Raw genomic sequence first — 55,248 nt, 5'->3', positions numbered from 1 at the left:
CACCAGCGCCATGAAGCCGGCATCGATGGATACTATCTCGGTACCTGTTTCAGCGGCCCCGGCGGCAACCTCGGCCATGACGCCTTCCCACGCGAAGGCCAAGGTGGCACCGGAATCCTGTAGATGGTAGGCCACTTCACGGGCCTTTAGGAGCGGATTTAGCGGAACAACAATTGCCCCGTAGCGCAAAATGCCGTAGTAGATAGGTGGCATCTGCGGCAGGTTTGGGGATATAAGCGCCACCCTGTCCCCCGCCTTGACGCCACGCTGCTCGAGCAACGCGGCCACCTTGGCACTGAGCACCTCGAGGGCGCCATAAGAAATTTCAATATCATCGAGTTTGATGACTACCCCACCCGGATTCCTTGCAGCTGAGGCGGGGACCATCGAGGCCAGATTCGTCATGGGTGCTCCTTTGTACGTGAACTGCCGTTGCTCGCATCGAGACCACAACCGTGTATGCCAAGAGGATCGGGCAGCAGGAGCCTCATCGCTCCTAGCTCCACCCTAATACCCCGCTATGTGATCTACGCCATAAGTTACCCGCGAGTAGACAAGTATTTCTCCCAGGCCCTAACCCTTGAGGTTATATAGAATATATGTTCTAATTTTGTTATGCGGTGGACACAGCAGGAACTTAACCAACCCCTCTTTCCCGAGCAAGGGATGGCCCAGTCTGGGATGATCAGCTCAGGCTTAACTGGGTCGAGTCAAGACGTGCGGGGCATGGCAGGTCCGGCAGCGAACGGATTACAAGCACCTCTGTTGCCCCTAGCCGGTTTGGTCAAAAGTGTTCAGACCCCCGATTTCGCTGGCATCACCTTTCACGAGGTGTTGTCTAAATCGGCGCTGAACAAGGTGCCGTCCAGCTCCACCATGCCCTTTGAATGGACAGTGAACCCCTACAGGGGCTGTTCACATGCCTGCGTCTATTGCTTTGCACGCAAGAGCCATACCTATCTGGATTTTGACCCGGGCGTCGATTTTGATTCTCAGGTTGTGGTGAAAGTTAATGTTGCGCAGGTACTGCGCAAGGAATTGTTCAAGCCCTCATGGCAGCACCACCACGTTGCGCTGGGCACGAATACCGATCCGTATCAACGCGCAGAGGGCCGCTACCAACTTATGCCGGGCATCATTAGTGCTCTCGCTGATTCTGGAACCCCGTTTTCCATTCTCACCAAGGGAACACTGTTGGCTCGGGATATCCCTACACTTCGTGCCGCGGGCCGGGACGTCAGCGTGGGGATGGGAATCTCTCTGGCCTTGTTGGATGAGGACCTAGCCCAGATCTTAGAGCCGGGCACACCATCTCCGAAAGCCAGATTGTCTCTGATTAGCAAGTTACGGGACGCGGGCCTGCCGTGCGGGGTCATGGCCATGCCAATCCTGCCGTGGCTCACCGATTCAGAGGAAGCCTTGGATTCACTTTTTGCGGCTCTAGCCCACGCCGGTGCAACAGGTGTCAGTGCCGGAGCGCTGTATCTACGTCCGGGTACCCGGGAATGGTTCATGCAGTGGCTGGCGCGCGAATACCCGTCCTTGGTTGGACGTTACCAACGGCTCTATGGTTCTGGCTCCTACGCTTCTAAGGAATACCGGCAATGGTTGGCGGCACAGGTCAACGCAGCCAAAGCCCGCCATGGATTCGGCAAGCAAGGCTTCATCCATGATCCCCGTCAGGAGGAGGCCCAGTATCCAGCCGGGAGCATGCCCACCGTACACAGCCAAGACAGAAACAACACAGGAAATTCAGGAAGCTCAGACACCTCAGACACCTCAGACAGGCTCAGGCCTTTGGCTGGCGGCGGATTCCGCGGCATCCCTTCGACAACAGCTGCCGAGACCGAAAAAACTCGGGTCCAGGCACATGCAGGTAAAACAAAAGCGGGGACCCCTCATGGGATCCCCGCCTCTACTGAGTTCGCACCCACCTTGTTCTAGGGCTTCTAGCCCAGTCCGCTGGAGGTACCGCTACGGCTAAGTGCAGCCGCAGGTCTAACTCATGAGCCGTCTTACTTGATGAACTGAACGTTAAACGGGAACTTGTAGTGCTGCCCGGCGCGGAACTGAGCCGGCGCCTTGACGGCGGCGATGATGTGGATAATGAACATTGCAAAGGCAGCAATACCGAAGATGAAACCAATTGCCGGGATTGCAGACAGTACCAGTGCTATCATCCGCAGAATCGAGAAGTTCAAGTTCTGACGGTGGAACTCATCGGCAAAGCTGTTCTTGCCCTTTTCCGTCAGGAAAAAGATTAGGGCTGGAATCCAGCTGAAGAATACCGATAGCCAATAGTTCAGAACCACGGTACCTGCGGGGTCAACAGCACCCTGCTGGTACTGCTGCTGAGGAGCCTGGGGGTACTGCTGCTGAGCAGGCGGCTGCTGGTAGGGCTGCTGCTGAGCCGGGCTCTGCTGACCATAGTTCGGCTGCTGACCGTAGTTTGGCTGCTGGTACTGCGACGACTGGGGCTGCTGGCCGCCATAGCCAGGCTGCTGGTATGGAGCCGATGCAGGTGTCTCGGGTGCGTTGTAGCCCGGAGGCGTCGGCTCGACCGGCGGTGTCGGGGAATTGTTCTCGTTCACGTGATCTCTCCTTGGTTTAGATTCTTAATTACCAACCTAGTCGCTTTCCGCCCGGCCCGCCTGCAATTGACACAAAGGCTTAAAAGCAACAAAAGCGGCAGGAACCCGAAGGTTTCTGCCGCTCTTGTGCACTGCCGCATCCAAATCTAGGGACTATCCGGACTTGCGGCGGAATTCACGCTTGTGCGATGCAGCACCGTGGGAAGAGTTAATCTTGGGCCCACCTGCGGCAGAAACGCTGCCGTGTTGCTGGTTCTTCTTGTTCTCCAGGGCCTGCCGGAACTTTTCTTTCGTTTCCTCGCTGGCACCTGCGGCGGCTTGTTCGTCGTGATTATCAGTCGTCATGGCACAACCTCCTTGGGGTCTTCAGCACCCAGTCTCGCACAGGCTATTGCATTTCCGCACCCAATGGAGGCATTAATGTTGGGTGAATGCGATCAGCGCATGCACAATCGGCAAGTCGGCAGGAATCCACGGCAATGCCAAGATTTCCGGACCTGCCAGATCAACCCACAGTAGCGAATCGTGGTCCTCCAGCGGTTCCGGGGTTCCTTCCGTCGCTTCAGCCAACCACACGCGCATGGCAGCGCCACTGTTCAAGGGCCAGCCATCCGGCGTCGTGCCTTCAAGTTCGGCACCTAGCCGTGCAGTGATCCCTAACTCTTCCCGGACCTCTCGAAGGAGTGCTTCTTGCGGCCCCTCTCCGGGTTCGACTTTGCCTCCGGGGAACTCCCACATGCCCGCAAATTCAGGCGGTGCAGTGCGTCGGGCGGCCAAAAGCATTTGCGGTTTTTCAAGCGAGTCAACTAATGCTGCGCCTACGATTTGTTTCATTGTCGTCACTAGGCAAGTCTAGGTCGAACTAGACTGGGAGGGACTTCTTCATGTCGAGCCGTTGCGCACTGTGGCGCCGGCACCTACCGCTTTAGCGGAACCGGAACCCCACCTTGTGAAAGTTCGTTTCAATGACCCAGCTTAAAAACCGGCCGAACACCACCCCGCCCTCGCCCAACTCCGTTGCTTGGGCAATCTTCGCGCTAGCCATTGGCGGCTTTGGCATCGGCACCACGGAATTCGCCATGATGGGCTTGTTGCCCAACGTGGCCGAAGGCGTAGGAGTCAGCGTCCCCACCGCCGGCCATGTCATCTCCGCCTATGCTCTCGGAGTGGTGGTGGGCGCACCGCTACTGGTCGCCATTGGCGCAAAAATGCCGCGCAAGACGTTGGCGCTGGGCTTGATGGCCCTGTTTACCGTAGGCAACTTGCTCTCCATCTTCGCCGTGGACTACAACACCTTGCTGATCACACGCTTCATCGCGGGCCTTCCCCACGGCGCATTCTTTGGCGTGGCGGCAGTATTAGCAGCGTCTTTGGTCGCCCCTAGCAAGCGCGGACGGGCCATTTCGATGGTCATGATGGGCTTGTCCATTGCCAACGTGCTCGGTGTTCCGCTCGCTACGCTTGTGGGCCAGCAGTTCGGGTGGCGCTGGATGTTCGTCCTGGTCGGCATCATCGGTGTCATCACCATGGTGTTCATCGGGATATTCATTCCATCTCAAAAAGCTCAGCCCGGTGCGAGCCTGCGCAAGGAACTGGGCGCGTTGCGGCGCGGCCAAGTCTGGCTGACGTTGTTGGTAGGCGTGGTTGGTTTTGGTGGCTTCTTTGCCGTCTACACCTACGTTGCCAACACCATGACCGATGTTGCCGGCTTCGATGCAGGGTTCCTGCCCATCATCGTTGGCCTCTACGGCGTGGGCATGGTGGTAGGAAACTACATTGGCGGAAGGCTCGCCGATTGGTCCGTCATGGGCAGCATCTACGCCGTGATGACCTTCATTGCTGCCATGTTGGTGTTGTACGCAGTCTCAGTCCATATTCAGTGGATGGCGCTGCTGATGATCTTCGTGATTGGCGCCTCAGGCGCCATGCTCATTCCTTCATTGCAGACGCGTCTCTTGGACGTCTCGCCCGGGGCTCCAACGCTGGCGTCCTCCCTGAACCACTCGGCACTGAATATGGCCAACGCGCTCGGGGCTTTCGTGGGCGGGCTGGTCATCACGTGGGGATGGGGATTCACTGCACCTGCGCTTGTAGGCGCCGTCTTGGCCGTGTTGGGCTTGGGCATTGCCCTGATCAGTGGCCTGCTTGATAAGAAGGATCTGAGCGGCCAGAAAGGCTTGAAGGCCCCCTCTCAGTAGGAGCAGAAGTCCCTGCAAAAGATCCTCCCCGCACAATCCCTCAAGGGGTTGAGCGGGGAGGATCTTTTTTTGACGCTCCAGCGGTGCCTGCCATCCGTAGCCCGGTGCCCGGAACCCGGGACGGTGCCCGAGGTCCGGGACAGTACGCCGAGGTCCGATAGGGCCTAGTCACACGCTCCTGAGCTACACCTTGTTAGTGGCTCCGGCGTTGTGCCCTTGCGCTGGCGTACAGGCACACCGTTGCTGCTGTTCCAAGGTTGAGTGATTCAGCCGCCCCATAGACAGGAACGGCTACACGGTAATCAGCCAGAGATTTCTCTTCCCCCGCAAGGCCTTGGGCCTCGTTGCCAAAGAGCCACATGGTGGGAGCTGCCAAGTCATAGCTGGAATCTGGGATTTCCTGGTCAAAGGCGCGTGCGGCGCTCTCGTCTTGCAACAGGTCTAGATTCAGCTGGCCGTAGCCATCTGCGGCGAGGATTCCCACACCAGCTTCCTTGGCTGCTGCGACAACCTGGGCTACATCGGCGCCTAGCACAACAGGCAGGTGGAACAGTGAGCCCGCCGTGGAGCGGACAGCCTTGGGGTTGTAAATATCCACGCTTGACTGGGAGAAGATCACGGCGTCTGCGCCCGCTGCATCAGCTGCGCGGAGAACCGTTCCAGCATTGCCCGGGTCCTGCACACGGCACAACATGGCAATCAGTTTAGGTTTGGTAGCCAAGACTGCTTCAAGAGGAACGTCCACGAAATTGCACACAGCTACCACTCCCTGAGGGGAGACTGTATCTGTCATGGCAGCGAGAACCATGTCACTGGCGATTCGAATTGAGAGGCGGGAGCCGGGGTCCGAGGCCGCTTCAAACAGCTCGGGAAACTTCTTCAGGCACTCAACCGTGGCGTACAGGGCCTCCACCACCGGCGTCCCGCCGGCATCCAAGCAGTCGCGGTGTGCACGCAGTGCTTCACGGACAGCCTGAGGTCCCTCAGCGAAAAACTGACGACGCTTTAAACGGCCCGAGCGCCCAACCAGTTTGGCAACATCCCTCACTCGATCTGCTCGAGGATTAGTCATTGCATCTGCTGGCGGGCGCCCGGATTCATTCATGCTTAGGACTTTAGCAGTCACTGCACAGGAACTTAGAACTCAACGGCTCCAAGGTAAAACAGTCATACGGTAAAACGAAAATTACTTAGCAACCGGAGCTGAAGTATCAGCAGGCAGTGCAGCCTTAGCCAAGCCAACCAGTGCGGTGAAAGCACCAGCGTCGTTGACAGCCAGGTCGGCCAGCATACGGCGGTCAACCTCGATCTGTGCAGCCTTCAGGCCCTGGATCAAGCGGTTGTAGGTCAGGCCGTTGGCGCGTGATGCAGCGTTGATACGCTGGATCCACAGGCGACGGAAGTCACCCTTGCGCTTGCGGCGGTCACCGTAGCTGTACACGAACGAGTGCAGCAGCTGCTCTTTGGCCTTACGGTACAGGCGTGAACGCTGTCCACGGTAACCCTTTGCGCGCTCAAGAATAACCCGACGCTTCTTGTGGGCGTTTACAGCCCTCTTCACACGTGCCACGTGCGTACTCCTTCAATTTTAAAGATCCCAAGCCAATCATGCCAGGGAAGGCTTTGATGAATGGTGTTAGACCCTGAACTGGGAATGACACCGATTGACTTGCGAAATTAGATGCCGAGCATCTTCTTGATGTTGCGCACATCTGCCTTGGCAACCAGGAGGTCACCCTTCAGGCGGCGCTTCAAGCTGGAGGGCTTGTGCTCCAAGTAGTGGCGGCGGTTAGCCTGCTGGCGAACGAGCTTACCGGAACCGGTCAGCTTGAATCGCTTCTTAGCACCACTGTGTGTCTTCATTTTAGGCATGAGGACCTATCTCCTTACGTATCCACCGGCGCTGCCTGTGGTTCTCTTGCAGCGACCGATTGGGTCACTGTGTGGGTGTATTCACCGCTGAAAGGTATGAACCTTATTCAGCTGAGCTGGGGGTCTCCGTCGCGGCGGCAGGCTTTGCAGCTGCAGCCTTCGCGGCGGGTTTTGCTGCTGCCTTGGCGGCGGGCTTCGCAACAGGCTTTACTGCTGCGGGCTTGGCCATCGGCTTCGGCATGGGGATGGGCTTTGCAGCCACGGGCTTGGGAGCAACTGCCGGTTTTGGAGCAACTGCCGGTTTCGCTGCGGGAGCCTTAGCTGGGGCTTTCACCGGAGCGGACTTAGCAACGGGTGCCTTGGCTGCGGGAGCCTTGGTAGCAGGTGCCTTGGCAGGTACGACGGCGGGAGCCGGCTTTTCTACCGGGGCTTCCTTGGCCGGAGCTACTTCGGGCGCCGCAGTTTCGTTCCCGGCGGCAGTCTCAACGACTTCCTCCGTTACCGTAGCGGCAACTTCCTCAGTAACGTCGGCGGCGGGAGCCGGCACGTCTTCGTTAAGGTGCAAACCGTCAGGCAAGAGATCCGCCAGAGACTGAGTCATGGGCGCCTTGTTGTCGCGGTCCACATCAACACGGGCGGTGCCATTAGCCACTGCCTCGTTGTGTGCCTTCGCATCGGCGCGCTGCTGGTGGCGGCGTGCCTCAGCCTTGGCTTCGGCCTTGTTCTTCAACGGGCCGATGACCATGACCATGTTGCGGCCGTCGATGCGGGGGCTGGACTCGATGATGCCAACCTCGGCAACATCTGCGGCGAACTTGTTCAGCAGGCGCATACCCATTTCGGGGCGCTGCTGCTCACGACCGCGGAACTGGATCATGGCCTTGACCTTGTCACCGGAACCGAGGAAGCGAAGTGCGTGACCGCGCTTCGTCTCGTAGTCGTGCGTGTCAATTTTGAGGCGGAAGCGAACTTCCTTCAAAACGGTGTTGGTCTGGTTCTTGCGGGCTTCACGAGCCTTGACGGCGGCTTCGTACTTGTACTTGCCGAAGTCCATCAGTTTGCACACCGGCGGCTTAGCCGTCGGTGCGACCTCAACCAGATCCAAGTCAGACTCGGCTGCCAAACGGAGGGCGTCTTCAATGCGAACGACACCTACCTGTTCGCCTGCTGGTCCAACCAACCGCACCTCGGGGACGCGAATTCGATCATTGATGCGTGGCTCGCTAATGTGTGACTCCTGTTGCTTGAAAGTGTGAATACCATCAGCAACGAAGAAGGCCCCCAATTTGCTGATGCAATGGAGGCCTCGAAGAATTGGCGTGCAGACCCGTTACGGGTACTGTCTGGCTCTCCATGAACGGAAAGCGCCAACCTAAACCAGACAACTCCATTACTGGGTCGAAAGGTGGGAGAGGACTCCACTTGCAAACACGATTGTAGTACATTTCTCAGCTCACAAAGAATCCTTAGTTGGGATTCCTCGGGACTGCCGAAATAACAGCATCGCGTTGGTCTGTGACAAGCTTAGCAGTATGAGTAGCTCAGATAATAATTCGGACACCCGCAACACCTTCCAGCCCGCCCCGGAAGAGGCCCTGAGCGATAGCCAGGCAGCTTCCGTAGTGCGCGACATCGCCGAAGTTCCCGCCATCGAGGTCATCACCACCGCGGCCGTTCACCTCATGAGCGCAGCAGCGGTCAAGTGTGGCTTGGCGGCAGGCCCGGACGCCGAAGAGCTCAAGGACCTAGATGAGGCCCGGAAGTTGATCACCGCTCTGGCCGGCTTCGTCACAGCCGCGGCCCCGGAAATTGGCAGCCAGCACGCCGGACCGTTGCGCGATGGCCTGCGTTCACTGCAGCTCGCATTCCGCGAAGCTTCAACCATCCCGGACGCGCCGGGCAAGGGACCGGGCGAGAAGTTCACGGGCGCCGTCAACTAGTCCCACTCGAACTAATCCCACCCGCTCCAAGCATGAACGTGGGCCCACCCACCCACTTCCCCTGGTGACCTCCCTCCTCACTCAGGGTTTTCGCGAAAAATGCCACCGTTTGGGTAATATGCCACAGTTTAAACTGTGGCATATTACCCAAACAGTGGCATTTTTCATGCGGGGTCGGAAAACTCAGCTGCATCACGAGCTACTCAGACGGGATCCGGCTCCCCCAGCAGGTCATCAAGCTCGCCGGAAACGTCACCCAAGGTGTCGTTCTTGTCGCCGTCCGTGAGGTCGTGACTGCCCACCGCGCCGTGACTACCTGCCGCGCTGCGTCGGCGACGACGCCAGATAGCCATAGCGAACAATCCGATGATCGACAAGAGGCCGCAGACCAAACCTATGATGGCAAAGCCGGCCCACGGGCCGATGCCATCAATCATGGCCCCTGCAAAAGGGGAACCCATGGCGCTACCGATAGTCATGGAGGAGCCGTACCAGCCCATGGCCTCACCGCGGCGCCGTTCGGACACCAGGTCAGCAATGTGTTCAGCGCTTGAGGTCAGGACCGGAGCGCAGAGTAGGCCCGGAAGAATCGATAGCAGCCCCAACATCCACGCATTAGTGGCAAATCCCATGGGGATGATCAGGATCGCCATAGCCATCAGTAGCCACAGCGGATTGATGGAGCGCTTGAGGGCACCGTAGAGAATGCCGCCAACGATCGAGGCTCCACACCAGAAGATGAACACGATGCCCAGATCACCAACGACGTCGTTTTCGCGCATGACCGCGACCATACCCACGTTGGTTCCAGCCAAAACCAGGCCGGCGCCCAAGGAGGTGCCCAAAATAGCCAGCACCGCGATATTGACCCAGCGCAGATTGTGTCGAGCCCCTCCCCACAAACGGCCCAGCGCGTTCTTCCCCGAGAAGTCCGGTGCTTCACGATCCTCGACTGCATCCAACGGATGGGACTCAACCACGCCGACGGAGACGAATGATCCTTTTTGGCCAGTTCTTGTGGGCGGGTTGAAAACCATCAAAAAAACACCGGCAAGGGACGCGGTGACACCGATGATGATCAGACCCACCACCGTGTGAATGGTGGTTGCTATCAACACACCGGCAGCGGGCCCAATCATAAAGGTGATTTCAGCGCCCATGGAATCCAATGCGTAAGCGGTGCGCCGCTGGTCTTGGGGCACCATCACGCTGAGTGCTTGGCGTACCAAGGAGAAGATGGGGACAGCAAAGATACCGCCAATGAAGGCAGCCAGCATAAGGAGCTGGAAATTCAGGAACGGAGCTAAACTCCACACCACTACCTCGGCGAACACAGAGGGCAGCAGCGCCTTGCGTAGCCCATAGAGGTCCACGAGCCTTCCTCGCCACGGAGCGCCGAACGCCATGCCGATGGTGATGGCCGCAGCAATAAACCCTGCTGAGGCGTAGCTCAGCTGCATCGTTTCAACCACATGCAAAGTCAGCAGCACACCTGCGGCTGCATGCGGAATACGCGCAAACATGGCCACAATCAACAGCCTGCGCACAGGTGCGACCGCGAGGATTTCACGGTAGGCAGCAAAATTCACTTCGGTGAGCTCTCTTTCGTGTTCCATCACATGAGAGCGCCGAGGCTACGTTGCGATGGTGTTGTCCTGAATATGGGGGTGCCGAAGGCGAACATGGATTGAATCCACTGCCTGGGCAAAATACTCATTTGCTGCCCAAGAAGCTTGCAGAGCAGAGAGCACACCGTTGACCGACACCTGGTCCAGCCCGGGCAATAAGGTGATGGTGACACAGAGTTCTGGGCCGATTCCACCGCCGGACACTATCAGTGCCGACGGTTCAGCTTTTGAGTACCACTGGGATTGTATGCCCTGACCGGCGCTGGCAGAAATGTCCACCACTGCTGTGTTACCTAACGAAGACACGGACTCGCGCAAAACACGCTGAACCGCTGCATCGCCGTAGCTGGGCTCCCACTGTTGCTGTTGCGCGAGCGACCACATGGCCGGACGGCGCACCACAAAAGGACGCTCGGAGCCGGGATCTAGGACCAGCAGCTGCGCTTCTTCGGCCACCGCAGACAACGCTGCCCGCGCTGCATAAACGGCAACCGGGCGTGCCTCAGGATGCCAGCGGGCCAAAGCCCCAGCATTGGAAAATACAGGCAGCGCTCGGCGACCATCAGGCCCTTGTACCGTCACCAGTGCCATGTCCGATTCCTTGTCCGAGACCAGACCAGTCTCACCCACGGTCTGTTCGGCCAGCTGCGCCACGATCGGAATGAAGACCCGGGCAGTGGCGAGAGAGGCAACAACCTGCGCTTCGCTGCCGTCACCTGCCGCAAGCGCCTCAAGAGCGGCGGCAAACCCGGTGTCCATGGCGCCGTCGTCGGTGTCAAAGTTGTGGTACTTTTCCTGCGCGGGAAGATCCCGGCCCGCCCAGGGCTGCCCGGCAGAATCGGTGCTGCCGCCAGCACCGGCCAGAGCCGCTGCGATATGTCCGGGCAGATGTTTCTTGGGCAGCTCAGTCATGATTTAGCGACGGCCTGCAACATCAAGGGCCTGCGGGAGCGTGAACGCGCCAGAGTATAGAGCCTTGCCAACAATGGCCCCTTCCACGCCTTCACCAACCAATTCGCGCAACACCCGCAGGTCTTCAAGGCTGGAAATTCCACCCGAAGCCACCACAGGTTTCGAAGTGCGGGTGCACATTTCGCGCAGCAGCTCCACGTTGGGTCCGCGCAACGTGCCATCCTTCGTGACATCCGTGACCACGTAACGGGCGCAGCCGGCATCTTCCAGGCGGGCCAGGACTTCCCAGATATCCCCGCCTTCCTTGGTCCAGCCCCGCCCTGCCAAGGTGGTGCCTCGAACATCAAGGCCCACGGCGATCTTGTCACCAAAACGGTCAATGACCTTTGCGGTCCACTCGGGGTTCTCCAGAGCGGCTGTGCCCAAGTTGACGCGGCCTACCCCAAGTTCGAGTGCTGCTTCCAGCGTTGCGTCATCGCGCAGACCACCGGAGAGCTCAACCTTGATGTCTAGGGCCTGCACCATTTCGCGCAACAACTCCGTGTTTGAGCCACGGCCAAAGGCAGCGTCAAGATCCACAAGGTGAACCCATTCTGCACCGTCGTTCTGCCACTTCATGGCCGCTTCGAGTGGGGAGCCGTAACTCGTTTCCGAGCCCGCCTCGCCCTGCACCAAGCGCACGGCCTGGCCGTCCACAACGTCTACAGCGGGCAGCAATTCCAAAATGGGGGTGGTCATGGGGTCCTCAACGTTGTTTTATCTACGGGTGGAAACGACAGGATGAAAATTGCGGCACGGCCGCGGGTAGTGCGTGAAATGAGAAGAGCCTGAAGCAAGAAAAGCAGAAGACTAGAGCGTGAGCAAGTAGGCGGCAATGAGTGACATGGCGGCCAGTGCGGCAAAGCTGATGGGGATCCAGCGCGCGGTTTTCTGCTGGTAGAACGTGTACGCTCCACCGATGAGCAGGCCAGCCAAAGCCATCAACAACAACGAATACATCAGCGAGCCGCCTTTGTCAGGGAATTGACCCAGTTACGCAGCATGCGCGCTCCCGCGTCACCGGATTTCTCCGGGTGGAACTGTGTTGCACAGAGCGGGCCGTTTTCCATGGCCGCGATGAACGGGGCACCATGCTCGGACCAGGTCACCATGGGCGGACGCATTTTGGGCTGCAGGACTTCAAAGTCCCACTTTTGCACACCATAAGAATGTACAAAGTAGAAGCGTTCGGATTCCACACCTTCAAAGAGCATGGATCCTTCCGCCGCAGTCACAGTGTTCCAGCCCATGTGCGGGACCACGGGTGCAGGTAACAGTTCGACCACTCCAGGCCACTCCCCCATGCCTTCGCGATGGGTGCCGTGCTCTACACCGGCGTCGAAGAGGACCTGCATCCCTACGCAGATGCCTAGAACTGCCCGGCCACCGGCAACGCGGCGTCCGATCATACGCAGAGCATCAACGGCTTTGAGCTCGTCCATGACCGAACCGAAGGCGCCGACACCGGGAACGACCAGACCGTCGGCGTTCAGAACATCCTCGGGCTTGGCGCTGAGCGTAACCACTGCACCGGCACGTTCCAGCGCGCGGACGGCGGAGCGGACGTTACCCGATCCATAGTCCAGCACCGTGACCGTGGGCTTATCACTACCGGCGTTGTTGCTTACTGCCGCTTCGCTAACTCCAGAACTCACAAAAGACCCTTCGTGGATGGGATTCCGGTGACGCGGGGATCGGCTTCAACGGCCGAGCGCAGTGCCCGGGCGAAAGCCTTGAACTGTGCTTCAACGATGTGGTGCGGATCGCGGCCAGCAATAACCGTCATGTGGAGGCAGATCTGCGCATGCAAAGTGATGGCTTCAAAGACGTGGCGGGTGAGCGATCCCGTGAAGTGACCGCCGATCAGGTGGTACTCCTGACCGGCAGGCTCGCCGCCATGTACCAAGTAGGGGCGGCCAGAAAGATCCACCACAGCGTTGGCCAGTGCTTCATCCAACGGGACTGTGGCTTCGCCAAAGCGGCGGATCCCAGCCTTGTTACCCAGCGCTTCCTTGAGTACTTCTCCCAAGGAAATGGCCACGTCTTCTACCGTGTGGTGGGCATCGATGTGCGTATCACCGGTGGCTTTGATGTTCATGTCAATCAGGGAGTGCTTAGACAAGGCTGTGAGCATGTGGTCATAGAAAGGCACGGAGGTATCAATGTTTGACACGCCGGTACCGTCGAGGTTGATCTCCACCATGACGCTTGACTCGCTCGTGGCACGTTCCAGGCGGGCAGTACGTCCCTGGCCGGGATTCGGGCTGTTCTCAGTCATTGCGGCAGTCCTTTGTTGTGGTGCGCCTTCACACCCGGCAGTTACCGGGCAGGGACGGGCGCGCAAACGTAATTGGTGTAGTGCTACCAGTTTAGGAGAGAAGGCATGATTATGCCCAAACCTGTCCCCTAGTGGGAATACCGCGAGAAGGAAGCCCCCATGTTCGACGGCGGCGCCTCCGCAGTTCGCTAGGCGGTGAGGCAGGCGCGCAATCCCTTGAGGAACGCCGTGGTCTCGGCTTCCGTTCCCGCTGTGACGCGCAAGTGGCCGGGAATCCCGACGTCGCGGATCAGGACGCCGTCGGCTAGCAACGCCTCCCAGACGGCATGCGGGTCCTCAAGTCCACCGAAGAAGACAAAGTTGGAATCAGACGGCGCGGGGCTCAGCCCTAACTCAATGAGCTCGGCGACAATCCGGTCCCGCTGCACTTTGATCTGCTCCACATTGGCCAGTAATGACGTGGAGTTCCGCAGAGCCGCCACTGCAGTTGCTTGGGTGATGGCGGAGAGGTGGTACGGCAGGCGAACCAGGCGCAGAGCGTCGGTGACCTCCGGCGCAGCGGCCAGATAGCCTAGCCGCGCACCGGCCAATGCGAAGGCCTTACTCATGGTGCGTGAGACCACCAATCGGGGCCTGCCTTCGAGCAAGTTCAGGGCACTCTTAGTTCCGGTGTGGGAAAACTCTGCGTAGGCTTCGTCAACAATGACCACGGTTTGAGACGCCTCGCCGGCCGCGTAGACGGCTTCCACAACATCTAGGCCCAAGGCCGTTCCGGTGGGGTTGTTGGGCGAGCAGAGGAAAACGAGGTTTGGCGCGTGCTGACGAACCTGTTCGGCGGCGGATTCTGCAGAAAGGCTGTAGTCCTGAGCACGGGATCCTGCAATGTACCCTGTTCCGGTTCCGCTGGCCAGCAGCGGGTACATGGAATATGTGGGAGGGAATCCCATTACGGTGCGTCCCGGGCCTCCGAAGGCCTGCAGCAACTGCTGGAGCACCTCATTGGAACCGTTGGCCGCCCAAAGATTATCTTCACTTAGGCTGTGGCCAAGATACGCCGCCAACTCTTGGCGCAGGACGGTGAATTCCCTGTCCGGGTAGCGGTTTAGTCCATCTAGCTCTTGAGCCACGGCTGCCAGGATTGCTTCCTTGGCGTCTGCCGGAACACCAAAGGTATTTTCATTGACATTCAACAGCACCGGAACATCAAGCTGTGGTGCTCCGTAGGGGTGCTGGCCACGCAAGTCGTCACGAAGCGGCAATTGACTTAGGCGTTCAAACTGGTCCATACCTTCCAGCATATTTGCAGGCCGCGGAAAAGTCCGAAACGATGACACCATGCGGACACCGTCTCCCGGAGTAACGCTACTTCGGGATGGGGACGTAAAGTCGCTGACCTGCCTGCAGAACGCCCGTGCCCAGCTCGTTCAACGCAATGATTTCACGGACCACATGACGCACATCGCGAGTGGGGTCGGCAGCACCGGCGATGCTCCACAAACTGTCGCCCTGCAGGACTGTCACAGCCACAGCATAGTCAGCCATGTTGACCGCCTTTACCTCACTAGCCGCGTTTGCCGGACTAGCAAACGAGCCAGCCATGATGGCGAAAGAAACAAACAAGATCAGCGCCGCGGCAGCGATGGCCGGGATACCGAAGAACACCAACCGGCCACGGCGTGTCAAACTGAGCCCAGCACCGGCAAGCACGTTCAGGGAACTACGACCCATTTCCCCGGACGACTCTGCACCAAACCGTGCTTCGTCAGACTGGGCAGCGGGCGCCCGCATACTGGTGGATCGAACAGCACCGCTTCGAACAGCACCGCTTCGAACACCGCCATGATTACCAGCACTACTCACAGTGGGCGCCGCACCGGCTAGGGACGCGCCAAAGGATGCGTGGGAGATAAGCAATGCGTTCATGATTTCTGGTCCTTTCACCGTGAACCTAGGATCCCTGGGCTAGCTGCATCCATCGGACCAAGATTCCACAATCAACATATTCGATAGAACGTATGTTCTAATTTCCTACTAGTACAGTTTTAGCATCTATAGACGACACTTGCCAAGAGCAAATAGAACAAATGTTTGAAATTCGCCTCTTCGTGGCTTAAACTTGCAGAACAAGGATTGGCCGCTAGATGCAGTCCACCAGCAGGCACTGACATTGTTCAGGGCAGCCACGAAAGGACCGACGGAACCATGGCGCTTCCAGACCCGCCGCACCGCATTCCCCAAGCACCCAGCCGCGCTGGAATGAAGGGGCTGACGGTACGGCAGAAGAAAATTCTCGAGTGCATCCAACGATGCATTGCCGACAAGGGCTACCCGCCCTCGATGCGCGAAATTGGCGATTCAGTGGGGCTGGCGAGTCTCTCCAGCGTCACTCATCAGCTGACCCAGCTGGAGCGCCATGGCTATTTACGCCGTGACCCTAAGCGTCCCCGTGCCATGGAAGTTCTTATCCCGCTGGTGCTGGACAGCGGCGTTGTCGAAATTGAAGGGGTGAGCGCCCCCAAGAATCTCCGCAGTTCCAATGGACTGAATTTCGCCGAACTGAGCAGCTCTTCGGACACCGCGTTTGTGCCGCTAGTGGGCCGTATCGCCGCAGGTGGACCCATCCTGGCTGATCAGTCAGTGGATGACATCATGCCTCTGCCACGGCAGATCGTAGGCAGCGGTGAGCTCTTCATGCTCCGAGTTCAAGGTGACTCGATGATCGACGCCGCCATCTGCGACGGTGACTGGGTGGTTGTCCGTCAACAGCCAACAGCCAACAACGGGGACATCGTGGCAGCTTTGCTCGAAGATGAAGCAACGGTAAAGACCTTCCGGCAACGCGACGGTCACACGTGGCTGCTGCCACAGAACACCCGCTATGAGCCGATTCTGGGTGACCATGCCACCATCATGGGCAAGGTCGTCTCGGTCCTCCGAAGTCTCTAACCGTTGCCAGTCATTATCAACGAGTAGCTGCTGGTGCGCCGCGGCCGGATCCTAGCGCAGAAATACAAATGCACCCCCGTAAGCTCGATAGCTGACGGGGGTGCTTTGGCGTCGCTGGGACTACTTGCCGGAGAGACGCTTCAGGGCACCCAAAGCCACGGCTCGGTCCTTAGTGGACCAGAAGGGCGGCAACGCAGCGCGTAGAAAACCGCCGTAGCTGGCATTGGCCAACCGAGAATCTAGCACAGCAACCACTCCCCGGTCCTGGCTGGAACGGATCAAGCGGCCCACACCCTGGGCTAACCGCACAGCGGCATGAGTGGCAGAGATGGCAATAAATCCGTCGCCGCCACTTTGCGCCACGGCCCGAGCACGCGCCGTGACCAGTGGATCGTCTGGGCGCGGGAACGGGATCCTATCAATCACCACCAGCCGGCAGGAGGCTCCTTGAACATCAACACCCTGCCATAGCGACATGGTGCCAAAAAGGCAGGTGTCCGGTTCGTCGGCGAACTGCTTAATGAGTCCGGACATGGAGGAGTCGCCCTGGCACAAGATCTTCACCTTGAGCTTCTTGCGGAGCTTCTCAGCCGCATCTTCAGCAGCACGCCGCGAAGAGAACAGCGCCAGGGTTCCGCCACCTGCCGCGGTGATGAGCGCTTCCAATTCATCTAATTGCTCAGCGGACATCCCGAAACCGGGTTTCTGCAGATGGGCCGCAACATAGAGCATGCCTTGTTTGGGGTAGTCGAATGGTGAACCCACATCCGCTCCCGTCCAGGCGGGAGCGCTGGGGCCCAAAAGCCCCAGCCCGCCAGCGGTGGATTGGAATGACTCGCCGATAGCCAGTGTTGCTGAAGTGAGCACCACCGTCCGGTCGGCAAACAACCCTTCGCGCAATTTCATCGCCACGCTCAGTGGCGCAATATTGAGCACCGCCGGCTCAGTTTCATCCGCTTTCTGATAGCCCTTCCCCGGCGCGAAGGCGCCTGGACGCGACGCCCACACCACCTCCCGAGCATCATTGGCAACCAGCAAACGTTCGCATAAATCGAAGATCAAGTTGAGCCTGGAACGGGCAATGGAACGCCCGCCGTCGGCGGCAGCATTGCCCTCCGGCTTCGAATCGGACAAAGCTGCTCGCACTGCATCACGCAACTGCTCCACAGCCTGCGCCTGCACTTCATTGAGTCCCTGCGGGAACAGCCCCTCAGGAACGCCAGCTAGGGCCAGGTCCAGTGCCGCGGCGCTGGCATGCAAGGCATCAACTGAAACAGCGGTGTGCTTGCGGGTGCTTGACGCCGCAGCCTGCACCATCTGCACGGAAAGTTGCCCGGTAACAGCTCCTGTCACACGATCCTGAAGCTCATGCGCTTCATCGACCACCACCACGTCATAGTCGGGAAGAACGGCGATGCCTTCAAAGGCACTGATGGCCAGCATGGCGTGGTTGGTGACCACAATGTCAGCCTCTGCTCCGCGGGCACGGGCCAGCTCGGAGAAGCATTCGGTTGCCATGGGACACTTCTGGGCGCCCAGACATTCCATGGAGGTTACAGAGACCTGCCGCCAAGCTTTGTCCGTCACTCCCGGAACAATTTCGTCCCTGTCACCCGTGTCTGTTTCCTGGGCCCATTCACGCAGACGCACCACGTCCTTGCCAAGCTGTGAGGTGGGCCCCGAGGTGGCGCTCGGAGGGTGGGCAACGTTGTCTTCACCGAGACTAAACAGGGCGCCCTCACCGGTATCTTCGGTTGGGAAACCGCCAGCCAGTTTTTGCTGGCACACATAGTTACTACGGCCTTTGACCAGCGCAACATCAATGGCCCGCGGCAACATTGGCTTCAGGGCAGCCAATAGCCTAGGTACGTCTCGGCCCACAATCTGAGCCTGGAGAGCCAGGGTGGCCGTTGCAATCACCGCAGGTTTGTCACTGGTCAGGGAGTTCACGATCAGTGGTATCAGGTAAGCAAGTGACTTGCCGGTCCCGGTTCCCGCTTGAACCAGCAGGTGGTCACCACTCTCAAGGGCGGCAACCACCCGGCGTACCATTTCATGCTGGCCGTCACGACGTTGCCCGCCCATGGCATCGACGGCCCGATCCAAAAGGTCCAAGGCCTGCTGAGAAAGTTCACTATCAGGCATGCTGGACAAACGGTTCAACCTCTGCAGCCAAGTCTTCTCGGACCCGAACCTGAACCAAGGTGCCTTGCTCGCCATGTTCCAGACTGATGATCTCAGCATCGCTGCGATGCAACTTGTTCAGTACATCGCCACGCTCGTAGGGAACAAGCAATGTGAGCACCACGCTGGGGTGCGGAATGCCGTCCTTGATGGCTTCGAGCAGCTCCTCGATACCTTGTCCTGTTCTGGCCGAGATCACCAAGGAACGGGACTCGTGTTGGCGAAGACGTTCCACCACAAAAGGATCGGCAATATCTACCTTGTTCAGGATGATGATTTCGGGGATCTGTAGTGCCCCAACTTCAGCAAACACCGAGCGCACTGCAGAGATCTGTCCTTCGGGGTCAGGGTGGGAAGCATCAACAATATGCAGGATCAGATCTGCGTCGGCAACTTCCTCCAAGGTGGAGCGGAAGGCCTCCACCAGCTGTGTAGGCAGTGCCCGGACAAACCCAACAGTGTCCACCAGGGTATATCCCAGGCCATCGGATGTTTCGGTTTTGCGGACCGTTGGATCAAGCGTCGCAAACAGGGCGTTCTCGACCAGCACCCCAGCATCCGTGAGGCGGTTCAGCAGCGAGGACTTGCCCGCATTGGTGTAACCGGCGATAGCCACCGAGGGCACGTTGTTACGTTTGCGGTTGGCACGTTTAGTTTCACGCGATGGAGCCATGGCCGCAATCTCACGGCGCAACTTAGCCATGCGGGTGCGGATCTTGCGCCGGTCCAGTTCCATCTTTGTTTCACCGGGACCACGAGAGCCAATACCGCCACCTGCGGCACCCACCCGGCCACCAGCCTGACGAGACATGGAGTCACCCCAGCCACGCAGTCGTGGCAAGAGGTATTCCATTTGGGCCAATTCAACTTGAGCCCGGCCTTCACGGGATTGAGCGTGCTGAGCAAAAATATCCAGAATCAGAGCCGTACGGTCAATGACCTTGACCTTGACAACCTCTTCAAGCGTGCGCCGCTGGGACGGTGAGAGGTCACCGTCGATGACGACAGTGTCAGCGCCGGTAGCGTGCACCATCTCTTTGAGCTCCTGAGCCTTACCTTGGCCCAAGAACGTTGCCGGATCAGGTTTGGCTCTGCGCTGAACCAGACCATCCAAAACTTCCGATCCGGCCGTTTCAGCCAAGGCAGCTAGCTCCCGCAATGAGTTCTCAGCATCGGCCATGGTTCCAGAGGACCACAGACCCGCGAGCACAACGCGTTCAAGACGCAATTGGCGGTACTCGACTTCGCTGACGTCTTCGAGTTCAGTGGACAGGCTTGCCTTGCGGCGCAGCGCGTTGCGGTCAGCCAAATCGCTCTGATCACCGTCAAAGCGGCTGTGTTGGAAATTCAGCGTGGACACAGCTTGCGCCCGCCCTTCGAGGGGCCTTGTTGCGGGGGCACCCCCGAAGGGGTCCTGCGCGTCAATGTCCTCATCCGCACGCGTGGCACGGGAAGCAGCCGCGTCTTTGGCCAAAATCCGGTCAATCACGGCTTCGATTTCCGCGGCGGAAAGGGACTCCTCCCCCGTGCTGTGGCCCTGTGAAGGTACCGTGGGCTCCCCATCACGGGGCAGCTCATTGCCGTCGGAACCATTGTGTGCAGATGCGTGGGACATATTCTCCTTATAGGCTGTTACCTTCAATCGTAGTCCGAGCCACCGACACTCACACCTTTTGAGGTTCGTGGCTTGTGGATAATCACACGTGTGCAGGCACTGCGCTTAGGCGCGCCTAGATACACTTTCCGAGAATTGGGCACTAATCTGGCATGACTATGGGTACTCAGGGTGCAGATCACTATTTCAGTTCACAACCGGCCACACCAATGAAACGTCGGCCCCTTCGCGTCTTTTTGGCTGGCGAGGAGCGCAACCTCCACACGGCCGGGGGCATTTTCAGCCCCGATGGCGTGGACAAAGGCACCACCATCTTGCTCAACGAAGCCCCGCCACCGGCCACCGCCGGCAACCTTTTGGACATCGGCTGCGGCTGGGGACCCATTGCGCTGACTCTGGCGTTGCGCTCCCCTGAAGCAATGGTCTATGCAGTGGACGTCAATGAGCGATCCATCGAGCTGACCGAGGAAAACGCCAAGGCTGTGGGCTTGGTCAACGTCAAAGCGTCAACTCCCGACGCCGTTGATCCGACTTTGCGCTTTACGACCATCTGGTCTAATCCGCCCATCCGCGTGGGTAAGGCCGAGCTGCACTCGATCCTGATGATGTGGCTGCCCCGGCTGGCCCATAACGGCACGGCCTACCTTGTGGTGCAGAAGAACCTTGGTTCGGATTCTTTACAGCGCTGGCTGACAACCGAACTTAGCGAGCAGTTCCCCGAGGCCGGCTTTACTGTTACTCGCGACTCGACAAACAAGGCGTTCAGGATTCTGAAAGTCACCCGCACCAACCCCTAGCCGGCCCCACGCAGCTGTGCACTAGGCGCTCAGCCCGTCGGCAAAGACGCCTTCGGCCACCATGACGGCGGGCCCGCTCAGTTCTACGTGCTCGCGGCCATCTGGGCCGGCAAAGAAACGCACGCCCACTATGCCGCCCGGCACCGCTACGGCCCAGTTGTCCGGGGCCTGGTCGCCGGCCCAAAAACGGGTGGCCGCCGCCGCTGCACAGGCACCTGTCCCGCAAGAAAGTGTCTCCCCCACGCCACGTTCGTGAACACGCATACTGATGCGTCCGACGTCGTCCGTCACCAAGGGCTCAGCTGGCACCGCAAACTCCACATTGGTGCCGTGTGGGGGTTCCGGGGTGACAATGGGCGCCACGGTGAGGTTGGCGGCGGCCAGTTCACTCAGGTCTGCCAGCGCTACGACCGTGTGCGGATTGCCCATGGTGATGGACAGGGCAGGGCGCGCCACGGTCAGCCCGGTCGTCTCGACTAAGGAGTCGCTGCCGCCAGGGGCCTGCTCAGGGTGAATGAACCCCCAGGGGCCCATGTCCACCCGATAGCCGTCGGCTGTGCGGGCCACGATCTTCACGCCGGCCCTGGTGCCGATCACCAGCTCTTCGCCAGCTCCCAGTTTCACGAGTCCCTGAGTCACCAGGAAGTGGACGAACACCCGTACCCCGTTGCCACACATCTCTGAGATGGAGCCGTCGCCGTTGTAGTAATCCATGAACCATTCGGCGGCCGGATTTGCTTCCAGCAGCGCCGTCCCTTCCGGGATGTTCTTGGAGCGGACGGCACGGATCAGCCCATCTCCGCCCAGTCCACGGCGCCGATCACACAGCCGGGCAACCTGCTCTGGCACGAGTTCACGTTCACCCCCGGGATCGGCCACCAGCACAAAGTCGTTGCCGGTGCCGTGGCCTTTTCCAAAGCGCAGGCCTGTCAGGGAGGTAGTGGTTGCAGTCATGGATTAACTCTAAAGCACCCCACGCACGACGCCGGTACTTGGCTTTCGGCGCGCAGGGCTGACTCAGCTGCGGGCAGGGCTGGCACTGGCAACCAGTGCCGCTGCCGCCTCATTGAGATCCGGCTGGGACCAATCCAGCCAGTGAACGCGTGGATCGGCCCGGAACCACGTGAGCTGGCGGCGAGCAAATTGGCGCGTGGCCACAATGGTTTCCTCACAGGCCCGCTCGACGGTGGACTCGCCGTCGATAACGCGTAGAAACTGCTGGTAACCGAGTGCCTTGTGCGCTGTGCGCCCCTCTCGCAACCCTTCGGGAATGAGGGCCCTGACTTCTTCGGGCAGACCAGCATCGACCATCTTGTGAACACGCACGCCCAGACGCTGGTGCAGTTGGGCCCTGTCACCGTTGAGTCCGATCTGCACTGTGGGACTGATGTACTGGCGATCTGGCATGAACGAACTGAAAGGCCGTCCCGTCAGTGCATGCACTTCTAGGGCCCGGACCACGCGCTTGCCGTCGTTGATGCGGGCAGCGGAGACTGGGTCCACCTCGTTCAGGCGCTGCAGCAGCGCAGCCAGGCCAGCGTTCTCCAATTCCTTCTCTAAGACAGCCCTGACGTCAGGGTCAGTGCCAGGGAATTCCAAGACGTCCAAGGCGGCCCGATTGTAGAGACCGGAACCACCCACCAGAATGGGCAGCTTGCCTCTAGAACGGATGTCCGCGATGGCGTCACGGGCCAGCTGTTGGAAGGCAGCCACCGTGGTGTCTTCCTTGACGCTGAGGAAATCCAGCAGGTGGTGTGCGATACCGCGCCGCTCTGCTGGTGGTAGCTTGGCAGTCCCAATGTCCATGCCCCTGTAAAACTGCATTGAGTCGGCATTGATGGCCTCGCCATCAAATCGCTCTGCCAACGCCAACGCCAACTCTGATTTACCCGAGCCTGTCGGTCCAACGATAGCCACCACGGGACGCTGCTCCGGCGCGGTTTCCACGGGAACGGCCGGGGCTGGGCTCATGCTGAACGAACCGGAAGCGTCGGCATGCCCAGACTAACCTTGGGCCGAACGGCGTCGGAAGTTCCAGCCGCGGCGGGGACTCCGCAGGATTCTGCTTGGGCCAAGTCCCAGGCATCGCCGGCGCGTGAGCGGCGCAGCTGGTAGTCGGCAAGATCAGGGTCCGCCACGAGGTGGAATGCCGCAGCACCGGTAATGGTGACGCTGACCAGATCGCCGGGGCGCGGGGCCTGGGCACCTTCGGGGACGCTGAAGTGGACCAGCCGCTGATCCCGGGCGCGCCCGGACAAGCGGTTGGTCTCAGCAGCCTTGCGACCGGAGGTCGCTGTCACCATGACCTCCACCGTGCGGCCAATCTGCAACGCATTCTCCTGCGCACAGATCCGGTCCTGCAGTGCCGTCAACCGCAAGAAGCGCTCTTGAACAACTTCCTTGGGCAGCTGATCGGGTAGATCAGCGGCAGGGGTACCGGGGCGCTTGGAGTACTGGTAAGTGAAGGCGGTGGCGAAGCGTGACTTTTCAACGACGTCGAGCGTGGCTTGGAAATCTTCCTCGGTTTCCCCGGGGAAGCCCACAATGATGTCGGTAGATATGGCGGCGTGCGGGATTTGTTCGCGCACACGGTCCAGAATTCCCAAGAACTTGGCCGAACGGTATGACCGGCGCATGTCCTTGAGGACCTTATCGGAGCCCGATTGCAGGGGCATGTGCAATTGCGGCATGACGTTGGGGGTTTCGGCCATGGCCTCAATGACATCGTCGGTGAATGCCGCCGGGTGCGGGCTGGTGAAGCGGAGCCGTTCCAAACCCTTGATCTCGCCGCAGGCACGCAGTAATTTGCCAAATGCTAGCTTGTCTCCGAACTCCACCCCGTAAGAGTTCACGTTTTGACCCAATAGCGTGACCTCGATGGCACCGTCGTCGACCAGTGCCTGAATTTCGGCCAGAATTTCCCCGGGGCGGCGGTCGCGTTCCTTGCCACGCAGCGACGGCACAATGCAAAAAGTGCAGGTGTTGTTGCAGCCGACGGAGATGCTGACCCAGCCCGAGTACACCGAATCGCGGCGAGTGGGCAAAGTTGAAGGGAACACCTCGAGGGACTCGAGGATCTCCAATTGCGCATCAGCGTTGTGCCGTGCGCGTTCGAGCAGAACGGGCAAAGCCCCCACATTGTGTGTACCAAAAACAACATCCACCCAGGGTGCCCGCTTCTGGATCGTCTCGCGATCCTTTTGCGCCAAGCAGCCGCCCACCGCAATTTGCATGCCGGGGTTGGTTTCCTTGATGTGTGCCAGCATTCCCAAGTTGCCGTAGAGCTTGTTGTCGGCATTTTCGCGGACCGCGCAGGTGTTGAATACCACCACATCGGGAACAGCTTCGCCGTTGGCATCAACTATGCGTGCTGGACCGGCTTCTTCAACGGCCACCATCCCGGCGGTTTCCAACAGCCCGGCCATGCGCTCTGAGTCATGGACGTTCATCTGGCAGCCATAAGTGCGTACCTGATAGGTGCGGGGTTGACTGGCTGGGGTTGCTGTGCTTACGGGGCTGGCGGAAGGATCAACGCTATTTGGGATCAGGCTCACCGGTCAAGCTTAAGACCAACAGCCTCAGAACAGCTAAACGGCCCGGCTACTTGGGCCGGGGAGTGGGTCTCAGTACCAGCCAATACTCTGGGAATGGTTCCATGCTCCGCACGGCGATCCATAACGGTTCTTGATGTAGCCCATGCCCCATTCGATCTGAGTTCTGTAATTTGTCAGCCAGTCGGATCCGGCGGAAGCGTACTTGCCAGGAGGTAGCGACTGGGCAATGCCATAGGCGCCGCTGTAGGGGTTGGTGGCGTTGGTGCGCCAATTCGATTCCCGCTCCCACAGCTGGTTTAGGCATTGAAATTCGCTCTGCGCCCATCCATAGGCACCTAGCCGCGAGGACGCGTAGGCCTTGGCGCCAGCTGGATCATTGACCGCACCGCCAGGAATATTGGGTAGCAGGACCTCCACGGGAATGTAACCACCGCCGGGGTTGGTCTCCGCCGGTGGAGTAACAGGTATGGGTGCAGCAGGTTTGGGCGCAGCAGGTTTGGGCACAGCAGGTTTCGGTGCCGGGTTCTGGTTGCCGGGCTGCGGCGCTGGTTTGAGGGCCCCTGGTTTTTGTTGTGCGGCCTCTGCTTGGCGCTTCGCTTCGGCCTGTCGGGCAGCTTCTGCCGTCTCCGCAGCTAGGCGTTTAGCTTCCTGCGCCTCGTTATAGGCGGCTAACTCTTCCTGCCCTTGCCTGTACTGCGCTTCTTTGGCTGCTGTGGTGTTCTTCAGGGTAGCCAACTGAGCAATCAGAGTGGCGCTTTGCTCCTTTTTGGCATCTAACTGTGCCACCACGGCATCTTGTGCGGCAACAGCGGCATCCCTTGACACCAATGCCTCAGCAGCTAATTGCGCTCGCGCGTCCTGCGCTACTTGCCGGGTCTTCTCAAGGGCACTCGCTGCCGCCTGCGATTGCTGGGACATGGCTTGTTTCAGGGCTGCTTGCGCTCCGACGTGTTGCAGCAACTCCACACCGTTGAGACTCTCAGGTGTTTCCAGCGCCGCGACAGCGGCAAAAAGACCGAAATCGGTGCCGCCGTTTTTATAACTTTGAACAGCGACGGCAACGGCTTCTTTTTTGTGTTTGGCCGCCTGCTCACCCGCACGGCTGGCCTGCTCATTCAAGACACTCACCTCCGCGGCGGCGGCCTCGAGTTTGTTTTCAGTCACGGCGTAGCTGGCGCCAGCTTCAACTGCCGCTGTGCCCAGGGTGCCGGCTTCGTTTTCCAGTGCGTCCAGCAACTGCCCAATCTTGGACACTGCGCTGGTCGTGGCTGCCGCATCGCCCTTGGCAGCTTGGACTTCCGCCCACGTTGGGAAGCCCGACGGCGGCACCTCTTGGGCGAGTGCTGGCCCGACAGCAACCCCGCAGACGAGGAAGATCCCTGCAGTAAAGGTGCCGACAAGGAATCTACTCAGGGGTGGAAGTTGAGTACGCATATGTCGCCAGCATAGCTGGTACTGGGGCCGTCATACAGAAACAGACGCCGGATCCCCCACTGCAGCAGCCTTTCAGCTCAGAAGTTTCTCAATCTTCAACGAGGCTTTCATCGATCACTTCGCCGACGATACCGAAGGCGAGGGAGGGGTTGAAGCCTTTCCGCGCCAGCATGGCCACCCACCTGCGGGTGTATTTATCCCGTTCGTCCCGATCCTCCAGACTCATGGAAGGCCGGACCTTGCGCTTCACCAGATCACGAGCCTGCTCCCGCTCCGTATCGTCATCAACCTGCGCCAGGGCATCCTCGATGAGATCCTCTGCGATGCCCTTCTCTGCCAATTCTCGCCGTAATGCTCCACGGGCCAGTGATTTGTACAGTGACCGGGTGCGGACCCATTCTTGAGCGAATTCGGAATCATCGATCAGCTTGACCACCTCGAACCGGTCCAGCACCGCTTCGGCTACATCAGCAGGAATGTCCCGTTCGGCCAGCTTCTGGCTGAGCTGGAAGCGACTCTTGGCAGAGTGAGAGAGCTGGCGCAACACAATGGATCTTGCAGTTGACGCCGGGTTGGCGTCAACTGCCGGCTCCGGGTTGCAACGTGCGGTATTCATGTCGGCCTAGAAACCGTCTACTGCCTTGAGCTTGGGGGCTTCCTCATCTGCGGTGGGAGCAATGACTCCAACACCGAGCTTGGCTTTGATCAGACGCTCCAGTTCATCGGTGAGTTCCGGGTTGTCCTTCAAGAATCGACGTGAGTTCTCCATGCCCTGACCCAGCTGGTCGCCGTCGTAGGTGTACCAGGAACCTGACTTGCGGATGATGCCGTGCTCCACACCCATGTCAATGATTCCGCCTTCACGCGAAATACCCACACCATAAATGATGTCGAATTCAGCGATTTTGAAAGGCGGGGCCATCTTGTTCTTGACAACCTTGGCCTTGGTGCGGTTACCAACGGCATCCGCACCTTCTTTCAAGGTCTGGATGCGGCGCACATCAATACGGATGGACGCGTAGAACTTCAGCGCCTTTCCGCCCGTAGTGGTCTCTGGGCTACCAAAGAACACGCCGATCTTTTCACGCAACTGGTTAATGAAAATGGCGGTGGTCTTGGTCTGGCTCAGGCGTCCGGTGATCTTACGGAGCGCCTGGCTCATTAGACGAGCCTGCAGGCCGACGTGACTATCTCCCATGTCGCCTTCAATTTCCGCACGCGGCACCAAGGCTGCCACGGAGTCAATAACAATGACATCCAGAGATCCTGAACCAATAAGCATGTCCATGATTTCCAGGGCCTGCTCACCGGTGTCCGGCTGGGAGACCAGCAGTGCGTCAGTGTCAACACCAAGCTTGGCGGCATAGTCGGGGTCCAATGCGTGCTCAGCGTCGATAAACGCGGCAAGGCCGCCAAGCTTCTGCGCACTAGCCACGGCATGAAGAGCCAGGGTGGTCTTACCGGAAGACTCCGGCCCATAGATCTCCACGACTCGCCCGCGAGGCAGTCCGCCTATGCCCAGAGCCACGTCCAAAGCAATGGACCCGGTGGGGATTACTTCAATGGGTGCGCGAATATCATCACCCAAGCGCATAACGGAGCCCTTGCCGAATTGCTTGTCAATCTGGGCCAATGCTGCTGCCAGCGCTTTGTCACGGTCTGCGGGAGCGGCCATGATTCACCTCGGTCTTTCCTTTGCGCCGTTTCCGGCCCCTTGAACTGCGCGTTGGGCGCGATCCACGGTCTGTGGTTGATACGGTCAGTGCCCGGACCCAATGGTCTGCTCACTTTGTGATTCTTTGCCGGTTTCCCGGCAACCTGCCTAGCCGTTAGCTCTGCAGGCTTTTTCTCCATACCTAAAACGCTAGTTCAAGGGTCTGACATTGTCTGCTGCCACCGGTGCTCAAGCCCAAAATTGTGGAGAACTTTTTTGCTTCCTCCACAGGACGGCACTACCTCAGTATAAAGAATATAGAATAAGTATTCGAACTTCTCGCGGCGTGTCGCGGAGTTCTCGTTTATTAAACTCTGCGCTTCCGGAGACTAAAGGCGCTTCGCGCATGCGTGTGCCACTAGTTCTTGGGCGCTATGTCCCGGCCTAACCATCGCGATGGGGGTACGTCCTGGACTTTGCACACCTCGAGCCAGATTTCCTTAGGGTCGAATCCGGCGCGTAACGCCTCACTTGCAGTGTTTCCCCCGACCCCGGCTAAAACCAGATCTCGGGCAAGTACCCGGGAATAGGAGGGAGAAAATTCGTCATCCATCAATCGCCAAAATTCGCTAACTCTCACTCCCCCATTCTCGCACGGCTGCCTCCTACGGCAGAGCGGCGCACTGTGGTGATTGTCCTAGAATTGAGTCATGACACGTCCTGCCGCTCCTGGCACACCTGCGAGCAGCGCCCAGGCCGCTGCCATAGAGCTTCTCGATTCCCAGCTAAGCCTCTTGTGGCGCAGGGCCCGAGCCATCAACCATCAGTTGACTCGGAGCGTGCACCCAGATTTGGAGCCGGCAGCTTACGGCCTGCTGTCCGTTCTGATGCGCCACGGCGGCATGCGCCTGACAGAGTTGGCACAACGCATTGCGGTCGGCAAGCCCTCTGTGAGCCGTCAGATTACTTTGCTGGTTTCTCTTGGACTGGTGGCCAAGGAAGCAGATCCACTCGATGGACGCGCCCAGTTGATTCAACTGACTCCTGCCGGCTTGACGAAGATGAACTCATTGCATACCGGACGGCAACTGGCTTTCCAAGAGCAGCTGGCTGAATGGGATGAAGAAGAACTCACCGATCTGGCCAGGCTAGTTGAGAAGCTCAACGCTGCTTACCGTAGCTAGTCCCTGAACCGGATAACAAAAAACCGGCCCTCACCGAAGATGGGGCCGGTTTTCTATTGCTTGTTAGTAGACGTTGCAGAGGGCTATTGCCCTTGGACTGCTAGACGTTGGACATCAAGCCCTTGTTAAGTTCGTCGGAGAGTTCCTCGTTCAGGTCCCTGCCATAGCGTGCGGCAAATTCCTGGGGAACAGTGTCCGGGACAGCCACGCCTTCGGCGATGGCCAGACGGTCGCTCACTTCGCGGAGCATGAGAGACAAGGGAACGTCCAGAGCGGAACAAATGGAAGACAGCAACTCTGAGGATGCTTCTTTTTGTCCACGCTCGACTTCACTCAAATAGCCCAGTGAGACGCGTGCGTTATGTGAGACTTCGCGGAGAGTGCGGCCTTGACGTTGACGTACATCACGCAGAACATCGCCAATTTCGTGGCGTAATACCACCATTTTGCGTTCCTTCTGCTGATGTGGTTTTGCGTCCGCCAAACCCACATCCCGCCAGCGCACTACGCCGTTTACGGATACGGGTTGTTTCACCATCGGTATCGCCTAACTCCTAGATTAATCACTGCAGTTCAATGGGTTGCGCTTCCTACATGAACAGTCCACTGGAAGCCGCTTTGCCCGCTTGGTGTTCCCATCCTAGAGGGAAAGGGAGCATTTAGCGTTCATCATGACTAACTATCTTGTTACAACTTTTGTTCCCGAGAATCATTTACCACTTCGAGAACAAGTGCAAGGGCAGCTTCTGTGGCCTGCCATCGGATGGCTTCCCGGTCACCGTCGAAGCGGAATTCTCGAGCATGGGCCACACCATCAAGGGCCACACCAATGTAGACCAAGCCCACGGCCTTGCCTTGATGTGGTTCAGGTCCAGCCACCCCGGTGGTGGAGACTCCCAAACGAGCACCGAGTGCAACACAGGCACCTAGGGCCATACTGCAGGCCACTTCAGGGTCAACGGCCCCCGTGCTAGCGAGCAGCACAGGAGAAACTCCCAGCTGCTTCTCCTTAATAGAATTCTGGTAGGCCACTATCCCACCTTGCAACATCGCTGAAGCACCAGGAACGTCTGCAATTGTTGCAGCTACCAAACCCGCAGTGAGTGATTCGGCTGTGGCAACTGTGATTTTTTTTGCCACGGCGTCTGCCACGAGAGCGGCTAGCGCACTGGGCCCCAGTGTGGATCCTGGTGTGTCCATGAGACTTCCTTAGCCCTGATGTCCATTGCGCGTGGAGCCTCTGGTGCCACGCCCTGAACGGACCAATTGCCCGGCCTTGACGAGGTAGTCCACGCCCGTGACAACCGTGACCGCAAGCGCTATTAGCATGACCACGAGAGCAATAATGCCCAGCCAGTCATGGGCCGGGGTGACCGGCAAGAGGTAGAAGAAGATGGCCACTGTCTGCAGCACGGTCTTGAGCTTGCCACCCTTGGATGCTGCCATGACCCCGTAACGGATCACCACAAAACGCAACAGCGTAATACCAATTTCACGCACCAGCATGACAATGGTGACCCACCACCACAACTCACCCACGGCGGAGAGCATGATCAGTGCCGAGCCAATCAGCAATTTATCGGCAATGGGATCGGCAATCTTGCCAAAGCTCGTGATCAGCCCGCGCGCCCGGGCGATGTCGCCGTCGAGCTTGTCCGTGTAAATAGCAACCACGAACAATCCCACCGCCAACCAGCGCAAGGGTCCGTAATGGCCGTCGTCGGCAATGAATGCCCAGACGAAGAAGGGCACCATCACAATCCGCAACAGCGTCAAAGCGTTGGGAAGATTCCAGTTCGAAGGGCGCGGCGCCACCGTTTCACTCACAGTGCAAGGCTAGCGGCAAAGTGGGCTGGCGTAGCATTGAGCGGCAGGAATGGATCCGCCGGTGACAGAGTTTCCGCTGCCGTACTTAGCGTCCGGTCAACGACCATGCGTCCTCGCCTCCTTCATCATTGTCATCACCGTCGTTATATTCCACAGCCTGCGGGCGGCTGGCCAGATCATCGGCGACCAAGTCACCGCCCCATCCATGGTTGGCATTGGCGTTCTCGGCCAGCGCCGCCGTCATCGGATCAGCGGCAACAGGCTCCGCGCCGGGCTCGGCACTCACCGGGCCATCACCGCGGATGGCAGCCAGAGTTTCGGCAAGATCATCCGGCTTGACCATCACATCGCGGGCCTTGGACCCTTCCGAGGGTCCCACCACGCCGCGGGACTCCAGCAAGTCCATGAGCCGGCCCGCCTTGGCAAAACCAACGCGGAGCTTACGCTGCAGCATGGACGTGGAGCCAAATTGTGTGGTGACCACGAGTTCGGTGGCCTGCAACAGCAGGTCCATGTCATCGCCAATGTCATCCTCGATGACCTTCTTGGGAGCCTCGGTGGCAATGACATCCCGGTAAGTTGCCTTGAGCTGGCCCTTGACATGATCCACCACGGCCTTGATTTCAGCCTCGGTCACCCACGCACCCTGCACACGCACAGGCTTTGACTTACCCATGGGCAGGAACAATGCGTCACCCTGGCCCAACAACTTTTCAGCACCAGGTTGGTCCAGGACCACGCGGGAGTCGGTGACAGAGGAGGTGGCAAACGCCATCCGCGAAGGCACGTTCGCCTTGATCAGACCCGTCACCACGTCCACGGAAGGACGCTGGGTGGCGAGCACTAAGTGGATACCGGCGGCACGGGCCAGCTGGGTGATACGCACAATGGAATCTTCCACATCGCGCGGGGCCACCATCATGAGGTCAGCAAGTTCATCCACAATGACCAAAAGGTACGGGTAGGGCCGCACCACGCGCTTGGAGCCCTCAGGCGGGTGCACGTTTCCGGCCTTGACTGCCTTGTTGAACTCATCAATGTGCTTGAAGCCGAAGTTGGCTAGATCGTCGTACCGCGTATCCATTTCGCGCACAACCCACTGCAGGGCTTCGGCGGCTTTCTTCGGGTTGGTAATGATGGGGGTGATCAGGTGAGGCACACCCTCGTAGGCGGTCAATTCTACGCGCTTGGGATCCACCATGACCATGCGCACCTCATCGGGAGTGGCGCGCATCAGGATGGACACGATCATGGAGTTCACAAACGACGACTTACCAGCGCCAGTAGCACCGGCCACGAGCAGGTGCGGCATCTTGGCCAAGTTGGCCACCACAAAGCCACCCTCAACGTCCTTGCCAACACCCATGACCATGGGGTGTTCGGTGCGGCGGGCATTAGCCGAGCGCAGCACATCACCCAAGACAACAATTTCCTTGTCGGCGTTGGGGATTTCAATACCGATGGCGCTCTTGCCGGGGATGGGGCTGAGGATACGCACATCAGAGGAAGCCACAGCGTAGGAAATGTTTTTACTCAGCGCGGTGACCTTCTCCACCTTGGTGCCCGGTGCAAGCTCAATTTCGTAGCGAGTCACGGTGGGCCCACGGCTAAATCCGGTGACGGCAGCATCAACATTGAACTGCTGCAAGGTGTTGGTCAGCGCATCAACCACGGCGTCATTGGCCGCCGTGGCGTCCTTGCCGGGAGGGCCAGCCGGCAAGTATTCCGAATCCGGCAGCGTGTACGTGACATCGCCGGAGAGCTGAAGCTGTTCAGAGCGTGCCGGGATGGGCGTTGGCGGCGCCATCGGCGGGGCAGGAATGGCACGTGCCACCGCCGCGTCGACGTCGTACACTCCCCCAACAGCCGTAGCCGCTGCACGTGGCTCTCGGGGGGAATTCTCGGCAACGATGCCGATGGCCTCGGTGACCGGTTCGACGTTTTCCTGCTGCATGTCGAACACCTCTGAGGAGGTGGGCAACCCTTGGCGAGCCTTGATTTTATCTGCTGCAAGCTGGTCGCGGGTTGGCCGGCGGACTCCGGGACGCACGGCAGGGGCGGACGACGTCGACACCTCGGTTTCGCTCTCATCCGCGCCTATGAGCGGGGTATCGAAAGCTTCAATGCCGAGCAGATCCGCTTCATCCTCGGCGTCCTTGGCTGCCTTCTGCCGGGCGCGCAGACTGCGAGGCTTCTTAGCCGCTGGAGCTTCATTCTCGTAAAGGTAGCTTTGATCGTGCCCGTCACCGCGCGGTGCAGTGGCCGGAGCGGTGCCCATGAGCTGTTCATAGACACCTCGTAGCCGCGCCGGAATATGCCGGACAGGGGTGTTGGTTAGGACGAGAACGCTGGCGAACGCCACTAGTGAGAAGAAAATAATGGCCGTGATGCTGCCCAATTTAGCCACGAGGCTACCGCTGAGGGCACCCACCATGCCGCCTGCAGCGCTGAGACCCTCAAACCCGTCCGAAATATCAGGGTTCCCAGCCAGAACATGCGCCAAGGCGCAGCCAGCCAACGTCATGATGGCGAAACCTAGCGCCACCCTATTGTTGGTGGACATGTTGGTGGGCTGACGGAAAACCAGCACTGAAAAGATCAAGAACATCGGAGGCAGCAGGGCGGCAAACCACCCAAAGGTGCCTTCGAAGACACCGCGCACCCCGTCTGCCGCCGTACCGCTCAGACCCCACCATTCGAAGGTTGCAATGAGTACCGCCAGCAAAAAGAACAGCAGACCCGAGCCATCTCGGCGCTCTTCGGCAGGCATCTGACTCTTGTCCGTACCCATACGGCGGACAACGCCGCCCACCAAATGGCCAAAACCCTGCCAGAAGGCGACTGCCATGCGCACAGGCCACACCAAATGAACCTCTGGCTCAGCAGCGGTTGATTTGTTGCGGGGCACCGGCATCTTGCTGGTCTTGGGTGCGCGCGAAGATGCGCCGCCCTTCTGACCAGCGGACGGACGGGTGGGTGTAGAACGAGTCGCCATGCCTCTAACGGTACCTGCCAAGGCCCGTAACCACACGGATTTGACCCCCGAACAGGCCGTGGTGGCAGGCACATCGACGCACCAGTGCTACTGCCCGAGCGTGGTTTATACGCAGCATCAGCGGAGCTGAATGCGCATAAGAAAACTGCACTTTGCCTATACGTAACCTGCTACTGCTGACCTTGCGGCACTCTTAGACTGCCGCAAGGTCAGCAGGGGTGCGGTGCGTATAAGCAAAGTGGCCCGCAGTAGGGAATTCCCACTGCGGGCCACTCATGCACATGCTGGGTTAGGCCTCCAAGACCACGGGGATGATCATGGGGCGGCGGCGCAACTTTCGGTTGACCCAGGTGCCGATGACCCGGCGCACCACTTGCTGGAGTTGGTGTGCGGTGTGATCGCTGTTGGCCATGACGGCTTCTTCCAAAGCGGCAGCGATCTTGGGTTTGATCTCGTCAAAGACGGAGTCGTCCTCGGCGACGCCGCGAGCGTGGATGTCCGGGCCGGAGACAATCTTGCCGGTGGCGCGGTTGACCACGGTGATGATGGAGATGAAGCCCTCATCGCCCAAGACGCGGCGGTCCTTCAAATCGGCGTCGGTGATCTCTCCAACGCTGTGACCATCCACATAGACAAAGCCGCATTCAACCTGGCCCACAATTTGGGCCACGCCGTCCCGCAAATCAATGACGGAGCCGTCTTCGGTGAGCAGCACGTTCTCAGCCGGAACGCCGGAGGAGATGGCGATCTTGGCGTTGGCGATCAGGTGGCGGGTTTCCCCATGCACCGGCATGACGTTCTTAGGCGTCAGAATGTTGTAGCAGTAAAGCAGCTCGCCGGCAGCTGCGTGGCCCGAGACGTGCACCTTGGCGGTGCCCTTGTGGATCACCTCGGCGCCGCGTTTGAGCAGACCATTAATGATCCGGAACACGGCATTTTCATTGCCAGGGATCAGCGATGACGCCAGAATCACGGTGTCACCGTGGCCCACGGAAATCTGGTGGTCGCCGTTGGCCATACGGGACAACGCCGCCATGGGCTCGCCCTGTGAACCGGTAGACATCAACACCACCTGGTTATCAGGCAGATTGTCTACATTTTTCAGATCCACCACGACGTCGGCTGGCACATGCAAATAGCCCAGCTTCTCGGCGATACCCATGTTGCGAACCATGGAGCGGCCCACAAAAGCTACCTTGCGTCCGTGCAGAACAGCGGCGTTGAGGACCTGTTGAACGCGGTGCACATGCGAGGAGAAACTGGCGACAATGATGCGCTTGTCAGCTTTCCCGAACAAGGCCTCAAGGGTGGGCCCAATCTCGGCTTCACTGGTAGTGAAGCCCGGCACGTCGGCGTTGGTGGAGTCCACCAAGAACAGGTCCACACCTTCTTCGCCCAGACGGGCAAAGTGGCGCAGGTCCGTGATGCGACCATCGAGTGGGAGCTGGTCCATCTTGAAGTCGCCGGTGTGCAGCACGGAGCCACCCGCCGTACGGATAAACACAGCCAGAGCGTCCGGGATGGAGTGGTTGACAGCAATGAACTCGCACTGGAACGGGCCTAGCTGTTCCACCTGCTCTTCCTTCACCGTCAGCGTGTACGGCTTGATCCGGTGCTCCATGAGCTTCGCCTCAACAAAAGCCAGCGTCAGCTGCGAGCCAATCAGAGGAATGTCGTTGCGCAGCCGCAAAAGGTACGGGACGGCGCCAATGTGGTCTTCGTGACCGTGGGTGAGGACCACACCGACTACGTCATCGAGCCGGTCCTTGATGTAGGAGAAGTCCGGCAGGATGACATCGACGCCGGGCTGGTCTTCTTCAGGGAAGAGAACACCGCAGTCGACGATGAGCAGTTTGCCGTCCATTTCAATGACGGTCATGTTCCGGCCGATCTCGCCGATGCCGCCCAGCGGCACAACCCGCAGGGTCCCCGGGGCCAATTCCGGCGGGGTCTGCAGACCCGGCTCAGCAATTTGGGTCATGTTTAGAATTCCATTCCAGCTTCCGCAAGGTCAGCTCTGATCAGTGCGATCTCGGCGTCGCTAGGCTCCACGAGGGGCAGGCGGACAACCGAGTTGGACAGGATTCCCTGCCACTTAAGAATTTGCTTGACGGCCACAGCGCCCTGAACATGGCCCATGGTGGCCCGGATAACCGGATCCAACGCGAAGTGAATGGCGCGTGCGCTGACAAAGTCACCGGCGGCGGCCGCATCAATGAGGGCGCGGAACTGCTGGGGTGCCGCATGGGCGCTCACACTGACAAGTCCGACGGCGCCGGCGGCCATCAGCGGCAGCGTCAGTCCGTCGTCGCCCGAGTACACATCGAGGTCCGTGTTGGCCAGCACGCGGCTGGTCTCGGTGAAGTCTGCCTTGGCGTCCTTGAGCGCAATAATCTGCGGGTGGTCTGCCAGCTTGATGATGGTTTCAGTGGTGATGGGAACACCAGCGCGGCCGGGGATGTCATAGAGCATCACGGGAAGATCCGTGGAGTTGGTGACGGCTTCAAAGTGGGCCGCAATGCCTGCCTGGCTGGGCTTGTTGTAATACGGGGTCACCAGGAGCAGACCGTCGATGGCGAGCTTGGCGGCACGCTGGGACAGGCTGATGGAGTGACGAGTGTCATTGGTTCCGGTGCCTGCAATGACGCGGGCGCGCCCACCCACGGCGTCGATGACTGCCTGGAACATGCCCAAGTTTTCTTCATCCGTCAACGTTGAGGTTTCACCGGTAGTGCCGGTGACGAGGATGCCGTCGCAGCCCTCATCTACGAGCTTATTGGCCAGTTCCCCGGCTCCTTGATAATCCACTTCACCGTCTGCGGTGAAGGGGGTGACCATCGCGGGCACCAAGGTTCCAAACGGGCGAAGTGAAATCTTTGAGGCAGACATAGCTAAAACGTTACCTGCTACTTGCTGTTTTCACGCAACGGTGTCCATCCTCCAAGGTAACTCTGTGTAGCTTGCTAACGCAGGGATTCCAGGAACGGCAGCCATTGATCAAGCACGGCCTGCGCCGGAAAAAGCGTGTTGCCGTGATTGCGGCCGGGCAGTTCCACAAAACGGCCTTGAGGCATGAGACCGGCGGCACGCTGGGAATCAGCAAACCGTCCTTTGTCCGCAGTTCCGGCCATCAGCAAAGCCGGGGTGGTGATGGCCGCCAAAGCGTCATCTGAAAGTGCGGGATCGGCCTGCGTCTGAGCGAAGTAGGCACGCAGGGCAGCGCCATCGTTGGCGAGGAAGGCAGCCTTGGTCTGGGCGTCCAGCGGACGCCCGATCCGCGCTTCCCAACCCTCAACAAAGGCGGGCATACCGCCTGAGGCGAGAGCGCCGTCGTACTCGGGAAAGAAAAGCCGCCCAATACTGCCGGGCTCAATCTGGTAACTGCCGCCCAGCGAGGTGATCGAAAGCAGGCGCTCCGGGGCCATGACGGCGAGGGAGAAAGCCATGCGCGCGCCCACCGAGTAGCCGCCGTAGTGGGCCTGCTGCGCACCAGCTGCGTCCAGGACGGCGATGGCATCGGCCACCAGCGTATCCATGCGGTAGTCCTCCGGTATGGCCGGTTTGGAGCTGCGGCCGTGACCGCGCAGGTCCATGGTGATGACCTGATACTGATCGCGGAACGCTTTGGTGTAGCCGAATCCGCGCCAAATGGCCTTGCTCAGCGCGCTGCCGTGGACCAGGAGCAGGGGCGTGCCCTCCCCCACTACGTCGTAGGCGAGTTCGACGCCGTCAACCGGGTTATGTGCAAGAGGCACGGCTTAGGCCTGTTTGAACAGTGCGATGGCGTCGCGCATGGACTTGCGGGCGCGCTTGCGGTCCCCGGCGGCATCGTAGGCGCAGGAGAGACGGAACCAGGAGCGCCAATCGTCCGGCGCGGCCTCGGCCTCGAGCTTGTACTTGCCGAACTCGGCGTCCGCGGCGGCGCGCTCGATCCGCCCACCGGGTGACCTAGGCAGATTGTCCTCAGGCAAGCCGCCTTCGGCTTCCAAAATTCCGGCCATCTTCTCGGTGCGTGCACCGAACATGATCTCGGCGATCAACGCCCAGGCGGCCACGAACGGGATCACCAGGTAGGCGGCACCGATCAGCTTGGCTACCCAGTCCGAATCCCCCAACAGGAGAATGGCGCGCTGGAGCATGACCACCATGTAGAACACCAGCAGCAGGGCGATGAGGCCCACCCAGATTTTAGTCTTGGAGATTTTCATTTTCGCTGCCTTCGGGGTGGTATTCGCTGTCTCTGCCACGGTCTTAGCCTTCCAGGTCCAGGTAGCCGTCAAGGCCTACGGTCAGTCCAGGGCGGGTTTGCACGGTGCGGACACCGAGGAGCACGCCGGGCATGAAGGATTCGTGGTTGTAGGAATCGTGCCGGATAGTGAGTCCCTCGCCGTGGCTGCCGAAGAGCACTTCCTGATGGGCTACCAATCCGGCGAGGCGGACGCTGTGCACGGGCACGCCATCCACGCTGGCGCCACGAGCGCCGTCGAGCTCGGTTTCGGTGGCGTCAGGGGCGTCCGGAACGCCTGCCTCGCGGCGGGCGGCAGCGATCAGCTGGGCCGTGCGCAATGCGGTGCCCGAGGGTGCGTCGACCTTGCGGGGGTGGTGCAATTCAATGATCTCTACCGAGTCGAAGTACTTAGCGGCCTTGGCGGCAAAGTGGCTGGCCAAAACCGAACCCAGGGCGAAGTTGGGGGCGATCAGCACGCCGGTTTCAGGGTGCTGCGCCAGCAGAGATTCCAACGACGCGAGGCGGGTGGCATCCCAGCCCGTGGTGCCAACCACGGCATGGATACCGTGCTGAACGGCAAAGTGGATATTGGCTTCGGTGGAATCGGGCACCGTGAGGTCAACCACAAACTGCGCACCGCGTTCCAGCAGTATCTCCAGAGAATCTGCCCGACCCAACGCGGCCACCAATTCCATATCCGGTGCGGCGTCGATGGCCGCAACGGCAGCAGTTCCCATTCGTCCCTTGGCGCCGAGCACGGCCACCTTCAGCATTTCACTCATAGCTTTAAGCCTACTGGTTTTTGCTGAGCCCCTGATCCGCGCCTGGTTCTGCACTTTCTCCGTAACTGGGTGCGGTTTCCGCGGTGGATTCTGCGGTGTCACTCTGCGGCGGGCTCTCCCTCGCCGGGGACCTTCCCTGCACCGACCCATTCCACGGAACCGTCGCTGAAGAACTGTTCCTTCCAAATGGGGACCTCAGCCTTGATGCGTTCCACCAGTGCCGAGCACAGCTCGAAGGCTTCGGCGCGGTGTGGGGACGCCACAGCGCACACCAAGGCGGGTTCGCCGATTTCCAGTGGTCCAACGCGGTGTGCGACCCAGATACGCACGGGATGTCCATCGGGGTCGCTGACACTGTCAACCAAGGACGCCACCACCTCTCCGAGTACTTTTTTGGCGAGTGGATGGGCGGTGTAGCTCAGGCGCTCAACGGATGCTCCGCCGTCGTGGTTTCGCACCACGCCGCTGAAGCTGACCACGGCGCCTGCTGTGTCCGATTCGACGGCGGCAATAGCGGCGTCCACCGAGATGGGTTCGGCGCTAAGTAATGCGGCCACAATTTGCACGTTAGTGTCCATGACGGCCCGCTACCTGATCGCACACATGCATGATGATCGGATCCAGTGCGGCGAGCCCATCCATGACGCCCGACGGCGATCCCGGCAAGTTCACAATCAACGTGCTCCCGGCGAGCCCGGCGTGGCCTCGGCTCAAGGCAGCCATGGGAGTCTTGGCCAGTCCGGCCGCGCGCATGGCCTCCATGATGCCCGGAATCTCGCGCTCCAGCAGCGGTAAGGTCATCTCCGGAGTCTGATCATCGGCGCTCAGTCCTGTCCCACCACTGGTCAGTACGACGGCGGGATGTTGCGTAAGCACGGCCCGCAACGCCGCTCCCACCGGAGCACCGTCCGGAACCACGATGGCATCCATGGTCTCAAAGCCGTGTTCACGAAGCCAGTCAACAATGACCGGACCGGTGGTGTCTTCATAGGCTCCCAGCGCTGCCCTGGTGGAGGCTATGATCACCGCTGCGCTGCCCGGGGAGGTGACGGGTTCGCAGGCGCTCATGCCTGGTCTCCATCAGCTTCGGCGATAACCCAGCTACCACTTTTGCCGCCACTCTTGGCCAGCACTTGAATGCCGGAGATGACGGCGTGTTTGTCCACGGCTTTGATCATGTCATAAACGTTGAGAGCGGCCACTGACACAGCTGTCAACGCCTCCATTTCCACCCCTGTCACACCACGGGTTTTCACGGTGGCCAGCACCGTTACAGCGGAGTCGCCAAGCTCGAAATCAACTGTAACTTTCGAAATGGGCAATGGATGACAGAGCGCGATCAGATCTGAGGTTTTCTTCGCGCCCATGATGCCAGCAACCCGGGCCACCGCCAGCGCGTCACCTTTGGGCAGGCCACCGGAGCCAAGAAGAGCCATCACCTCAGGGGTTGTTCTGATGGTTCCGGTGGCAGTTGCTTCGCGGGTGGTCACGGCTTTCTCGGAGACATCCACCATGGCGGCGGTGCCATCCTGGCGCAGGTGTGTCAATGAGGGAGTTTGAGGTGTAGTCACAACAGCCATACTTCCACTTTTGCGCCGGCCTGCAATTCAGTGACACCTGCGGGGAGGTGGATCAGCGCGTTGGCGTTCGCTAAGGCACCCAGCAAATGTGATGACTCCCCTCCCACTTCCCGCACGGATGGGGCAGATTCGAACTCGGGACCCGAATAGATCCCGCGTCGGAGCTGGTGCTTGCCAGCGGGCGAACTCATGGCTGTTTCCAGCACAGCCACCACCCGTTGGCGGGGAGCCGGGGCCCCCACGAGAGCCGACAGTGCATGGCGCAGGAATATCTCAAAGGAGACGAAGGAACTGACAGGATTACCGGGGAATCCAATGAAGGGGACACCGTTCACTGTTCCCAGCCCTTGAGGGCCTCCCGGCTGCATGGCTACGGATAGAAAGTCCACCGAGGCGCGGCTTCCGGCAAGGTCGACGGCTTGCTTGACCACTTCAAAAGCACCTGCGCTGATTCCACCCACGGTGATCAACAGATCGTAGGCGGACCCCCCTGTGCCGTCGCCGTCGCCAGTGCCCGTGCCCTCGCCGTCGTCAGTGCCTGTGCCCTCGCCGTCGTCATGACTTCGCCGTGTCGAGGTGTCCATGAGTTGCCATAGCGTGGCAGGGTCGTCGCTGACTCGCTCGGGGCGGGATACCTCAACCTGGGCCTGCTCCAACGCGGCTTTGAGCATTGCCTGATTGGCGTCAAAGATTTTCCCCAGGGGCAACCCATCGGCGGCAGCGGGGTCCCCCGGAGCCAAGACTTCATCGCCGGTACTGATCAATAGGGCCTTGAGGCGGCGGCGAACGGGCAGCTCGGTGAGTCCAAGGGCCGCAGCAAGTCCCAGGTGCGCTGGGTTCAGGAGCGTCCCAGCAGCGATGACCGAGCTTCCCGATTCAATGTCGCTGCCTTGCAGCCTGACATAGCTGCCGGCGGGTGTAGACGGCAAGGTGACGCTCTCACCCGCAACGGCAAAGTGTGCAGGTACGGCCCTCTCGATCGGCACGACAGCATTGGCGCCCGCTGGCATCATTGCTCCGGTCATGATGGCGGCGGCGGTGCTCGCTTCCAGCCGGGCAGGCACAGCCCCCGCGGCGATCGTTTCTGCCACCACGTATGTGGTTGATTTTGGCAAATCAACGGCATTTGACTGATCGCCGACGGCATCAGATACATGGATGGCGTAACCATCCATCTGGGAATTGGCAAAGGGTGGCAGATCCAAAGGCGCCACTAAATCAGCCGCCAACACCCGACCCTGGGTCTCCCCCACCGGCAACAACTCGACTGCAGGGTTGCGTGTCACAAGCGCCCACGCATCGCTCAGCACTTGCTCGACGGCTCGTTGATGTTCAGCAAGGGTTCTACGCATGGCATCCTTTCGGCGGGCGCCGTGCGGCACCGCATTTCCACCCATCCTAGGCGAGTCCCGCGCGAGGCCCGCGCGAGGCCTGTGCGAGGTCACCGTCTATCTCCAGCACGGCGTTGGCAATATTTGATCGGCATGGCTTTGGCCGCGCTGAATTTTGCCGACTGCCCTGACTAGGGGATGCCCGCGGCGCCACCTAGGGCAGGTTTGTTATTCTTGAACCTTCCCTCCCACCGAAAGTGCTGCCGGTTTTGACCCCCTTGACTAGTGTGTCTGTTCTTTCTGCATTGGCTCCATTACCCGGTTCCCTCAGCTGGGTATATGACGACGCCATCCTGATGGGGATCCCGCTCATTTCATTGGTGATTGTTGCCCTGGTTGTCCCGGCCTGCATGGCACTGCGCGGCACTTGGCGTTCATGGACGGTGGCACCTCCGGCAACGCCCAGGCTGAGGAACCGTCCAACAAACTACTTCCCTTTTTCGCTGTTGTGTTCTGCTCTGGTGCTACTTACCGTGATGCCTGCCTTGGTCTTTGAGGCGCTGAATATGGAAGAGGCCAGGGTGTCTATGTGGACCGTGCCTTTTTGGGTTTCCATGGCCCCACTGATGCTCTCCATCGTTTGGTGGCCATCCTTTCTCGGACCACAGTGGTACCGGCGATGGCGTGCTGCCGGAGGCAATCGCAAAGTTTTGCCGTGGAGCCGCAAGGACATTGCTGCCGCGATGGCCCTTCCCGACGGTCGGCGCAAAGACAAGATCTTGCGCAATATCGAGTTCTCCAAGTCATTCGTGGAACTGGCTCTCGGCCAGGCTGCAAGACTGGGCTGAAAAGACCTTCGTCGACATCCACGAAACTGACATGGCTGGCCACAACGCCGTGAGCCCCTAAAACCCAATGATGGCGTAGCGTTAAGGAATGGATACCAAAGCTGTGGCACTGGGCATGCCGGAACTTCGCCCCGTTTCGCCCGGACTTGGTGCGCCCCGGACTGGCGGCGACGAAACGGGCCTCTTGGACCAATTTGGTCGCGTGGCAACGGACATGCGCTTGTCACTGACGGACAAATGCAATCTGCGCTGCACGTACTGCATGCCTGAAGCCGGTTTGGAATGGCTCAAAAAGGATAAGCTCCTGACAGCCGCCGAGATTGTCCGGCTGGTGGGTCTGGGCGTGAACCGACTCGGTGTCCGCGAGCTGCGATTGACAGGTGGCGAGCCGCTAGTGAGGGCCGATCTGGTCCAAATCATTGCGGGACTGCGAAACAACCACCCTGACTTGCCCATCTCGCTGACTACCAACGGCGTGGGTCTATCCAAGAAAGCACAGGCACTGGCCGACGCCGGGCTGACGCGCCTCAACGTCTCCATGGACACCCTTCGCCACGATGCCTTCCTAGAGCTAACCCGCCGCCCGTTCCTTGACCAAGTCAAGGCCGGCATTGAAGCAGCTGCTGCCGCAGGCCTCAAGCCCATCAAGATCAACGCAGTCCTGTTACGCGGGATTAATGACACCACCGCGGCGGAGTTGTTGCAATGGTCTCTGGAGCGCGGCTATGAACTGCGGTTCATCGAACAAATGCCGCTCGACGCCGATCACGGCTGGACTCGCGATGGCATGATCACCGCCGCCGAAATCCGCGCCCTGATCGCCACTGATTTTGCGCTGACTCCGGACCCGAGGTCTCGTGATGGTGCACCTGCTGAACGCTTCGAGGTTCGCCGTCCCGGGTCACCAGAGCTGCTGGGAACTGTGGGCATCATCGCCTCCGTCACCGAACCGTTCTGCGCCGACTGCCGCCGTACCCGTATCACGGCCGAAGGCAAGGTCATGAGCTGCCTGTTCTCCCGGACCGAAGTTGATTTGCTGGAGCTGCTACGCGCTGGCGATTCCAAGAACGACGACGACGCCGTAACCGCCCGCTGGCAGGACGCCATGTGGGCCAAGCCAAAAGCTCACGGCATGGGCCACCCCGGGCTCGGAGATGCAGATTTTGTCCAACCGGACCGCAGCATGAGTGCTATTGGAGGATGAGCATGCACGTACGTTTCTTTGCCGCGGCCGCCGCAGCCACAGGTGTTGAGGAACAGCCCGTAGATCTGGCCACATTAGCTGGTCCAGAACCGTTCACGCTGGCTGACTTGTCACAGCTGCTCGTGGCGAGCTTTCCGGCGTCGGCCTCTAGCCACACTCCTCCGTTAGCCGAAATTTTGACCCGATGCAGCTTCCTGCTGAACGAGGTTTCCACCCGAGATTTGAGCTTGGCGCTGTCCCCAGGCGACGTTGTTGACGTGCTCCCACCGTTCGCCGGCGGATAACTGCCATCTAAATGGCCGGAGCCAGTGGCCCTAGTGCCAGGGGTAGAAGCGCTCCGCGGCTCTGAACATTGCACTTGAGGAACATTGATGTGAACGTATCCTGAACCGTGTACTTACTGATTCCCAGCGCATCCGCTAGGACTGCCGTGTCCGAACCTGCGGCTGCCAGTTCCAATAACTCACGTTCCCTCAGACTGAGCGCAAAACAGCGGTTAAAGACTTCCAAACGCTCAGCGGGCAGGCAATCCTGAATAGTCACGACAATCGGCGCCGTTGTTGTGCCACTTCTACCCAGCATTCTGGCGGCAGACAAGCTAGCCCAGACTCCTTCACCGACATGAAGTCGAGAAAGCGGGCGATGAAGATCGGCCCCGCACTCCGCGGCCAGAAGTTGCGCGGCAACATTCAAGACCTCAGCAGGAACCCCTTGGAGAGGCTCAAAAGCCAAGTCTGGTGCTCGCAGGCTGCCTCACCTACGTTAGCGGAGGGACCGAAGAGCCGGGTAGTGGAGCAACTTCTGCCGCTCTTCACCAGCAGATAGCTACCAACAGCGCCATCATCTCCGTCTGACTCGGCGGATACCTAGCGAAACGCGCTACAGCGTCAGGCCGAAGGTTTCGGTTTCTTCGAAGGGGCCCACCACGGTGATGGTGCGCGGTGATGCTGCCAGTTCCCGGGCAAGATCCTGCACCTCGGCTGCGGTAACCTTGCGAATCCGTTCGAGAGATTCATCGATATCTAGGAACTCGCCCGTGACGAGTTCAGCCCGGCCCAGACGCGACATGCGCGATCCACTGTCTTCCAGCGCCAGAACGATTCCACCCGAGAGCTGACCCAAGGCCTTCTTCAGCTCATCCTCGGAGACGCCGTGTTCAGCCAGCTTGTCCAGCTCGGCTTCAAGTAGCCCGACAACCTGGCCGACCTTGGCCGGGGAGCAACCTGCGTACATGCCGAAGTAGCCCGTGTCAGCATAAGAGGAGGCGAAGGAGTACGTAGAGTAAACCAGGCCGCGCTTCTCGCGGATTTCCTGGAACAGACGTGAAGACATGCCGCCACCCAGGATGGAGTTCAGCACACTCATGACATAACGCCTGGAGTCCGTGGCGCGCAAGGACGGGCAGCCCAAGATGATGTTGGCCTGTTCCACTTGGCGGTTGACCACGTGCAAGCCCGCTGTTCCAGTGACCTCCACACCGTTGCTGGAGCGGCGAGCTGCCGGAGCGACGCCTTCATCCAACGACCAGCCAGCGGTGCGCAGCGCATCCAGCACCAAGGAACAAACGGTGTCGTGGTCGAGTCCGCCAGCCGCTGTGATGACCAGCGTTTCGGGACGGTAGTGCTTTTGGTAGTGCTCCCAGACAGATTCCCGGGGAACAGCCTTAATGGCTTTCGGCGTACCACCGATGGGACGCCCCAAGGCGTGCTCGCCCAGGACTGCCGCAACAAATTTTTCGTGCGCAACGTCGGTCGGGTCATCGCCGTCCATGGCGATTTCCTCGAGGATAACGTCGCGTTCTTGCTCGAGCTCTTCCGGATCAATCACGGCAGAGGTGACCATATCGGCAATAACGTCAATGGCCATCGGCAGATCGGTATCAAGGACACGTGCGTAGTAGCAGGTGCTTTCCTTGGCCGTTGCAGCGTTGGATTCGCCGCCCACCTCGTCAAAGGCGGACGCTATTTCCAGCGCTGTCCGGCGCTTAGTTCCCTTGAACAGCAAGTGTTCAAGGAAGTGGGTTGAGCCGTGTTGGCCCTCGGTTTCATCCCGAGAGCCAACACCAACCCAGAACCCGATTGTCGCACTGCGCTGTCCAGGCATGGACTCTGTCAGGACTCGCACACCTCCTGGCAGGACCGAGCGGCGCACAACGGCGCCGCCGGCCTGTCCGGAAATTACGGTGGAGTCACTGCCATTGTGGCCGTCAGCAGCGCTAAGAAGCGGCAAAAGGGTAATCGCCATGAATTATTCAGCAGCACCTTCGGTAGCTGCTTCTTCAGCGGCGTCCTCGTCACCGGCAACAACCGGTGAGAGTGAGAGCTTGCCGCGGTCATCGATCTTGGTGATTTCCACCTGGATCTTCTGTCCCACGGAAACTACGTCATCTACGTTGTCCACGCGCTTGCCGTCGGCCAGCTTGCGGAGCTCGGAGATGTGCAGCAGACCATCCTTGCCCGGTGTGAGCGAAATGAACGCACCGAACGTAGTGGTCTTGACAACTGTGCCCAGGTAACGCTCGCCAATTTCAGGAATCTGAGGGTTGGCGATGGCGTTGATCGCTGAACGAGCGGCGTCAGCTGACGGACCGTTCGTTGCACCGATGTACACGGTGCCGTCATCTTCAATGGAGATGTCAGCGCCGGTGTCTTCCTGGATCTGGTTGATCATCTTGCCCTTGGGCCCAATGACCTCGCCGATCTTATCCACAGGGATCTTGACCGCGATGACGCGCGGAGCGAACTCAGAGAGCTCATCCGGGACGTCAATGGCGCTGGTCAGAACGCTGAGGATGTGCAGGCGTGCTTCGCGTGCCTGCTTCAGAGCAGCAGCCAAAACGGAGGCCGGGATGCCGTCGAGCTTGGTATCCAGCTGGATAGCCGTGACGAACTCGGAAGTACCGGCCACCTTGAAGTCCATGTCGCCGAAAGCATCTTCGGCGCCGAGGATATCGGTCAGGGCGGCGTAGCGGGTCTGACCGTCAACCTGGTCGGAGACCAAGCCCATGGCGATACCTGCAACAGGTGCCTTCAAGGGCACACCGGCGTTGAGCAGCGACAGAGTCGATGCGCACACCGAACCCATGGAGGTGGAGCCGTTGGAGCTCAGTGCCTCGGAGACCTGGCGGATGGCGTAGGGGAATTCCTCACGCGTCGGAAGAACGGGCACAAGTGCACGCTCGGCCAAGGCGCCGTGACCGATTTCGCGGCGCTTGGGCGAACCCACACGGCCGGTTTCACCGGTGGAGTACGGCGGGAAGTTGTAGTTGTGCATGTAGCGCTTGCGCGTTACCGGGCTCAGCGAGTCAATCTGCTGTTCCATCTTGAGCATGTTCAACGTGGTGACGCCCAGGATCTGAGTCTCGCCGCGTTCGAAGATGGCGGAGCCGTGTACGCGAGGCAGAACCTCAACCTCGGCGGTCAGCTGGCGGATGTCCGTCAGGCCACGGCCGTCAATGCGAACCTGCTCGGTGAGGATGCGCTGGCGGATGACGTGCTTGGTGACGGCGCGGAAAGCTGCGGAGAGTTCCTTCTCGCGGCCTTCGAAGCTACCAGCCAAGGCGGCAACGGTCTCGTGCTTCAGAGCGTCAGAGGCGTTGTCGCGTTCCTGCTTGTCAGCGATGGAGAATACGGCGGCGAGCTTGGTAGCGGCAACCTTCTCAACGGCGTCGTAAGCGTCATCCTGGAAGTCCAGGAAGACCGGGAATTCAACTGTGGGCTTGGCGGCGCGGGCAGCCAAGTCAGCCTGAGCTTCACAGAGTGCCTTGATGAACGGCTTTGCAGCCTCCAAGCCCTCGGAAACGATCTCTTCGGTAGGAGCCTGGTGGCCCTGTTCCTTGATGAGCTTCCAGGAGTTGTCCGTAGCTTCGGCTTCCACCATCATGATGGCAACGTCATCGCCAGCAATCTTGCCAGCAACAACCATGTTGAACACAGCGTTTTCCAGCTCGGAGTGCTTCGGGAAGGCAACCCACTGGGGGCCCTGACCGTCGTCGATCAATGCAACGCGAACGCCACCGATCGGGCCGGAGAACGGCAAACCGGAGAGCTGAGTAGACATGGAGGAAGCGTTGATCGCAACCACGTCGTACAGCACATCGGGGTTGATAGCCAGAACCGTAACAACGACCTGTACTTCGTTGCGCAGGCCCTTGACGAATGCCGGACGCAACGGGCGGTCCATCAGGCGGCAAGCCAAGATGGCTTCCGTTGACGGGCGGCCTTCACGGCGGAAGAAGCTGCCCGGGATGCGGCCAGCAGCGTACATACGCTCTTCCACATCAACGGTCAGCGGGAAGAAGTCAAAGCCTTCACGCGGGTGCTTGCCGGCCGTGGTGGCTGACAGTAGAACGGTGTCTTCGTCAATGTAGACCGTGGCAGCGCCTGCTGCCTGCTGGGCAAGGCGTCCGGTTTCGAAGCGGATAACGCGCTTGCCGTAGCGGCCGTTGTCAATGACGGCTTCTGAATACTGAATCTCGGGACCCTCCATATGAGAGTCACCTCCATTTCCTTCGTAGATGATTCTTATTAACCCCTGCCAAGGAACAGTGCCGCGTTCTTTTCAGAACACCACCGGATACTGCTGTGGCTCTGAAATACAACACCCGGTCTTCGATCGAGGCCCACGGGTAGGAAACGTCGTTGTGAGTTTCTTCCCGGAGGCCACTACCGAGGACCGCGAATGCGTGAATGCGTCGCATGTGCCTTGTCAATCAGGGGTTTGCACTGCAATTAATAACTATTGCACTACTGCGTCAGCTTTTTATGGCTGGCGCGGTTCTCACAGTGGTGAATTTTGGTTGAAAACCTAGTAAATCGCGTAAACACTGTGAAAGGCGGCCCTCCCGAAGCAAAGACGCAAGCGTCCTGGCATGGGAAAGCCGCCTTGAATCGCAGACTAGCGGCGCAGGCCGAGGCGCTCGATGAGCGTACGGTAGCGGGTGATGTCGGTGTCCTTGAGGTAACCGAGCAAACGACGACGGCGACCAACCAGGAGCATCAGACCGCGGCGGGTGTGGTGATCGTGCTTGTGCATCTTCAAGTGCTCGGTCAGATCGGTGATACGACGTGAGAGCATTGCAACCTGAACCTCAGGTGAACCGGTGTCGCCTTCGCTAGTTGCGAAAGCCTGCATGATTTCTTGCTTTACAGCGGCGTCTAATGCCACAAGTAACTCCTTGAATGTGCCGTGAACAAATACCTGCAACGAAGCCCATTACTGGGCTACACACAGGAAAATCCAGCCACCACGGACTGCAGCAGGATTCCACCTTTCAGTTTAGTGCCAAGAGCGGCCCAATGTCGAAGCGAGGTGACTAATCACTCAGGCCAAGATGGTGCGGGCCTGATCCACATCCTGGTGCATCTGTTCAATGAGCGCCTCCGGACCTGTGTAAGCCACCATTCCCCGTAGTCGCTGAACAAACTCGACCACCACGTGCTGTCCATAAAGGTTGAAGGCTTCGAGGGGCTCTTCGGGCCGGTCAATCACATAGGCCTCAACTTGGCGACTGACCCCCACGAAGGTGGGATTGGAGCCAACGGAAATCGCTGCGGGCCAGCGGTGCCCGTTCTCATCGGTCAACCAGCCGGCGTAGACACCGTCAGAGGGGATGATGCCACACGCATCGGCTGAGAGGTTCGCCGTCGGGAATCCCAGTTCCCGTCCGCGAGCAGCGCCATGCACTACCTCTCCGCTCATGGTGTGTGAGCGGCCCAAGACCTGCCCGGCTGTATCCACTTCTCCCTTTTGGAGCGCCTCGCGCACCCAGGTGGAGGACCACCGGCGGTCGTGGCCTTCATCATTGACAACCACGACGTCGAATCCAAGTTGGGCGCCCAGCTCCACCATGGTGGATAGGTCCCCTGTGTTGCCTTTGCCGAAGCGGACATCGTGGCCAACCACTACGGCACAGGCGCGCAGGCCGTCAACGAAGACATTACGGAGAAATTCTTCGGGCGTTTGCGCAGCGAATTCCAGCGTATATGGCATGACCAGCACGCCGTCCAGACCCAGTTTGGCCATGGCCGCCAGTTTGTCAGCCAGTCCCATGATCTCATCTGGCGCCGTCTCCGGGCGATGAATGAGGGCCGGGTGAGGATCGAAGGTCAACGCCACCGACTGTGCACCACGAGCTTGTGCTGCGGCACGCACTTGGGCCAACACTTCCTGGTGCCCACGGTGGAGCCCATCAAAGTTGCCCAAGGTGACCACGCACGGGCCAAAGTCCTGGGGAACTTCTTCTAATGAGTTCCAAATCTGCACTACATTTCCTCATTCATTAGGTTGTCGGCACGTGGCGGTTGCGCACGAATCCATCGCTGATGTCTCAAGCAACTTCAAGATTACCCTTTAGCTGCTGTCACTCCGGTCGATTCGCTCCGTCCCAGAGTTGTTGGGGTGTTTGCGGATCTCCGGCCGCCAATGAGAGTACCCAGCTATCTGCCGGGGTACCTCGATCGTTATAGGCGCCACGGAGTTCCCCGTCAAAGCTGAAGCCCAACTTCCAAGCCAGTTTCCGACTGGCCCAGTTCTCCACGATCGTGTGCCAGTGGGCAAAACTGAGATTAAGTTGATTGAAAGCGTAATCAAGGAGGAGGCGCACGGCCGCCTCTGAAGCGCCGCTGCCTCGCGCCTTAGCAGCCATATTGATCCCAATGGAGGCCACGCCGGGGTTCTGGCATTGCAAATCAATGGTGCCAAGTAACTGATCGGTAGCTGTGTCGGCAACAGCGAAGGTCAGCGTACGGCCCGTGAGCCAGCCATCAACGGTGATGTTGTTGATGAAATATTCGGCGTGCTCTAGGGAGTAGTTCAGTGGGACAGTGGTCCACCGCACGGCATCCACATCGCGGCAGTTCTCCACCAACGCCGGCGCATCGGCCAAGGTCAGGGCACGCAACACCACTTTTCCACCCGCCAGCACCGGGACCACGGGTGCCGGGTCCAGTTCCGGCTCGCGCTCAAGGCGCAGTTCTCGCTGGTTCCAGGACTCAGCACTCTGGGTATAAACCAGACCGTCGGCCACTTCGCCACCGACCTGACCGTAGCCGGGGATCTGGGCAGCCAAGGTAAACCCGCTGCGATGCGCCAATGAGGTGCTCCCCCGGTTCCCTGCTGTGCAGGCCCAATGCAAATGGCTGAGTCCAAGATTTCCGAAGGCGTAACCACACAACAATTCCATGGCTCGCTGCGCCGTTGTGGTACCGCGGCCTGCTGGCAACATCTTGATGCCTACGTGGGCCGCTCCGCCACGTGCAGTAGACAGGATGTCCTGCAGGCTCAAGGTACCCACCACCTGAGGGGTTCCTTGACGAAGCTCAACAATGGCGAAGCGTAGGTTGGTGCCCGCTTCCCAGCCCTCCGCAATGTGCCCGTCAATAAATCCAAGGGCCTCAGCCCGGTCCATGGTGGGCACGGACCCGGTCCATTGGATGTTCAGCGGATCCCGGTGGATCGCTGCAAAAGCGTCAGCATCTGCGGCATGAAAGCGGCGCAGCGTAGTAATGCCATCGCTCAGGACGGGATCGGTAGCCACACTTTCGCGTGACCTCACTTCACATCGCGGTTGCGGTAAAGCCAGATCAATCCGATGATGGGCAGCAACAGTGGGATGTAGCCATAGCCCTGACCAAACTTGCTCCAGACGCTGGCATGCTCAAAGTCGGCTGGGTCCAGGAAACTCAAAGCACCCACCACCAACACACCGATCAATTCAACGCAGATGGAGATCGTGGCAATCTTGGCCCAGGTGGCACCGGGCTTAGCCAGGGAGATGGTCGCCACGATGTACACCACTGCGGCAAAGGCCGAGAGTGAGTAGGCCAACGGGGCATCGGCGAAAGCTGTCGCGATCTGAAAGCTTGCCCTGGCCGTGGCTGAGAGGGCAAAAATTCCGTACACCGCGATCAGCAGCCGGCCCGGACCGGAAGTTCGTCCGTGCGGAATCTGCTCAGAAGTCTCGGCTGTGTTGCCGGTATTGCTGGTGTAGCCGGTATTGCTGGTGTTGCCGGTGAGGCGCATAGTCATAGTCCTAAGAGGGGGTTAAGTGCCTGCGCGGGGACGGAAGTCCCGTACCAAATCTGTCCCATGCGGGCCAGCATGACCACCGAGGTGATGCCCACGGCGCCCATAACGTAGTTGGACCAATGGGTGCGCTCCACCATGGCCCAATAGAAGGCGGCCACCGGCAGCATGGCCACCGTGAAGACATAGCCCCAGAATTCCCAGCCTGCACCGGCCAGCGATTCTCCGCTGAACAGGCGCACAGCTGCTGCGATGGCATAAATAATAATGAAGAGTTCGACGGCGGCCAGAGCCAGTAACGTGACATCGTTCGGCTTCTTCTTCATCACCGCAGCGACGATGCACACGATGGTGGAGAGCAGGCCCACCACCATGCCACTAATCAGCCACGGGTCCAAGGTCATTTGTTCGGCTCCGGGGCGGCGTCTGGAGTAGCTGCCGCTTCTGCTTGGGCCGGTACGGGATCCGGCGGGAAGACTAAGACAGGCTTGGCATATTTGCCGGCATCCGCCAACAGGGCAATCAAGGTTCCATCGGGTGCGAACGCGGCGGCCGGTGCGGCGACGGTGTGTAAGCCTTCGGCACTGGCAGGGATGCGCCGACCAAAGGACAACTCCTTGGCTTCCTCCGCTGTGAGTTCACGTTCGGGCATGAGAGCCCGCGCTGCGTCGGCAATGTCCAGGATGCGCAGATCATCAGCAAGTTCTTCCAGCGTGCGCGCCGCATCTAAAGTGTACGGTCCCACCGCGCTGCGGCGTAGAGCAGTCAAGTGTCCGCCCACTCCGAGGCTGTTTCCCAAATCCCTAGCCAGGGCGCGGATATAGGTACCCGAGGAACAGCTCACGGTGACGTCCACGTCAACCCAGACACCGCCGTCGTCCGTCTCATGGTTACCGCGGCGGATATCAAGGATCTTGAATTCGTGAATGGTCACGGGGCGGGCGGCCAGCTTGACGTCTTCTCCAGAACGCACCCGGGCGTAGGCTCGCTCGCCGTTGACCTTGATGGCGCTGACACTGCTGGGAACCTGCTCAATGGGCCCGCGCAGTGGCGCAATACCAGCCTCGATGGCTTCGTCGGTGACGGCGTGGGCGGAGGTTGTGTGGGTAAGCTCACCTTCGGCGTCGTCGGTGACGGTGGCAACCCCGAGCCTGATGGTGGCTTCGTAAGTTTTGGAGGTTCCCACGATATACGTCAGCAGGCGGGTCGCTTTATTGACGCCCACCACCAAAACTCCCGTAGCCATGGGGTCCAGGGTGCCCGCATGGCCCACTTTTCGGGTCCCTGCAAGCCTTCGCATCCGGCCAACCACATCGTGGCTGGTCCATCCCTGCGGTTTATCTACAATTACCAGTCCAGAAAGCACGCTTTGAAGTATATCCGCTCTGCGCCCTCCTCTGGGGTGGTGCCCCGCCTGGTGAGTTGTCCCCATCGCGCGGACCGCACCCCGCTGGATACGCTATTCGTGTTAGTAATTGCGGTGGAAACTGCGCACCACATCACTCATAGCCCCACTCAAGACGAAGAATCATGGCCCTGACTGATTGCCTGGGCGGCACGGGCACACCACCGGAACCGGTCGAAAGCAACGTCCAGCCAAGCTCAGGATCATCCGCCAAGGACGCCGCTATCGCCGAGCGCGGTGGCGAGGACTCCCAGAAGCGCCAAGACTCGCAGTAACTCCGGCAATCAGGGTGACGAGGAGTATAAGGAAGCCACCTTTGACACCACGGTCACTAAGATCGTCCCGGGCGATCCTGCTGAGCTAGCCGAGTGCTGGCATGTCTGATGCCTACTTGGATGCCCACCCTAAAAATGGCACCAAGGCCCAGAAACTGATCGTGTTCGGCACATTGGGCGACTGCAAGTCCGGTTCCTATGAAACCGAAGGCAAGGACGAGACCTTCAGCTACATGATCGGTTCCACCAGGAGCTGGTGCAGCGTCTTTTTGGCCCCGGCCAGCGACGCCGTGACTTCGGCCAGCTACTCCAGCACTTCATACCACTACGAAAAATACTCCGATAATGAGTACGAGGAGAACCCCATCACGTCGGGTAAGTAGCTACACTCCCAGCCAACTCGACCAGTTCAGCTCGACCATAGGGCGCCTCCATCGCCGAAGGCGCCCTATGGTCGTTGGCATCGATCTAAAGGAGCGCAAAAACTCTTTGTTGACCGTCTCAGCGCCTGAGATTTAGGGTTGAGAGACTCATGGTGGGCCCACGGTGGCCCGTTGAGCTAAGTGGAATGATGACGCTGGGGGCAGAGATCCGGTTCGCCTTAGTAGGCCGATAAGTTGTGGGTCCATGAATCATTCATGGCCACGGCACCTGTTTTTCCTCCAGCCCTTCATCACAGGGCCCTTTCCAAGGGTTAATTATGAGGTCAAGATTTGTGGCTATTGCAGCCGCCTGCGTATTTGCGATGTCCATGACAGCTGGGCCAGCACTGGCCCACTCCGGAAACAACTCCGAGCACTACCCCGGCACCCACCGCGGCAACCATGCTGGCGGGCACCACGGCTCAGGCCAGCCCTCCCCCGTCAACGAGGTGGCCTCCCAGCTCATCAGCCCACTGAGGATCGCTTTCGGTCCCCGCGGCAGCTACCTGGTCGCTGAATCATTCGCCGGTCAGCTCACCAGCATCTCTGCCAAGGGCGTCAAGAGCGTTTTGGTCAGCGCCCCGGGGCAGGAAATTGCTGGTGTGTCCTACCGCCACGGAAGCACCTACTACTTCAACAACGATCAAGGCGCCGGCCCTGAACCGGGTGGAGAATTACTCCCGGCCCGCCTCATGAAACTCGACAAGCGGGGAAACAGCACCCAGATTGTGGACCTGAGCGTCTTTGAAGGAGCTTACAATCCTGATGGCAACACCGTTTACGGTGTTCGAAACGCCTCGGCTGCATGCCTGGCCCAGGCTCCCTACCTCCAGCAACTAGGCGAGCTTTTCTCCCACCCATACTCCTCGGTGCCGGTTGCCAGCGGAGTCTACGTGGGCGACGCCGGAGCTAACGCTATCCTGCACGTCAACAACAAGGGGCAGGTTAAGTTGGTGAAAGCTTTGCCAGCTGAGCCCATCGTCATTGACGCCGCCGTGGTGGCCTTGGGCGCCGAAATGGGCATGGTTATCCCGGACTGCATGCTGGGTCTGACGTACTGGGCCCAGCCGGTTCCCACCGATATTGAAATCAAGGGCCAATGGCTGTACTACACGGTGCTCCCGGGCGTTCCTGGGGAGAATCTAGGCGCGGGCAAGGCATACCGCATGAACCTGCACAGTGGCACCACGCAACTGCTGGCCCAAGGACTGTCAGCACCGACAGGCATTGCCGTGGACCTAAACAATAGGGTCTACGTCTCCCAGCTATTCGGCAGCGGTGTCAGCCTCCTTAAGAACGGCAAGGTGACCACCGTGCTCCCAGCCCCGATGGCCTCCGATGTGGCAATCAGCGGGAAGACACTTGCCGCGCTCACCAACGCCTTGGCAGAGACAGGGGGCAGCCTGGTCACCATGCGCCTGCGTTAGGTCCCGCACGCAGCACGACGGCGGGAGGGGGACTCTTCTCCACAGGGGGAGGGACACTGGCGTGTCTGGGCAA

Annotated in this window: 59 protein-coding genes (1 of these 59 only partly in view); 12 read left to right on the top strand and 47 right to left on the bottom strand. The window is 59.6% G+C overall.

All coding sequences use genetic code 11. The annotated features are described in order from the left end of the window. Nucleotides 1-405 carry the start of a long-chain-fatty-acid--CoA ligase gene (locus tag ACX80D_RS10830; protein WP_459322670.1) on the bottom strand. It extends 1,092 nt beyond the left edge of the window, so the window shows 405 of its 1,497 coding nt (coding positions 1-405); the start codon lies at nucleotides 403-405; its stop codon lies off the left edge, out of view. 321 nt (nucleotides 406-726) lie between these two features. Here ACX80D_RS10830 and ACX80D_RS10825 point away from each other — a divergent pair, with 321 nt between their 5' ends. Further along, the gene (locus tag ACX80D_RS10825; protein ID WP_459322702.1) at nucleotides 727-1,944 is read left to right on the top strand and encodes an Rv2578c family radical SAM protein; all 1,218 of its coding nucleotides are present in this window, start codon (nucleotides 727-729) and stop codon (nucleotides 1,942-1,944) included. 71 nt (nucleotides 1,945-2,015) lie between these two features. Here ACX80D_RS10825 and ACX80D_RS10820 read toward each other — a convergent pair whose 3' ends face one another. The 3 genes from ACX80D_RS10820 to ACX80D_RS10810 form a co-directional block, all read right to left on the bottom strand. Beyond that, a complete protein-coding gene (locus ACX80D_RS10820; protein ID WP_459322669.1) occupies nucleotides 2,016-2,591 on the bottom strand; it encodes a DUF4870 domain-containing protein in 576 nt (191 codons plus the stop codon). A 153-nt stretch (nucleotides 2,592-2,744) separates the two neighbouring features. Then, nucleotides 2,745-2,936, bottom strand: coding sequence for a DUF5302 domain-containing protein (locus tag ACX80D_RS10815; RefSeq protein WP_459322668.1), 192 nt, complete (start codon nucleotides 2,934-2,936; stop codon nucleotides 2,745-2,747). A gap of 72 nt (nucleotides 2,937-3,008) precedes the next feature. Beyond that, complete coding sequence (locus tag ACX80D_RS10810; RefSeq protein WP_459322701.1) at nucleotides 3,009-3,425, bottom strand: (deoxy)nucleoside triphosphate pyrophosphohydrolase; 417 nt, start codon at nucleotides 3,423-3,425, stop codon at nucleotides 3,009-3,011. Nucleotides 3,426-3,556: 131 nt separating this feature from the next. Between ACX80D_RS10810 and ACX80D_RS10805 the strand changes: the two genes are divergently transcribed. Beyond that, the gene (locus tag ACX80D_RS10805) at nucleotides 3,557-4,789 is read left to right on the top strand and encodes an MFS transporter (RefSeq protein WP_459322667.1); all 1,233 of its coding nucleotides are present in this window, start codon (nucleotides 3,557-3,559) and stop codon (nucleotides 4,787-4,789) included. A gap of 193 nt (nucleotides 4,790-4,982) precedes the next feature. Here the strand turns inward: ACX80D_RS10805 and ACX80D_RS10800 are convergent, their stop codons facing one another. The 4 genes from ACX80D_RS10800 to infC form a co-directional block, all read right to left on the bottom strand. Continuing rightward, nucleotides 4,983-5,894, bottom strand: a complete 912-nt coding sequence (locus ACX80D_RS10800) for a TrmH family RNA methyltransferase (protein WP_459322666.1) — start codon at nucleotides 5,892-5,894, stop codon at nucleotides 4,983-4,985. Between the two features lie 81 nt (nucleotides 5,895-5,975). After that, nucleotides 5,976-6,359 (bottom strand): 50S ribosomal protein L20, encoded by a 384-nt coding sequence (gene rplT / locus ACX80D_RS10795; protein ID WP_459322665.1) that lies wholly within the window; start codon nucleotides 6,357-6,359, stop codon nucleotides 5,976-5,978. A 107-nt stretch (nucleotides 6,360-6,466) separates the two neighbouring features. Further along, nucleotides 6,467-6,661 carry a 50S ribosomal protein L35 gene (gene rpmI / locus ACX80D_RS10790; RefSeq protein ID WP_103466427.1) on the bottom strand — a complete coding sequence of 65 codons (195 nt, stop codon included), beginning with the start codon at nucleotides 6,659-6,661 and terminating at the stop codon, nucleotides 6,467-6,469. Between the two features lie 103 nt (nucleotides 6,662-6,764). After that, entirely contained in the window at nucleotides 6,765-7,946 is a 1,182-nt protein-coding gene (gene infC, locus ACX80D_RS10785; RefSeq protein ID WP_459322664.1) for a translation initiation factor IF-3, read from the bottom strand. 247 nt (nucleotides 7,947-8,193) lie between these two features. Here infC and ACX80D_RS10780 point away from each other — a divergent pair, with 247 nt between their 5' ends. Beyond that, a complete protein-coding gene (locus ACX80D_RS10780; protein WP_459322663.1) occupies nucleotides 8,194-8,601 on the top strand; it encodes a DUF1844 domain-containing protein in 408 nt (135 codons plus the stop codon). A 203-nt stretch (nucleotides 8,602-8,804) separates the two neighbouring features. Here the strand turns inward: ACX80D_RS10780 and ACX80D_RS10775 are convergent, their stop codons facing one another. The 8 genes from ACX80D_RS10775 to ACX80D_RS10740 form a co-directional block, all read right to left on the bottom strand. Beyond that, nucleotides 8,805-10,217: an MFS transporter gene (locus tag ACX80D_RS10775; protein WP_459322662.1), complete on the bottom strand. Its 1,413-nt coding sequence runs from the start codon at nucleotides 10,215-10,217 to the stop codon at nucleotides 8,805-8,807. 18 nt (nucleotides 10,218-10,235) lie between these two features. Continuing rightward, nucleotides 10,236-11,141: an SseB family protein gene (locus ACX80D_RS10770; protein WP_459322661.1), complete on the bottom strand. Its 906-nt coding sequence runs from the start codon at nucleotides 11,139-11,141 to the stop codon at nucleotides 10,236-10,238. A gap of 3 nt (nucleotides 11,142-11,144) precedes the next feature. Then, the gene (gene priA, locus ACX80D_RS10765) at nucleotides 11,145-11,879 is read right to left on the bottom strand and encodes a bifunctional 1-(5-phosphoribosyl)-5-((5-phosphoribosylamino)methylideneamino)imidazole-4-carboxamide isomerase/phosphoribosylanthranilate isomerase PriA (protein WP_459322660.1); all 735 of its coding nucleotides are present in this window, start codon (nucleotides 11,877-11,879) and stop codon (nucleotides 11,145-11,147) included. A gap of 111 nt (nucleotides 11,880-11,990) precedes the next feature. Continuing rightward, a complete protein-coding gene (locus tag ACX80D_RS10760) occupies nucleotides 11,991-12,140 on the bottom strand; it encodes a hypothetical protein (RefSeq protein WP_459322659.1) in 150 nt (49 codons plus the stop codon). Continuing rightward, nucleotides 12,140-12,835, bottom strand: coding sequence for an imidazole glycerol phosphate synthase subunit HisH (hisH, locus tag ACX80D_RS10755; RefSeq protein WP_459322658.1), 696 nt, complete (start codon nucleotides 12,833-12,835; stop codon nucleotides 12,140-12,142). The genes ACX80D_RS10760 and hisH overlap by 1 nt, the downstream gene beginning before the upstream one ends. Next, nucleotides 12,832-13,458: an imidazoleglycerol-phosphate dehydratase HisB gene (gene hisB / locus ACX80D_RS10750; RefSeq protein ID WP_459322657.1), complete on the bottom strand. Its 627-nt coding sequence runs from the start codon at nucleotides 13,456-13,458 to the stop codon at nucleotides 12,832-12,834. The genes hisH and hisB overlap by 4 nt, the downstream gene beginning before the upstream one ends. Nucleotides 13,459-13,646: 188 nt before the next feature. Continuing rightward, the gene (locus ACX80D_RS10745) at nucleotides 13,647-14,744 is read right to left on the bottom strand and encodes a histidinol-phosphate transaminase (protein ID WP_459322656.1); all 1,098 of its coding nucleotides are present in this window, start codon (nucleotides 14,742-14,744) and stop codon (nucleotides 13,647-13,649) included. Between the two features lie 76 nt (nucleotides 14,745-14,820). Next, nucleotides 14,821-15,381 carry a LysM peptidoglycan-binding domain-containing protein gene (locus ACX80D_RS10740; protein WP_459322655.1) on the bottom strand — a complete coding sequence of 187 codons (561 nt, stop codon included), beginning with the start codon at nucleotides 15,379-15,381 and terminating at the stop codon, nucleotides 14,821-14,823. Between the two features lie 279 nt (nucleotides 15,382-15,660). Between ACX80D_RS10740 and lexA the strand changes: the two genes are divergently transcribed. After that, nucleotides 15,661-16,404, top strand: coding sequence for a transcriptional repressor LexA (gene lexA / locus ACX80D_RS10735; RefSeq protein WP_459322654.1), 744 nt, complete (start codon nucleotides 15,661-15,663; stop codon nucleotides 16,402-16,404). 120 nt (nucleotides 16,405-16,524) lie between these two features. On the opposite strand, the gene ACX80D_RS10730 is transcribed toward lexA, so the two are convergent. After that, nucleotides 16,525-18,549, bottom strand: coding sequence for an ATP-dependent DNA helicase (locus tag ACX80D_RS10730; RefSeq protein WP_459322653.1), 2,025 nt, complete (start codon nucleotides 18,547-18,549; stop codon nucleotides 16,525-16,527). Continuing rightward, entirely contained in the window at nucleotides 18,542-20,203 is a 1,662-nt protein-coding gene (hflX, locus tag ACX80D_RS10725) for a GTPase HflX (protein ID WP_459322652.1), read from the bottom strand. Before hflX ends, ACX80D_RS10730 begins: the two co-directional genes overlap by 8 nt. A 209-nt stretch (nucleotides 20,204-20,412) precedes the next feature. On the opposite strand from hflX, the gene ACX80D_RS10720 reads away from it, so the two are divergent. Then, on the top strand, nucleotides 20,413-21,000 hold the full coding sequence (locus ACX80D_RS10720; protein WP_459322651.1) for a class I SAM-dependent methyltransferase: 588 nt from the start codon (nucleotides 20,413-20,415) through the stop codon (nucleotides 20,998-21,000). A gap of 21 nt (nucleotides 21,001-21,021) precedes the next feature. On the opposite strand, the gene dapF is transcribed toward ACX80D_RS10720, so the two are convergent. The 7 genes from dapF to ACX80D_RS10685 all read right to left on the bottom strand — a co-directional run bounded on the left by dapF (nucleotide 21,022) and on the right by ACX80D_RS10685 (nucleotide 28,282). Beyond that, on the bottom strand, nucleotides 21,022-21,954 hold the full coding sequence (gene dapF / locus ACX80D_RS10715) for a diaminopimelate epimerase (protein ID WP_459322650.1): 933 nt from the start codon (nucleotides 21,952-21,954) through the stop codon (nucleotides 21,022-21,024). A 63-nt stretch (nucleotides 21,955-22,017) separates the two neighbouring features. Further along, nucleotides 22,018-22,971 carry a tRNA (adenosine(37)-N6)-dimethylallyltransferase MiaA gene (gene miaA, locus ACX80D_RS10710; protein ID WP_459322649.1) on the bottom strand — a complete coding sequence of 318 codons (954 nt, stop codon included), beginning with the start codon at nucleotides 22,969-22,971 and terminating at the stop codon, nucleotides 22,018-22,020. Further along, a complete protein-coding gene (gene miaB, locus ACX80D_RS10705; RefSeq protein ID WP_459322700.1) occupies nucleotides 22,968-24,545 on the bottom strand; it encodes a tRNA (N6-isopentenyl adenosine(37)-C2)-methylthiotransferase MiaB in 1,578 nt (525 codons plus the stop codon). Before miaB ends, miaA begins: the two co-directional genes overlap by 4 nt. A gap of 78 nt (nucleotides 24,546-24,623) precedes the next feature. Next, nucleotides 24,624-25,988, bottom strand: a complete 1,365-nt coding sequence (locus ACX80D_RS10700; RefSeq protein WP_459322648.1) for a coiled-coil domain-containing protein — start codon at nucleotides 25,986-25,988, stop codon at nucleotides 24,624-24,626. 88 nt (nucleotides 25,989-26,076) lie between these two features. Further along, nucleotides 26,077-26,604 carry a regulatory protein RecX gene (locus tag ACX80D_RS10695; protein ID WP_459322647.1) on the bottom strand — a complete coding sequence of 176 codons (528 nt, stop codon included), beginning with the start codon at nucleotides 26,602-26,604 and terminating at the stop codon, nucleotides 26,077-26,079. A 6-nt stretch (nucleotides 26,605-26,610) separates the two neighbouring features. Continuing rightward, nucleotides 26,611-27,663, bottom strand: coding sequence for a recombinase RecA (gene recA, locus ACX80D_RS10690; protein ID WP_459322646.1), 1,053 nt, complete (start codon nucleotides 27,661-27,663; stop codon nucleotides 26,611-26,613). Between the two features lie 397 nt (nucleotides 27,664-28,060). Then, nucleotides 28,061-28,282: a DUF3046 domain-containing protein gene (locus tag ACX80D_RS10685; RefSeq protein WP_459322645.1), complete on the bottom strand. Its 222-nt coding sequence runs from the start codon at nucleotides 28,280-28,282 to the stop codon at nucleotides 28,061-28,063. A 70-nt stretch (nucleotides 28,283-28,352) separates the two neighbouring features. Between ACX80D_RS10685 and ACX80D_RS10680 the strand changes: the two genes are divergently transcribed. Continuing rightward, on the top strand, nucleotides 28,353-28,826 hold the full coding sequence (locus ACX80D_RS10680; RefSeq protein WP_459322644.1) for a MarR family winged helix-turn-helix transcriptional regulator: 474 nt from the start codon (nucleotides 28,353-28,355) through the stop codon (nucleotides 28,824-28,826). Nucleotides 28,827-28,926: 100 nt separating this feature from the next. Here the strand turns inward: ACX80D_RS10680 and ACX80D_RS10675 are convergent, their stop codons facing one another. From ACX80D_RS10675 to ACX80D_RS10615, 13 genes are all read right to left on the bottom strand, one after another. Next, entirely contained in the window at nucleotides 28,927-29,364 is a 438-nt protein-coding gene (locus ACX80D_RS10675) for a helix-turn-helix domain-containing protein (RefSeq protein WP_363836460.1), read from the bottom strand. Nucleotides 29,365-29,513: 149 nt separating this feature from the next. After that, on the bottom strand, nucleotides 29,514-30,026 hold the full coding sequence (locus tag ACX80D_RS10670; RefSeq protein ID WP_459322643.1) for a CinA family protein: 513 nt from the start codon (nucleotides 30,024-30,026) through the stop codon (nucleotides 29,514-29,516). A 9-nt stretch (nucleotides 30,027-30,035) separates the two neighbouring features. Next, entirely contained in the window at nucleotides 30,036-30,653 is a 618-nt protein-coding gene (gene pgsA / locus ACX80D_RS10665) for a CDP-diacylglycerol--glycerol-3-phosphate 3-phosphatidyltransferase (protein WP_459322642.1), read from the bottom strand. Nucleotides 30,654-30,738: 85 nt separating this feature from the next. Beyond that, the gene (locus ACX80D_RS10660; RefSeq protein ID WP_459322641.1) at nucleotides 30,739-33,648 is read right to left on the bottom strand and encodes an FtsK/SpoIIIE family DNA translocase; all 2,910 of its coding nucleotides are present in this window, start codon (nucleotides 33,646-33,648) and stop codon (nucleotides 30,739-30,741) included. Between the two features lie 289 nt (nucleotides 33,649-33,937). Beyond that, nucleotides 33,938-35,629 (bottom strand): ribonuclease J, encoded by a 1,692-nt coding sequence (locus tag ACX80D_RS10655; protein WP_459322640.1) that lies wholly within the window; start codon nucleotides 35,627-35,629, stop codon nucleotides 33,938-33,940. Between the two features lie 2 nt (nucleotides 35,630-35,631). Next, nucleotides 35,632-36,537 carry a 4-hydroxy-tetrahydrodipicolinate synthase gene (dapA, locus tag ACX80D_RS10650; RefSeq protein WP_459322639.1) on the bottom strand — a complete coding sequence of 302 codons (906 nt, stop codon included), beginning with the start codon at nucleotides 36,535-36,537 and terminating at the stop codon, nucleotides 35,632-35,634. A 74-nt stretch (nucleotides 36,538-36,611) separates the two neighbouring features. Beyond that, nucleotides 36,612-37,403 (bottom strand): alpha/beta fold hydrolase, encoded by a 792-nt coding sequence (locus tag ACX80D_RS10645; protein WP_459322638.1) that lies wholly within the window; start codon nucleotides 37,401-37,403, stop codon nucleotides 36,612-36,614. Nucleotides 37,404-37,406: 3 nt separating this feature from the next. Next, a complete protein-coding gene (locus ACX80D_RS10640; RefSeq protein WP_459322699.1) occupies nucleotides 37,407-37,856 on the bottom strand; it encodes a hypothetical protein in 450 nt (149 codons plus the stop codon). Between the two features lie 43 nt (nucleotides 37,857-37,899). Then, nucleotides 37,900-38,658, bottom strand: a complete 759-nt coding sequence (gene dapB, locus ACX80D_RS10635; RefSeq protein WP_459322637.1) for a 4-hydroxy-tetrahydrodipicolinate reductase — start codon at nucleotides 38,656-38,658, stop codon at nucleotides 37,900-37,902. A 98-nt stretch (nucleotides 38,659-38,756) separates the two neighbouring features. Then, nucleotides 38,757-39,236, bottom strand: coding sequence for a molybdenum cofactor biosynthesis protein MoaE (locus tag ACX80D_RS10630; RefSeq protein ID WP_459322636.1), 480 nt, complete (start codon nucleotides 39,234-39,236; stop codon nucleotides 38,757-38,759). Beyond that, complete coding sequence (locus ACX80D_RS10625; protein WP_459322635.1) at nucleotides 39,226-39,726, bottom strand: MogA/MoaB family molybdenum cofactor biosynthesis protein; 501 nt, start codon at nucleotides 39,724-39,726, stop codon at nucleotides 39,226-39,228. Before ACX80D_RS10625 ends, ACX80D_RS10630 begins: the two co-directional genes overlap by 11 nt. Beyond that, nucleotides 39,723-40,238, bottom strand: coding sequence for a cyclic pyranopterin monophosphate synthase MoaC (gene moaC / locus ACX80D_RS10620; protein ID WP_459322634.1), 516 nt, complete (start codon nucleotides 40,236-40,238; stop codon nucleotides 39,723-39,725). The genes ACX80D_RS10625 and moaC overlap by 4 nt, the downstream gene beginning before the upstream one ends. Then, nucleotides 40,226-41,590 (bottom strand): molybdopterin molybdotransferase MoeA, encoded by a 1,365-nt coding sequence (locus ACX80D_RS10615; RefSeq protein ID WP_459322633.1) that lies wholly within the window; start codon nucleotides 41,588-41,590, stop codon nucleotides 40,226-40,228. The genes moaC and ACX80D_RS10615 overlap by 13 nt, the downstream gene beginning before the upstream one ends. A 266-nt stretch (nucleotides 41,591-41,856) precedes the next feature. Here ACX80D_RS10615 and ACX80D_RS10610 point away from each other — a divergent pair, with 266 nt between their 5' ends. The 3 genes from ACX80D_RS10610 to ACX80D_RS10600 all read left to right on the top strand — a co-directional run bounded on the left by ACX80D_RS10610 (nucleotide 41,857) and on the right by ACX80D_RS10600 (nucleotide 43,905). After that, on the top strand, nucleotides 41,857-42,417 hold the full coding sequence (locus tag ACX80D_RS10610) for a hypothetical protein (RefSeq protein WP_459322632.1): 561 nt from the start codon (nucleotides 41,857-41,859) through the stop codon (nucleotides 42,415-42,417). An 88-nt stretch (nucleotides 42,418-42,505) separates the two neighbouring features. Continuing rightward, nucleotides 42,506-43,621 (top strand): GTP 3',8-cyclase MoaA, encoded by a 1,116-nt coding sequence (gene moaA, locus ACX80D_RS10605; protein ID WP_459322631.1) that lies wholly within the window; start codon nucleotides 42,506-42,508, stop codon nucleotides 43,619-43,621. Further along, nucleotides 43,618-43,905, top strand: a complete 288-nt coding sequence (locus ACX80D_RS10600) for a MoaD/ThiS family protein (protein WP_459322630.1) — start codon at nucleotides 43,618-43,620, stop codon at nucleotides 43,903-43,905. The genes moaA and ACX80D_RS10600 overlap by 4 nt, the downstream gene beginning before the upstream one ends. A gap of 7 nt (nucleotides 43,906-43,912) precedes the next feature. Here the strand turns inward: ACX80D_RS10600 and ACX80D_RS10595 are convergent, their stop codons facing one another. The 9 genes from ACX80D_RS10595 to truB all read right to left on the bottom strand — a co-directional run bounded on the left by ACX80D_RS10595 (nucleotide 43,913) and on the right by truB (nucleotide 53,012). After that, complete coding sequence (locus tag ACX80D_RS10595) at nucleotides 43,913-44,164, bottom strand: LuxR C-terminal-related transcriptional regulator (protein ID WP_459322629.1); 252 nt, start codon at nucleotides 44,162-44,164, stop codon at nucleotides 43,913-43,915. A 336-nt stretch (nucleotides 44,165-44,500) separates the two neighbouring features. Beyond that, entirely contained in the window at nucleotides 44,501-45,865 is a 1,365-nt protein-coding gene (locus tag ACX80D_RS10590; protein WP_459322628.1) for a M16 family metallopeptidase, read from the bottom strand. Between the two features lie 3 nt (nucleotides 45,866-45,868). Next, on the bottom strand, nucleotides 45,869-48,109 hold the full coding sequence (locus ACX80D_RS10585) for a polyribonucleotide nucleotidyltransferase (protein ID WP_459322627.1): 2,241 nt from the start codon (nucleotides 48,107-48,109) through the stop codon (nucleotides 45,869-45,871). Between the two features lie 408 nt (nucleotides 48,110-48,517). Further along, the gene (rpsO, locus tag ACX80D_RS10580) at nucleotides 48,518-48,787 is read right to left on the bottom strand and encodes a 30S ribosomal protein S15 (protein WP_110104365.1); all 270 of its coding nucleotides are present in this window, start codon (nucleotides 48,785-48,787) and stop codon (nucleotides 48,518-48,520) included. 156 nt (nucleotides 48,788-48,943) lie between these two features. After that, nucleotides 48,944-49,885, bottom strand: coding sequence for a bifunctional riboflavin kinase/FAD synthetase (locus tag ACX80D_RS10575; RefSeq protein WP_459322626.1), 942 nt, complete (start codon nucleotides 49,883-49,885; stop codon nucleotides 48,944-48,946). A gap of 97 nt (nucleotides 49,886-49,982) precedes the next feature. After that, nucleotides 49,983-51,158: a GNAT family N-acetyltransferase gene (locus tag ACX80D_RS10570; protein ID WP_459322625.1), complete on the bottom strand. Its 1,176-nt coding sequence runs from the start codon at nucleotides 51,156-51,158 to the stop codon at nucleotides 49,983-49,985. Nucleotides 51,159-51,172: 14 nt separating this feature from the next. Then, complete coding sequence (locus ACX80D_RS10565) at nucleotides 51,173-51,643, bottom strand: hypothetical protein (protein ID WP_459322698.1); 471 nt, start codon at nucleotides 51,641-51,643, stop codon at nucleotides 51,173-51,175. A gap of 2 nt (nucleotides 51,644-51,645) precedes the next feature. Continuing rightward, a complete protein-coding gene (locus ACX80D_RS10560) occupies nucleotides 51,646-52,050 on the bottom strand; it encodes a hypothetical protein (protein WP_459322624.1) in 405 nt (134 codons plus the stop codon). Beyond that, the gene (gene truB / locus ACX80D_RS10555; RefSeq protein ID WP_459322623.1) at nucleotides 52,047-53,012 is read right to left on the bottom strand and encodes a tRNA pseudouridine(55) synthase TruB; all 966 of its coding nucleotides are present in this window, start codon (nucleotides 53,010-53,012) and stop codon (nucleotides 52,047-52,049) included. The genes ACX80D_RS10560 and truB overlap by 4 nt, the downstream gene beginning before the upstream one ends. Before the next feature lie 164 nt (nucleotides 53,013-53,176). On the opposite strand from truB, the gene ACX80D_RS10550 reads away from it, so the two are divergent. The 3 genes from ACX80D_RS10550 to ACX80D_RS10540 all read left to right on the top strand — a co-directional run bounded on the left by ACX80D_RS10550 (nucleotide 53,177) and on the right by ACX80D_RS10540 (nucleotide 55,175). Then, entirely contained in the window at nucleotides 53,177-53,326 is a 150-nt protein-coding gene (locus tag ACX80D_RS10550; protein WP_459322622.1) for a hypothetical protein, read from the top strand. A gap of 101 nt (nucleotides 53,327-53,427) precedes the next feature. After that, on the top strand, nucleotides 53,428-53,709 hold the full coding sequence (locus ACX80D_RS10545) for a hypothetical protein (protein WP_459322621.1): 282 nt from the start codon (nucleotides 53,428-53,430) through the stop codon (nucleotides 53,707-53,709). A 317-nt stretch (nucleotides 53,710-54,026) separates the two neighbouring features. Next, a complete protein-coding gene (locus ACX80D_RS10540) occupies nucleotides 54,027-55,175 on the top strand; it encodes a ScyD/ScyE family protein (RefSeq protein WP_459322620.1) in 1,149 nt (382 codons plus the stop codon). Nucleotides 55,176-55,248 lie beyond the last annotated feature (73 nt).

The sequence above is a fragment of the Arthrobacter sp. Sr24 genome, from assembly GCF_054511175.1.
Note: the sequence above shows the minus strand (reverse complement) of the source record. Positions and strands in the feature narration are given on the sequence as shown.

What these genes read in the sequence shown, in the direction of transcription:
- recA (WP_459322646.1), bottom strand. Translation starts at nt 27,663, where the DNA reads ATGGCCGCTCCCGCAGACCGTGACAAAGCGCTGGCAGCAGCATTGGCC.
- ACX80D_RS10545 (WP_459322621.1), top strand. Translation starts at nt 53,428, where the DNA reads ATGTCTGATGCCTACTTGGATGCCCACCCTAAAAATGGCACCAAGGCC.
- ACX80D_RS10815 (WP_459322668.1), bottom strand. Translation starts at nt 2,936, where the DNA reads ATGACGACTGATAATCACGACGAACAAGCCGCCGCAGGTGCCAGCGAG.
- miaA (WP_459322649.1), bottom strand. Translation starts at nt 22,971, where the DNA reads ATGAGCCCAGCCCCGGCCGTTCCCGTGGAAACCGCGCCGGAGCAGCGT.
- ACX80D_RS10640 (WP_459322699.1), bottom strand. Translation starts at nt 37,856, where the DNA reads ATGAAAATCTCCAAGACTAAAATCTGGGTGGGCCTCATCGCCCTGCTG.
- ACX80D_RS10540 (WP_459322620.1), top strand. Translation starts at nt 54,027, where the DNA reads ATGAGGTCAAGATTTGTGGCTATTGCAGCCGCCTGCGTATTTGCGATG.
- hisB (WP_459322657.1), bottom strand. Translation starts at nt 13,458, where the DNA reads ATGACTGAGAACAGCCCGAATCCCGGCCAGGGACGTACTGCCCGCCTG.
- ACX80D_RS10760 (WP_459322659.1), bottom strand. Translation starts at nt 12,140, where the DNA reads ATGTATTCGTTGTTGTTGATGGCTTTGGCTGGCCTGCTCATCGGTGGA.
- ACX80D_RS10560 (WP_459322624.1), bottom strand. Translation starts at nt 52,050, where the DNA reads ATGACCTTGGACCCGTGGCTGATTAGTGGCATGGTGGTGGGCCTGCTC.
- ACX80D_RS10780 (WP_459322663.1), top strand. Translation starts at nt 8,194, where the DNA reads ATGAGTAGCTCAGATAATAATTCGGACACCCGCAACACCTTCCAGCCC.
- ACX80D_RS10730 (WP_459322653.1), bottom strand. Translation starts at nt 18,549, where the DNA reads ATGCCTGATAGTGAACTTTCTCAGCAGGCCTTGGACCTTTTGGATCGG.
- rpmI (WP_103466427.1), bottom strand. Translation starts at nt 6,661, where the DNA reads ATGCCTAAAATGAAGACACACAGTGGTGCTAAGAAGCGATTCAAGCTG.
- ACX80D_RS10615 (WP_459322633.1), bottom strand. Translation starts at nt 41,590, where the DNA reads ATGCGTAGAACCCTTGCTGAACATCAACGAGCCGTCGAGCAAGTGCTG.
- ACX80D_RS10775 (WP_459322662.1), bottom strand. Translation starts at nt 10,217, where the DNA reads ATGGAACACGAAAGAGAGCTCACCGAAGTGAATTTTGCTGCCTACCGT.
- ACX80D_RS10625 (WP_459322635.1), bottom strand. Translation starts at nt 39,726, where the DNA reads ATGAGCGCCTGCGAACCCGTCACCTCCCCGGGCAGCGCAGCGGTGATC.
- ACX80D_RS10770 (WP_459322661.1), bottom strand. Translation starts at nt 11,141, where the DNA reads ATGACTGAGCTGCCCAAGAAACATCTGCCCGGACATATCGCAGCGGCT.
- ACX80D_RS10660 (WP_459322641.1), bottom strand. Translation starts at nt 33,648, where the DNA reads ATGGCGACTCGTTCTACACCCACCCGTCCGTCCGCTGGTCAGAAGGGC.
- hflX (WP_459322652.1), bottom strand. Translation starts at nt 20,203, where the DNA reads ATGTCCCACGCATCTGCACACAATGGTTCCGACGGCAATGAGCTGCCC.
- ACX80D_RS10670 (WP_459322643.1), bottom strand. Translation starts at nt 30,026, where the DNA reads ATGGACACACCAGGATCCACACTGGGGCCCAGTGCGCTAGCCGCTCTC.
- ACX80D_RS10740 (WP_459322655.1), bottom strand. Translation starts at nt 15,381, where the DNA reads ATGAACGCATTGCTTATCTCCCACGCATCCTTTGGCGCGTCCCTAGCC.
- ACX80D_RS10680 (WP_459322644.1), top strand. Translation starts at nt 28,353, where the DNA reads ATGACACGTCCTGCCGCTCCTGGCACACCTGCGAGCAGCGCCCAGGCC.
- ACX80D_RS10585 (WP_459322627.1), bottom strand. Translation starts at nt 48,109, where the DNA reads ATGGAGGGTCCCGAGATTCAGTATTCAGAAGCCGTCATTGACAACGGC.
- ACX80D_RS10720 (WP_459322651.1), top strand. Translation starts at nt 20,413, where the DNA reads ATGAAACGTCGGCCCCTTCGCGTCTTTTTGGCTGGCGAGGAGCGCAAC.
- dapA (WP_459322639.1), bottom strand. Translation starts at nt 36,537, where the DNA reads ATGTCTGCCTCAAAGATTTCACTTCGCCCGTTTGGAACCTTGGTGCCC.
- ACX80D_RS10675 (WP_363836460.1), bottom strand. Translation starts at nt 29,364, where the DNA reads ATGGTGAAACAACCCGTATCCGTAAACGGCGTAGTGCGCTGGCGGGAT.
- ACX80D_RS10810 (WP_459322701.1), bottom strand. Translation starts at nt 3,425, where the DNA reads ATGAAACAAATCGTAGGCGCAGCATTAGTTGACTCGCTTGAAAAACCG.
- moaC (WP_459322634.1), bottom strand. Translation starts at nt 40,238, where the DNA reads ATGGCTGTTGTGACTACACCTCAAACTCCCTCATTGACACACCTGCGC.
- ACX80D_RS10805 (WP_459322667.1), top strand. Translation starts at nt 3,557, where the DNA reads ATGACCCAGCTTAAAAACCGGCCGAACACCACCCCGCCCTCGCCCAAC.
- ACX80D_RS10800 (WP_459322666.1), bottom strand. Translation starts at nt 5,894, where the DNA reads ATGAATGAATCCGGGCGCCCGCCAGCAGATGCAATGACTAATCCTCGA.
- ACX80D_RS10825 (WP_459322702.1), top strand. Translation starts at nt 727, where the DNA reads ATGGCAGGTCCGGCAGCGAACGGATTACAAGCACCTCTGTTGCCCCTA.
- ACX80D_RS10700 (WP_459322648.1), bottom strand. Translation starts at nt 25,988, where the DNA reads ATGCGTACTCAACTTCCACCCCTGAGTAGATTCCTTGTCGGCACCTTT.
- ACX80D_RS10565 (WP_459322698.1), bottom strand. Translation starts at nt 51,643, where the DNA reads ATGCGCCTCACCGGCAACACCAGCAATACCGGCTACACCAGCAATACC.
- ACX80D_RS10695 (WP_459322647.1), bottom strand. Translation starts at nt 26,604, where the DNA reads ATGAATACCGCACGTTGCAACCCGGAGCCGGCAGTTGACGCCAACCCG.
- ACX80D_RS10630 (WP_459322636.1), bottom strand. Translation starts at nt 39,236, where the DNA reads ATGGACACTAACGTGCAAATTGTGGCCGCATTACTTAGCGCCGAACCC.
- priA (WP_459322660.1), bottom strand. Translation starts at nt 11,879, where the DNA reads ATGACCACCCCCATTTTGGAATTGCTGCCCGCTGTAGACGTTGTGGAC.
- ACX80D_RS10550 (WP_459322622.1), top strand. Translation starts at nt 53,177, where the DNA reads ATGGCCCTGACTGATTGCCTGGGCGGCACGGGCACACCACCGGAACCG.
- ACX80D_RS10745 (WP_459322656.1), bottom strand. Translation starts at nt 14,744, where the DNA reads ATGGACCAGTTTGAACGCCTAAGTCAATTGCCGCTTCGTGACGACTTG.
- ACX80D_RS10600 (WP_459322630.1), top strand. Translation starts at nt 43,618, where the DNA reads ATGAGCATGCACGTACGTTTCTTTGCCGCGGCCGCCGCAGCCACAGGT.
- moaA (WP_459322631.1), top strand. Translation starts at nt 42,506, where the DNA reads ATGGATACCAAAGCTGTGGCACTGGGCATGCCGGAACTTCGCCCCGTT.
- dapB (WP_459322637.1), bottom strand. Translation starts at nt 38,658, where the DNA reads ATGAGTGAAATGCTGAAGGTGGCCGTGCTCGGCGCCAAGGGACGAATG.
- ACX80D_RS10655 (WP_459322640.1), bottom strand. Translation starts at nt 35,629, where the DNA reads ATGACCCAAATTGCTGAGCCGGGTCTGCAGACCCCGCCGGAATTGGCC.
- ACX80D_RS10590 (WP_459322628.1), bottom strand. Translation starts at nt 45,865, where the DNA reads ATGGCGATTACCCTTTTGCCGCTTCTTAGCGCTGCTGACGGCCACAAT.
- lexA (WP_459322654.1), top strand. Translation starts at nt 15,661, where the DNA reads ATGGCGCTTCCAGACCCGCCGCACCGCATTCCCCAAGCACCCAGCCGC.
- dapF (WP_459322650.1), bottom strand. Translation starts at nt 21,954, where the DNA reads ATGACTGCAACCACTACCTCCCTGACAGGCCTGCGCTTTGGAAAAGGC.